We start from the raw sequence: 57,671 nt of genomic DNA, 5'->3' as shown, positions 1-57,671 counted from the left end.
TTCAATAGTACCGCCAATGTTAATCTCTTTTTCGAATTCGTTTTTCATAGTTATCCTAAGCTGACTTACTTATCCTCTGTAAAATCTGCATTAATAGAAGGACGTTCATTATACTGAAATCTCTCTTTAGCTAAACTCTGTTTCTCTATGTATATCTTGCTTTATTCGCATTTTGATTGATAATTAACCACTTGAAATCTATAGGCGACAGATTAGTTTGTAACGGGATATTTTGGTCTCCATTCAATTACTTGTGAAAGCCGAATAATCCTAATAACAGTATGGTAAGTAATCGTCATTTTTACCTACAAAACTTTTTCTGTTTCGGGATGAGAAAATACTTTGAATTCACACTTTTGGTGATTATCATGCGCGCCTTATTGTGAATTACTACAGGTCATACTTGTTAGTTGGCCAATGTGGGAGAAATACAGACGTTGAACGCTAAACAAAATGCAGGACAACCAGTAATCCGTTTATCTGGTATCAGTAAGAGTTTCGATGGTAAGGAAATCATCGGTAATTTAAACCTGGACGTTAATCACGGTGAATTTTTAACGATTCTAGGTCCTTCTGGCTGTGGTAAAACAACCGTTTTACGCATGATCGCAGGTTTTGAAACTGCAGATAATGGCCAAATTACGATCGACAATCAGGATGTCACTAACGTTCCTGCAGAACAAAGGCATGTCAACACGGTATTCCAAAGTTACGCATTGTTCCCACATATGACTGTGTTTGATAATGTTGCGTTTGGCTTACGCATGCAGAAGGTCCCTGCTGCTGAAATCGAACCTCGCGTAATGGACGCGCTTAAAATGGTTCGTCTAGAGAGCATGGCTCAGCGTAAACCTCATCAGCTTTCTGGTGGTCAACAGCAGCGTATTGCAATTGCGCGTGCTGTGGTGAACAAACCAAAAGTACTATTACTTGATGAATCCCTATCAGCGCTTGATTACAAATTACGTAAGCAAATGCAGATTGAGCTTAAGCAGCTACAGCGCCAGCTTGGCATCACCTTTATTTTCGTGACGCACGATCAGGAAGAAGCACTATCGATGTCAGACCGCATTATCGTCATGCGCTCAGGCGTTATCGAGCAAGATGGCTCTCCTCGTGAAATCTACGAAGATCCGAAAAACTTATTTGTTGCGCGCTTTATCGGCGAAATCAACGTGTTTGAAGCAACGGCCAAAGAACGCCTTGATGAAAACCGTATTCGTGCTGAGATTGAAGGCGTCGACTCAGTGGTTTACTTCGATCAACCGGTAACGGAAGGTCAGAAACTGCAAGTGCTACTTCGTCCAGAAGACTTACGTATTGAAGAGATCAAAGAATCCGAAGAGAAAGGTATTGTCGGTCACGTTACCGAGCGTACTTACAAAGGGATGACTCTTGATTCTGTTATTGAAACGGAATCTGGCATGCGTGTAATGGTGAGTGAATTCTTTAACGAAGATGATCCTGATGTGGACCACTCTTTGGGACAAAAAGTCGCCATTACTTGGGTTGAAAGCTGGGAAGTGGTGCTAAGCGATGAGCAAGAAATTTAGTCTTCAAAACGCCATTATCACGCTGATTGTTGGTTGGTTGGTTCTTTTTGTTCTTATTCCAAACCTGATGATCATTGGCACCAGTTTTCTGACGCGTGATGAAGCCAACCTCATTGAAATGACGTTTACATTGGATAACTACGCGCGTTTGCTCGATCCTTTGTACGTGAAAGTGTTGCTGCACTCCTTCTACATGGCGATTGTTGCAACCCTTATCTGTTTGGTTGTGGGCTACCCATTTGCTTACATTGTGGCGAAGATGCCACACAAATGGCGTCCATTTATGCTGTTTTTGGTGATTGTGCCTTTCTGGACCAACTCCCTGATCCGTACCTACGGCCTAAAAATCGTGTTGGGTACGCAAGGCATTCTCAATAAAGCGCTATTGAGCTTTGGTCTTATTGATACGCCTATGCGCATTATGTTTACCGAAACCGCGGTTATGATTGGTTTAGTGTACATTTTGCTGCCATTCATGATTTTGCCGTTGTACTCAGCCATTGAAAAGCTGGACGACACGTATATCGAAGCGGCAAAAGACTTAGGTGCAAATAAGTTCCAGACGCTAACAAAGGTCATTCTGCCATTGACAATGCCTGGCATTATCGGCGGTTGTTTGTTAGTTCTCCTCCCTGCTCTGGGCATGTTCTACATTTCAGACTTGCTTGGCGGTGCGAAAAACTTGCTGATCGGTAACGTCATTAAGAGCCAAGTGCTCAATGCTCGTGATTGGCCATTTGGTGCTGCAACCAGTATCGCGTTGACCATCGCAATGGCGATTATGCTTTATGCCTACTATCGCGCGGGTAAATTGTTGAATAAGAAAGTGGAGCTGGACTAATGGGACGTACAGTTAGATTTAGCTTTATGACGTTGGTTTATGCGTTTTTGTATTTACCAATCATCGTATTGATCGCCAACTCGTTTAACGAAAACAAGTTTGGTATGAAATGGGGCGGATTCACCACCAAGTGGTATCACGCGCTAGTGAATAACGACAGCTTGATGCAAGCTGCATGGCACTCGTTTAACGTTGCGATTTTTTCAGCAACTGCAGCAACGATTATCGGCAGTTTGACGGCGGTTGCCCTATTCCGCTACCAGTTCAAAGGCAAAAGTGCAGTCAACGGTATGCTGTTTGTCGTAATGATGTCTCCAGATATTGTGATGGCTATTTCGCTATTGGCGCTGTTTCTTGTGCTGGGTGCGCAATTGGGTTTCTTTACTCTTTTGGTTGCGCACATCACTTTCTGTTTGCCATTTGTTGTGGTCACGGTTTATAGCCGCTTAAACGGTTTTGATGTGAAAATGCTTGAAGCAGCAAAAGACCTTGGTGCAAGCGAATGGGTGATTCTAAAGCAAATTATTCTGCCATTGGCGAAACCTGCGGTTGCAGCTGGTTGGTTGCTGAGTTTTACCCTATCTTTAGATGACGTTATTATCAGTTCGTTTGTGACGGGCCCGACTTATGAGATTCTACCACTGAAAATCTACTCAATGGTTAAAGTGGGTATCTCTCCAGAAGTCAATGCATTGGCAACCGTCATGCTGGTCGTGTCACTTGTATTGGTGATTTCCTCGCAAATCCTTGCGAGAGAAAGAGTTAAATAAACCGCCTTCTGGTTGTGTTTAAACGCGAAGCAGAATGGTGATTCACCATTCTGTTTTTTTATCGGAATGCCTTCGGGCAACGTTTGGTTTGGAGCTAACGTAAATGAAAAAATGGGCTACTTTATTAGCTGGTAGTGCATGTGCGCTTTCACTGTTTTCTGGTTCGGTTGCAGCGGAAGATAAAGAATTGGTATTTATGAACTGGGGTCCTTACATCAACAGTAATATCCTAGAGCAATTTACGAAAGAAACAGGTATCAAGGTGATTTACTCGACTTACGAGTCGAACGAAACCTTGTACGCCAAGTTGAAAACGCACAACCAAGGCTATGATCTGGTAGTACCTTCTACCTACTTCGTATCTAAGATGCGTGATGAAGGTATGTTGCAGAAGATTGATAAATCGAAGCTAACTAACTTCAAAAACTTAGATAAGAACTATCTAGATAAACCTTACGATCCAAACAACGACTACTCTATCCCACACGTTGTTGCGATCACGGGTCTTGCTGTGAATACCGATATGTACGACCCAAATGACTTCCAAAGCTGGGCAGACCTATGGAAACCTGAGCTTAAAGGCCAAGTCATGTTGATGGACGACACTCGTGAAGTGTTCCATATCGCACTACGCAAATTGGGTTACTCGGGTAACACCACTGACGAAAAACAAATCGATGAAGCCTACGCAGAACTGCAAAAGCTAATGCCAAACGTGTTGGTATTCAACTCTGACAACCCAGGCGCACCATACATGTCTGGCGAAGTTGGCGTTGGTATGCTTTGGAACGGCAGTGCAGCGGCAGCACAAAAAGAAGGTTTACCTCTAACGCTTGTTTTCCCTAAAGAAGGCGGCATTGGTTGGGTAGATAACTTTGCAATTAGTTCTGGTGCGAAAAACGTGGATGCGGCGCACAAGATGATCGATTTCCTACTTCGTCCAGAAATTGCAGAGCAAATCTCTAACGACACGGGTTACTTGACCGCTGTTGCTGAGTCAAACGCGAAGTTCAAAGATGTTGCGCCACTGTTCCCGTCACAAGAAGATCTTGACCGCGTAGAGTGGCAAGACGCCGTTGGCGACAAAACAGTGAAGTACGAAGACTACTTCATGAAGCTTAAAGCTGGCCAATAATCAGCACAATTGCTTCATTACTCATCATATAGGCAGCGGAAAGCTGCCTATTTTTTTACTTAGCTGATATAATCCGAGGCTGTTTTTTCTGGCGATACCTCATCGTCAGTTTTTATATAACCACCTGCCCTTTAGGGCACGCTGATATGAGCGGAACAGTAATGAAAAAAGCACTGTATACCGGCGCATTGTGTGCTGCTACTTTATTTTCAACTTCTTCATTTGCAGCAGATCAAGAACTGTATTTCTACAACTGGTCTGAGTATATCCCAAGTGAAGTGTTAGAAGATTTCACTAAAGAAACGGGTATCAAAGTCATCTATTCAACCTACGAGTCTAACGAGAGCATGTACGCAAAGTTAAAGACTCAAGGCAGTGGCTATGATCTGGTCGTTCCTTCTACTTATTTTGTTTCTAAGATGCGTAAAGAAGGAATGCTACAAAAAGTGGATAAAGCCAAGCTGTCTCACTTTGCCGAACTGGACGCGAACTATCTGGACAAGCCATTTGACCCAGGTAATGACTACTCTATTCCATACATTTGGGGTGCGACTGGTATTGGTATCAATGTTGACATGCTGGACAAGAGCTCAGTAAAAAACCGGGGAGATCTTTGGGATACTCAGTGGGCTGGTCAATTGATGTTGATGGACGATGCACGTGAAGTGTTCCACATCGCGCTTTCAAAGCTTGGTTACTCGCCAAACACAACCAACCCTGACGAGATCAAAGCAGCGTATGAAGAGCTGAAAAAACTGATCCCGAATGTATTGGTGTTCAACTCAGATTTCCCAGCTAATCCCTATCTAGCGGGTGAAGTTTCACTGGGTATGCTTTGGAATGGTTCTGCGTACATGGCGCGTCAAGAAGGTGCAAAAATTGACATCATCTGGCCTGAGAAAGGTGCAATTTTCTGGATGGATAGCTTAGCCATTCCAGCGGGTGCGAAAAATATTGAAGCCGCACACAAGATGATCGACTTCCTTCTACGTCCAGAAAATGCAGCAAAAATTGCGATGGAAATCGGTTATCCAACCCCGGTGAAAACCGCTTACAAACTGCTCCCTAAAGAGTTTGCCGAAGACAAAAACATCTTCCCTCCACAATCTGTGATGGATAACGGTGTGTGGCAAGACGAAGTCGGTGAAGCCAGTGTGCTTTACGATGAGTACTTCCAAAAACTCAAAGTAAATAACTAATTTTATTGGTTAAAAAGAAAAAGCGGCTGTGGCCGCTTTTTTTGATCCTTCTTTCTACGGGCATTATGCGTTTTCAACGTTACTCTCTAAATGCGCAAGCAGCTCCTCGACCAACTTAGGCACTTCAACACTCGCCTTACCGTAGCGTTTTTCCACAAACTCACTTTCTATCGCACTCGGCTCAAGGTTGATTTCAATCGTGTGTGCGCCGTGCATTTTGGCGTCATGGACAAATCCGGCAGCGGGATAAACCACCCCGGACGTGCCAATTGAGATAAACAGGTCGGCGGTTTCTAACGCTGAGTATATCTCCCCCATTCTCAGAGGCATTTCACCAAACCAAACAACATGAGGACGCATCTGCGATGGCATCTGGCAACAATGACAAAGATCCCCTGTCAGAATATCCCCCGTTTCCTCAATCACTTGGTTTGAGACACTGCAGCGAGATTTGAGCAACTCACCATGCATATGAATAATATTCTTGTTACCACCACGTTCGTGCAAATTATCGATGTTCTGAGTCACGATCGTTACCTGACCGTCGAGCTCGGCTTCGAGTCGGCCAAGTGCGAGGTGTGCGGCATTCGGTTCTATATTAGGGTCTTGCAGTTTTTTACGACGTTGATTGTAGAAGTCTTGGACTAAATCGGGGTCTCTGGCGAAACCTTCCGGTGTTGCGACATCTTCAATACGATGGTTTTCCCACAGTCCATCTTGTGCTCGAAAGGTTTGAATACCTGACTCAGCGGAAATTCCAGCTCCGGTCAATACGACGATATTTCGATATGGGAAGTTCATAACCTATCCTTGTAGTTCTTTTGTCACAGCTTACCACTGAACGAAAAACAACAGTAGTTATGAGGATTAGACCATAGTCTTAAATATTCGGAGTAAGATACGGTTTTGAGAGATAAGGCAAAAATGGAGAGAAAAGAGCGACGCAATTCCGTCGCCCTTATAAGTCGTTTGATTCTATTCAGCGTTAACTGAAGAGATCTTATGAATCGCTAAGTCGGCGCCATTAAATTCATCTTCTTGAGAGAGTCGCAAGCCGCTGAGGCGGTTAATCGCACCATAGACAATACCAGCGCCAATCAGAGCAACCGAAATGCCCAAAAGCGTTCCCAAGAGCTGAACGGTGAAACTGACGCCCCCTAGCCCACCGAGTGAGGATTGGCCAAAGATGCCAGCTGAAATCCCGCCCCAAGCGCCACAGACACCATGAAGTGGCCAAACACCTAACACATCATCAATTTTGGTTTTGTTTTGCAAGTAGGTAAACAAGTAAACAAACAGAACACCGGCGACCGAACCCGTCACCAGAGCACCAAGAGGATGCATGAGATCCGATCCTGCACACACAGCGACCAATCCTGCGAGCGGTCCGTTGTGAATAAAGCCCGGGTCATTTTTGCCAGCGATGAGCGCGGCAACAATCCCGCCCGCCATCGCCATCAGTGAGTTCATTGCAACCAAACCACTGATGCCATTCAGTGTTTGTGCAGACATCACGTTAAACCCAAACCAACCGACGCACAGGATCCACGCTCCTAAGGCGAGAAAAGGAATATTTGAAGGGGCAAAGTTAGTGTGTTTCCCTGCACGCACACGTCCTCGGCGCATGCCTAAGAAAATCACCGCAACCAGTGCAATCCATCCTCCGACACCATGCACAACCACAGATCCTGCGAAATCATGGAAACCGACACCAAAGGTGGCTTCAAACCAAGCTTGAACACCGAAATTTCCGTTCCAAATAATGCCCTCAAACAGAGGATAGACAAGCCCCACGGTGAAGAATGTCGCAATCAAAACGGGATAAAAACGCGCTCGCTCGGCAATGCCCCCCGAAACAATGGCAGGAATGGCTGCGGCAAAGGTTAGCAAGAAAAAGAACTTCACCAACTCATAGCCGTTACCTTGAGCTAACGTTTCCGCATCGGCAAAAAAATGCGCCCCATAGGCGACCCAATAGCCGATAAAGAAGTACGCCAAAGTGGAAATGCCAAAATCCGCTAAGATTTTAACCAGGGCATTAACTTGGTTTTTATGTCTCACCGTTCCAACTTCTAAGAAAGCGAATCCGGCGTGCATAAGGAACACCATGATAGCGCCAAGCAATAAAAATAAGGTGTCTGAACTTTGTGTCAGGGTTTGAACGGCTCCGTGAACCTGACTGGCAGTATCGCTCATTATTCGATCTCTCCGTTATTTTTGTAGTGCACTTATCCTGTGCATCAGTAAAGTTTGATATCACCATGTTGGTGAGAAAATACGTCGAATGTGAGATAGAGCAAGGAGCATTCCAACAATTATCAATTTGATAAATAAATTCTATCCAATTGAATATACGTAATTTATTTCACTAGCAGAGCGATACTTAGCTCGGGATAGAACTTGAATTGAAGCAAATGTGCACTTTATTAGTTCAGTTGCACCAAAAGAAAGCGCACCTTGCGCGTGCAACAACAATCGGTTCACGTTAAATGCCATCATTTGGCTTTGATACAAACACGATAACACCTACTAATAACGGTATAGAAAATCATAATTATCATTATTAAAATCAACTACTTACACTACATGCTTCTTAGTTTACTTGAGGCATAACAATGACACGTACTCTAATGACAATGCTAGTTGTAGCCAGCATTGCTGGTTGTTACTCATCCGGCGAAAGCCGCTCTACATCACCTTCCCCAGCTACGGCAACGCCATCCATCCAAATTGAAAAAACAGATGAGCTTATTGCAACACTAAAGAGCCAGAAAACCATTAACGACCAGCTAATGGTGATTTATGAGCGCTATGAGCCCTTGTTAGATCGCTCTGACTCGTTGACAGGACCAGATACTAACCAGGATGGTATTCGAGATGATATCGAAGCGTTTATTGATGCGTTAGAAGTAGCAGAGCCTGTTCGTAATGTACTTAAGCAAAAAGCTCGGTATAGCCAAGAAGCTATCAGCCACGACTTTGAAAGTGCCACTGATGAAAATGAAAGGCTTTCTTATAAGATATCCGAGAAGTATAACAAGGTTCTTGCTTGCTATGACTATTTAAAAGTTCCCGTTGAGGATAGTACGCAAATTTCTCGAACAGTTAGAGCGTTAACGTATAACACAAAGGCAAGAACTTTAGCTTACTTAGCATATAACAGATTGTTGAGCGGCACTGGCTCTACGCTGCTTTCTCCAGAGGAAAAATATTGTGAGTGAGAAGTTGGCACCAACTGTGCCTTCAATTAGTTAATAACGAATTCTAATTTCCTTATAGAAAATCATAATTATCATTATTAAAATCGTCTACTTACACTACATGCTTCTTAGTTTACTTGAGGCATAACAATGACACGTACTTTAATTACAATGCTAGTTGTAGCCAGCATTGCTGGTTGTAACTCATCCGGCGATAGCCGCTCTACGGCAACGCCATCCATTCAAATTGAAAAAACAGATGAGCTTATTGCAACACTAAAGAGCCAGAAAACCATTAACGACCAGCTAATGGTGATTTATGAGCGCTATGAGCCCTTGTTAGATCGCTCTGACTCGTTGACAGGACCAGATACTAACCAAGATGGCATTCGAGATGACGTAGAAGCGTTTATTGATGCGTTAGAAGTAACAGAGTCTGTTCGTAATGCTCTAAAGCAGGATGCGAGATTTACACAAGAAAACTTATACTATGACTTTAGCGCTCCAAGTGACGAAGCTACTGACCGAGCGCTTAGAATTGCCAAAAAAAATTATAAAGTGTTAGCGTGTAAGGACTATGTAGGAATCCCGGTTAGAGATATAACGAATACATCTAGAACAATTACTGCGCTAATTTACAACACAAAAGCTCGAACTTTAGCCTATCTGTCATACAATCGACTGCTCAATGGCTCTGGGGGAACACTGCTGAATTCAGAGGCCAAATATTGTGAGTGAGAAGTTGGCACCAACTGTGCCTTCAATTAGTTAATAACGAATTCTAATTCCCTTATAGAAAATCATAATTATCATTATTAAAATCATCTACTTACACTACATGCTTCTTAGTTTACTTGAGGCATAACAATGACACGCACTCTTATTACAATGCTAGTTGTAGCCAGCATTGCTGGTTGTAACTCATCCGGCGAAAGCCGCTCTACATCACCTTCCCCAGCTACGGCAACGCCATCCATCCAAATTGAAAAAACAGATGAGCTTATTGCAACACTAAAGAGCCAGAAAACCATTAACGACCAGCTAATGGTGATTTATGAGCGCTATGAGCCCTTGTTAGATCGCTCTGACTCGTTGACAGGACCAGATACTAACCAAGATGGCATTCGAGATGATATCGAAGCGTTTATTGATGTGTTAGAAGTAACAGAGCCCGTTCGTAAGGCTCTCAAAAAGGACGCAAGAAGCACTCAAGAAAATCTCCACTATGACTTTAGTGATAACACAGAGGAAAATGAACACAAAGCGCTTGAAATAGCAAAAGAAGATTTTAAAGTTATCGCGTGTTATGAATTTGTTGGAGTTCAAGCAAGGGATATTACTCAAACGTCTAGGACGATCACTGCCTTAACCTACAATACTAAGGAACGCACACTTGCTTTTCTTGCCTATAATCGATTACTCAATGGCTCTGGGGGAACACTGCTTTCTCCAGAGGAAAAATATTGTGAGTGAGAAGTTGGCACCAACTGTGCCTTCAATTAGTTAATAACGAATTCTAATTCCCTTATAGAAAATCATAATTATCATTATAAAAATCATCCACTTACACTACATGCCTCTTAGTTTACTTGAGGCATAACAATGACACGCACTCTTATTACAATGCTAGTTGTAGCCAGCGTTGCTGGTTGTAACTCATCCGGCGAAAGCCGCTCTACATCACCTTCCCCAGCTACGGCAACGCCATCCATTCAAATTGAAAAAACAGATGAGCTTATTGCAACACTAAAGAGTCAGAAAACCATTAACGACCAGCTAACGGTGATTTATGAACGCTATGAGCCTTTGTTAGATCGCTCTGACTCGTTGACAGGACCAGATACTAACCAAGATGGCATTCGAGATGATATCGAAGCGTTTATTGATGTGTTAGAAGTAACAGAGCCTGTTCGTAAGGCTTTAAAGCAGGATGCGAGAAGCGCTCAAGAGAACATTTCTTACGATTTTAGTGACAAAACGGAATCAAGTGTAAGTAAAGCAACTGAAATATCGAAAAAATTCGACCGAGCACTTGCATGTTATGAGTTCGTGGGCGTAGAGGTAGATGACATAATCAATTCGTCAAGGCTATTGATGAGTTTGACCTACAATACGAAAAAGAGAACGTTAGCGTTCTTGTCTTACAATCGATTGTTAAATGGTAGTACATCAGTAATGTTAGCCCCAGAGGCAACGTATTGTGAATAAACATATTTTGTTTTGGTCTTTATCGTTATCCCTTCTTCCTACTTATGCGTATTCTAACAACTGTAAAGTCGATGGTTATACTATTGGTTTTTTTAATGGTGTAGTCACGTCACGAAGGGACGCAAAACTAGGGTTAAGTAAAATAATAAATACTCTTGCCATCCAACAATATCGAGGTCAACCGGTTGAATACGCTCTGTTCTACAACGACTCCAATTACAAAGAATACTAGCCGACTTTGCTGAGACATTCGATCAACGAACTAACGAGCTCGAGCAAAAGCAGTTTGAGCGATGGGAAGCTTTTTGGGATGTCGTAAGCGGTAGAAATAACAGCCCAATCATTAAAAAAATTGACTCACTAGTAAAAGGTTTCCTTGCCTTCGTGAATGATACCTTAAGCCGAGGTATCAACGAGATTATTCATGAGTTTTTGGAAGGTTTGGCGTCTTTGGCGGGGAGTGATATCAACACTGACGAGGTTCGAATGAAACATCGTCTTCGTAATGACTCACAGACTTGGCAAGGTAAAAAACTGATTTATTTGGCCCATTCACAGGGCAACCTTTGGGTAAATGAGTAATTCCATTATGTCAATCAGCGTTTGGGCTATGATGAAACGAATATTAAAGTTATCCATATTGCCCCCGCTTCTCCGACGCTTAACGGCGACTACATTCTATCGGACAAAGATCATGTCATAAACGGATTGAACTTTACTGGAATTGGTTCAGTACCGTTTCCAAACATAAGTATTCCGACAAGTAATAAAGATAGTTTGGGACATGGATTTGTGGAAATATATCTTACCAATCAACAAACCAAACAGATGATCAAAGACGCGGTAGACAAAGCGCTGGATAGCGTCAAATCTCCAGCAATGGAAGATTACCTATTTGATATTCGCTTCGAATACTCAGAAAACTACTTGAAAGCGCATCGTCCACCGAAAATTGCCTTTGTCGACAGTTTAGAAAGCAGGGACTATTGTGACTTATCGAACGTAGATTATTTTTTCGATTTCTATGGATCATGTGGTAACTACTATCGAGCGGTTGAAGATGCTGGTAGTCCTTATATCATTAGTGAGAGAGAACTTGTTGTCTCCAAGAAGAATCCTATACTTATGCCGCTCACCATACCTGATAGCCAACAGCCGTATCACCTTCAAGTGCAAGAATGCCTTGCTATTCCGCCAGCGGGGTCTTTTCTGTTGGGTGAAATTGCAGGCATTTACGATCTTGAAGCACCCCTCGATCTTACCGCTAAACTCGTGGTTACCGATCGATTTGGACGAGAGTATGATATTGATGACAGAGATGTCAGCCCGCACAGAGAAGGTGGGTACCTTAAGTGTGCTGGTACTGGGTCTTTCAGTGAACTGGTAGCGATACAATCTGGGTATAGCGATGATGAAAAACGGTACCTTAAAACCGAGCAGCTTACTGGTACGTATGAATTGAGTGCACAAAAAATCTCGCATCATTGCGGAGGACATTGAGAAAATCCCCTCAGTTGAGGGGATTTTGCTATTTCTCGGTTTGCTCTTTTCTATAAGTTTGGACCTGTCGATGGTCTATGCGGTTGATTGTTGCTTAGCTGAACCATGCCTTGGTACATGCGCAAGAACCAAACCAATATCGCTAGCGCTGCAAACAGCATACCCACGTAGGGAATCGCGTAGGCAACGCTGTTGAGTACATTGTCCAAAACCGTACTGTTGACCCAGTATTCACTGACGCCGACCAGTACACCGTTCGAGGTTGCTACGGTGACGATCAAGACAACGAAAAACGTGAGATAAAGGAAGAAGGTTCGAATTAATCCATAGTAGTGTGAATTAACAACGTCACCATCTTGGTTTTTATCCAATCGATACCCTGCATAAACAATCGCGATAACACCAGAGAGTAAGAAAGTAAATGGTGTTAAACAGCTGAGGATGTAAGCAATCCAAATACCCTTATGAGGTTTGTTCACGATGACCTCCTACCTTCGCTTGCTCGTTGGTGCTAGAGGGTTGAGAGCCGCTCTGCTGCTCTTTCTCCATCATTTCTGCATACCACAAATCATGATGTTCTTTAGCCCATGTTTCATCCACTTCACCGGTCACCATGCCTTCGAGTGCCCCTTCCATGCCAAACAAGCCAATGTAGATATGGAAGATAAATCCACAGATAAGGATCAAAGCCGAAATCATGTGCACAAGGTTAGAAAGTTCCATATCACGGCGTGTTTGACCGAAAATAGGGAAATCTAGGATCAGTCCACTGGCCGCGACAAACACACCAAAGAAAATCAATAACCAGTAGATCGCTTTCTCACCACCGTTAGAAAAACCTGCCGATGGATGGGTGCCTTTGTGTTTGCCTACCATGCCACCGAGCTTCATAAACCAACGTACATCCGTCATTGTTGGAATGGATTTACGCCACCATTTCAGCAAGATAAAGGTCAGCAAAATGAAGAATAATGGCCCCATGTAGTTGTGGTATTGCTTGGCAAGCAGAATAACAAAACCCCAAATTTCAGAAGGAACGTAAGGTTTTAAGAAGTGCTTACCATACACCAACATCAAACCGCTAAACGCAAGGGTGAGAAAGGTAAACGCCATGCTCCAGTGAAGCGCACGATCCCATCGTGACCAGCGTTTGATCTTTTTCCCTGTGCGAGGTTTGCTGAGCATCAAAGGACCAACAAACACATACGCCATGATCACCATAGCAATGCTGCCAAAAATAGCGATTGCTCCGGCAGGCGACATCCATTTTTCTTTTAACAGATACCAAGTTTGACCTGGGGTACTGATAAGCACGCCATGCTCAGGAAAGGTCGACGTGGTGTAACCCGCCTCACCTGCCCTGACTTGACGCCAAAAATCGGCCCCGGCTAATTGCGTCATTTCCGTTTGATCGACAGAGTTCTCTTTTTCTTGTGCCACCGTGGTAAAGCTTAAGGTCAACAGCAGTACTGTCCAAAAAGACAGTACTGCAAGAGAACCACGTTTAAGCGCTTGTAACATGACTCTCTCCAAACTTAGCTGCGAGTTGCATCGTAGGATAGATCTTCACCGTTGGTCCAACCGGCTTCTTTTGCACCACGTTCCACGACACGTTGACGGAAGATATCGGAGATTTTCTCTGCATCACCCGCCAAGAGGGCCTTAGTTGAACACAGCGAAGCACACATTGGCAGTTTGCCTTCTGCGATACGGTTGGCACCATACTTCTGACGCTCTTCTTCTGAGCCCGGTTCGGTGTTTGGACCACCGGCGCAGAAGGTGCATTTGTCCATTTTGCCACGCTCGCCAAATGAGGCTTGTTTCGGGAACTGAGGCGCACCAAATGGGCAAGCAAACAGGCAGTAACCACAACCAATACACAGATCTTTGTTGTGGAGCACAATGCCATCTTCGGTATGTTCAAAACAGTCTGCAGGACAAACCGCCATACAAGGGGCATCGGTACAGTGCATACAGGCCACTGAGATGGAGTTTTCGCCCGGTTCACCATCGTTCAAGGTAACAACGCGGCGGCGCTGAATGCCCCACTCTAATGCGTCGTCGTTTTCATTTTTACAAGCGGTCACACAGCCGTTGCATTCGATGCAGCGTTTGGTGTCGCAGAGGAATTTCATTCTAGCCATTTCAAGACTCCTTACGCTTTACGAATGTTACAGAGGGTGACTTTGGTTTCCTGCATCTGAGTGACAGGATCGTAACCGTAGGTGGTGGCGATGTTTGCTGATTCACCAATCACGTACGGATCAGTACCTTCTGGGTACTTATTGCGTAAGTCTTCACCTTGGAACTTGCCGCCAAAGTGGAATGGAATGAATGCCATTCCTGGTCTAACACGGCGTGTCACCATGGCTTTAACATGAATACGGCCTTTCTCTGCCCCTTCAACCCAAACCATGTCGCCATCTTTAAAGCCCAAATCGTTGGCGTCTTTCGGGTTTACTTCCACGAACATCTCTTGTTGCAGCTCCGCCAACCAAGGGTTCGAACGGGTTTCTTCACCGCCGCCTTCGTATTCCACCAAGCGGCCAGAAGTGAGGATGATTGGATACTCTTGCGACTTATCTTGGTCTTGAATTGACTTATACAGAGTTGGTAGACGGTAGATTGAAGCCGCGTCATCCCATGTTGGGTAATCGGCAATCAAATCACGACGCGGCGTGTAAAGCGGCTCGCGATGCAGTGGCACACGGTCTGGGAACTCCCACACGATAGTCCGTGCTTTACCGTTACCAAAAGGAATACAGCCATGCTTGATGGCAACACGCTGAATACCCCCTGAAAGGTCGGTTTTCCAGTTTTTACCTTCCGCGAGCGCTTTCTCTTCTGCAGTCAGATCGTCCCACCAACCCAGTTGTTTTAGTAGTTTGTCACTGAACTCTGGGTAGCCATCTTGAATGTCACTGTCTTTCGAGTAGCTGCCATCGGCCAGCAGACTCTTGCCTTCAAACTCAACGCCGAAACGTGTACGGAAGGTACCACCACCCTGTGCAACAGGTTTCGATGTGTCGTAAAGAATGTGGGTTCCCGGGTGCTTCATTTCGGGAGTGCCCCAGCATGGCCACGGTAAACCGTAGGTTTCACCATTCGCCGGTCCGCCTTCTGCTTCCAACGTAGTTTTGTGGAAGGTGTGCCAATTTTGTTGGTGTGCTTTTAAGCGTTCAGGGCTTTGGCCAGTGTAACCAATGGTCCACATCCCTTTGTTGAACTCACGAGTGATGTCTTCAATCACGGGTTGATTGTTAACAACGCGAACGTTTTTAAACAGTTGATCAGCAAAACCCAGCTTTTTGGTCAATAGATACATGATTTCATGATCGGGTTTTGATTCAAACAGCGGTTCGATCACTTGATCGCGCCACTGGATGGAACGGTTTGACGCCGTCACACTGCCATGCGTTTCAAACTGAGTTGTTGCAGGAAGCAAATAGACACCATCGGTGCGATCGTTCATGACGGCTGCGACGGTTGGATATGGGTCGACAATCACCATCATGTCGAGTTTTTCCATCGCCTTCTTCATTTCTACGCCGCGGGTTTGCGAGTTAACCGCGTGGCCCCAATAGAACATGGCACGAATGTTGTCGTTTTGTTCGATACTGTCTTTGTTTTCCAGCACACCATCGATCCAACGAGACACAGGAATACCCATGTTGAACATCGGCTGTTTGCCGTTGTATTTGTTCTGGTCAAAGCGGTTTTTCAACCAGTCGAAATCGATGCCCCACACTTTCGCCCAATGTTTCCATGAGCCTTCAGCCAAGCCGTAGTAACCCGGAAGTGTATGTGACAACACACCAAGGTCTGTTGCGCCTTGCACGTTATCGTGACCACGGAAAATGTTCGCACCGCCACCGGATTTACCTAAGTTGCCCAGCGCCAGTTCAAGCACGCAGTAGGCACGCGTGTTGTTGTTACCCGTGGTGTGCTGAGTACCGCCCATACACCAAACGATACAACCCGGACGATGATCAGAAAGCAGTTTCGCTGTTTGGTAAACGTCTTCTTCGCTTACACCGGTAACACGCTCAACTTCTTTCGGGTTCCATTTCGCCACTTCAGCGCGAATCTCGTCCATGCCAAATACGCGTTGGCGAATGAACTCTTTGTCTTCCCATTTGTTATTGAATACATGCCACAACACGCCCCATATAAACGCGACATCGGTACCTGGGCGCAGAGAAACATAGTGATCCGCTTTTGCTGCCGTGCGTGTGCGACGAGGATCCGCGACGACGATCTTACAGCTGTTTTTCTCTTTGGCGATGAGGATGTGCTGCATGGCAACTGGGTGCGCTTCGGCAGGGTTTGAACCAATGAACAACATCGACTTACAGTTGTGCATGTCGTTGAAAGAGTTGGTCATCGCGCCGTAACCCCAGGTGTTCGCTACCCCGGCAACCGTGGTGGAGTGACAGATACGCGCTTGGTGATCGACGTTGTTGGTGCCCCACATCGATGCCATTTTACGGAAGGTGTACGCTTGCTCGTTATTGTGCTTGGCACTGCCCAGCCAGTAGACAGAATCCGGGCCGGATTGCTCACGAATTTCCAATACTTTGTTGCCGATCTCTTCGATCGCTTGATCCCACGAAAGTTTTTTCCACTTACCGTTTTCCAACTTCATTGGGTACTTTAAGCGACGTTCGCCATGGCCGTGTTCGCGTAATGCCGCGCCTTTGGCACAGTGACCACCAGCGTTAAATGGGTGATCAAAAGCCGGCTCTTGACCCGTCCAAACACCGTTTTGCACTTCTGCATAAATACCACAGCCCACAGAACAGTGAGAACAGATGGTGCGTTTTACTTCGATAGGTGCGCTCGCATCGACACTTTTCGCTTCCGCTTTACGGATCATTCCTGGCGCAAACATGCTTGCACCGGCAATCGCGCCACCAGCAGCGAGTGAACTATTGCGCATAAATACACGACGGCTAATGCCAAGCTGTTTTTGCTCTTTCGTGACGCTGTCTGAGCGTTTAATTAGTTTCATTGACGATGGCTCCTACAGAGTTTCGTAATAGTCGCGGATATGCTGAGTTTCGTGATATCCCTTTTTCTTCGCCTGTTTTTCTACAGGAGTAACTTCTGAGGCTGAGGCCACTTGTGTGGTGCCAGCAACGACGGCGCCTGCTACTGCTGCCGTGGCGATACCTTTCAAAAGGTCACGACGGCTTTCGTTAATCTCATTTTTTTCTTTCATCATTGCTTCCTTACCTGTCAGGTAGATTTTTGGAGGCTTAAGCCTCTCTAAAAGAGATCGCTTGGCTAATCCGCCAAGTTTTTAATCTCAATTTTTAATTTGGTTTTGTTGTCCGGCGTGATTTTCGTTAAACGCACTTTTTCCAGGTTGAAAAATGCGCCGAGCAATTGGCTAACCGCCAAGTAAAATCCGGCGTGTTCGGCTTGATCGATTTGCTTGGTGAGGGAAACATACCAAGTCGCAAGGTGGCGGTTGAAAAACGCCTGTTGCTGCGCATCGGTCTGTTCCATCAGCGCCGCCATCACTTCACATAAGGCTGAAATATGATCTTCCGGCTCTTTGACATGCTCTTGGCGTTCAAAGCCAAGGCGAGCAAGATCGGTACGGATCTCGGCCAGTGGTTTTTCCATCAAAGAACCCGTGAGGTGCCAAGAGGCAAATGGCACCACTTCCCCACGACCAATCCCGATAAAAAGTTGTTGGTACTCTTCTTCAAGCTCTGTGTCGGAATAACGGTTCGCGGCCGCTTTCAATTGCAACCACGCATTTTGCATTTCACTGCCATCCGCTACGGTGTCTAACAACGTCAATAGCTCAAGCAATGCTGGAGATGGAGCTTGGCGAAATAGCGTCGATAGCAGCAAATAAATATCGGCTCTTAATGACGATTCTGGTTGGATATCCATTCGTGTGCCCTAGTAATTCAGTTGGTTTTCTGGGTTTACCGCCATCGATTCAAAAACATCGATGACACGGCAGTCTTCACACATTGCGATGCGATTAAGCGCTGCATCATTCGTAAAGTGAGAGTGACCACGTAACTTATCTTGTAGCATAGTGATCATGGACTGAGGCGCGAAAGGCTTATGACAACGCAAGCATTCCGCCGCTTTTTCCTGATGGATGACCACCGCCGCTTGTCGGCTCTCTTTATCCCAGTTCATACGAGGAGTCAGTGTCAGCACTTGCTCAGGACAGGCTTTGGTGCACAAACCGCATTGCACGCAATCTTGCTCGACAAATTGAAGCGAAGGGCTTTCTCCATCGGTGTGCAAAGCGCGAGTCGGACAAACCGCCACACAACTCATGCACAAGGTACAGCCCGTCGTTGCACAAGACACGGCGCCATAGGGAGCATGACTGGATAGAGCGACCGTGTTTTCTACTGGTACACGCGAGGTTGCAAGCGCATCGAGTGCAGTAAATAATCGTTGGCGTTTGTTGCCTTGCAAATCGCCAAGAGCAAGATCGAAATGTTCAGTACAGAGGACTGGTGCACCTTCCATCAATGATTCGAGATAGAGAATATCGATGCACTCTTTCGCAATGCCTAATTGACCAAGTAACTCTTGTGCGATCGCGACTTCGCTGTTCAATACGCGCTGAATCGTTGCGGGCATGCGGCGACTTGCAGCAAACAAGACTTGCGTTGCACCATTAACGAGCGCAGCAAACCAACTATCGATGCCGACAGAGGGCAGATCTTCCACCACAATCGGAATCACATTGTCGGGTAGCACCTTGAGTGCCATGACGTTGTACATTTCATGACGTTCGCTGCAAATCAGGATAATGGGGTCCACACCACCAACGCTTTCATAGTTCGCCAGCGTTCTTTCTATGAACTTTTGTGTCTCTTGCGGATTAGGCAATGCGTAATGAATTGCTTCTGTCGGACAACTGGTGGCACACGTCCCCACCCCTTGGCAGAGATAAGGATTGATTTCAATATGATGGCCAGTTTTGTCAGATCCTTGGCTAGTGAGTGCGCCTGCTGGGCACGCGTCAACACAACGCTCACAACCTTTGACGCCACGGGAACTGTGCGCACACAGATCGGTATCTAAGCGGAAATATTTTGGCTTATCGAACGTGCCCATTAAGGTTGGAATTTCTTGCAGGGCATCCGTTAGTTTTGGATAGCCACGCCCAACAGGATAATAGCCAGGGACCGGCACCTCTTCCGACATGAGGCCGTTGAGTGACAAATCCAGAACCACATCAAAAACATCGTGATTGATGGCCACCTTCGCCAGATTCAAACGTTGGCCTTGGTTTTCAACCAGCACCGTAAAGGTACCCAAAAAACCACTCAACTGAACGGAATCGGCGTAATAGATTTGCGCATCGCCTTTCTCGCCATCGGTTGAAAGCAAAGTTAGCGAAGTCATTTGACTCAATTGTGCGGCTGCACTTTGAATAATGGCACTAGGGCCGACGATGAGTGTATTACCACCGCTTTCATAGCTCACGGTAGGCGGTATCAGATTCCCCAACTCAACGGTGTTTTCAAACGCATAGAGTCGCGCTTTGCCATTGGTTGAAGTCGATTGCTGTAATAGTTGTTTTATCATTGCTCTGTTCCACACTGGCCAACACTGCGAAGGATTGGCAGGTCATACTGATAATTCAGTTATTGTTGTGGAGCATTAGCAAGTGCTATACCAACTTTTATACGCTTATTATTCAGTCGGTTAGCGTAGGATTTGTTGGGTTTTATAGCACTATCGATGACGAGAAATTCAATTGGGACATTTTGTCCCAATTGAATTTTCCCATCCCGCGTCAAAATGTACCTATTTTTTATGTGGGATCTTTTGTCTCATCTAGCGTTTCATTTGCAGGAAGATCGGATTGAGATAAAGTCAGGGCTTGAGTCTCAGATTGCGTTAGCGTGTCGCTGTTCGCCTCAATACTTTCATCGTTATCAACGGCTACTGAACCATCCGATGTGCAAGGTGCTCTTTCAGGCTCGGCCTCAGTCAACGCTTCCTCTACTGGCTTCATCCATTCTCTTAAGTTCTGTGCCACATTGGGCGCAAGAGCGCCAATAGAAGACTTGTAGTCGTGATCGTAATCATTGAGCCTATCAACCACGTTAAACTCTTCACTGTGGAAAAGCTTACGCAGTGCCGCCTTTTTAACTTCTTGCGTCGCTTCACTAGCCAACAGCGCTGAAATAGTAGGTTCTTGCTCCGTCAGCTCATCAGCACCCTCTTTTTCACCCAATGGCAGCTCTGAGAGTAACACGTGGTCTTCTTCGACAGCGTTTTTCTGCTCATCGGTGAGCGATGAGTGCGCTGCGATATCTTCATCGCTTTGTTTTGGCTGCTTTTGCGTCTCTCCCGCTAACTTACGAGAGGACCAGCGAGAGAAAAAATCAGTTGCCACTTGCTCGCCCCGCACCTTTGCGTTTCTTGCGGCGCTCTTCTAATAACTCGCCATGACGGCCGATAAACGCTTCCATCCATGCCTGAATTGGCAATGGCATCTCACAAGAAAGCACTAAATAGTCGCCATCCATATACTGGCCAGCCACCGATTGTGATGCCGAGATGGTTGTGATCTTTGGCGTTTCCTCTACGTTTTCAAGCACAACGAAGAGTTTCGGGTTTTGAGAACTCAAGTTAAAACGGTAGTCGGTTCGCTCGTCACGGAACAACTGAAGCGTGACGACATGGCTATGGTGGCTTTCTGGCTTCAACTCAAAACCCGTTAACTGCCACTGTGTGGTCACCCAAATACCAGTGGCAATTTCATGGGCAACGAGGTTGCAGCCTATAGGCCAAAGGTATTCATTTTTTTCTATATTACTTTGTGTGTCTATTGAATTTGACATGGTCCACCCATCATGTTGCTATGCGATTGCCTTTAAACATACATTAGTCCTATTCGAGGCCTTGGTGCATACTTGTTGCGTCGCTTTGTGCCGTTTAATAGCAAATTCTAAGCCAAGGTTATAAAGCGAATGTTTCCATATGTAACATGTGTTAGATGTGAGACGCCGTACGGTAGATGACGTTGGAACGGTAATTGCTTTTGAATTGATTTTGTTCCCCCGCCTTTGGCAAACGTGTTTCTTTGGTGATTCTTGATATCACCCATTCAAGCAGGAAAAAGAAGTGGTCAAACCCAACATTATTAAAACCAGTGAAAACCCTTTGCAAACCATTGAAGTGGAAGTATTCGATGAATATGGAGAGAAGTTAATTAAGCAAATTGCTTGTGAGCGCCCTTTAACCGTTCTTCTGAACTGGAAAGAAGTGGTGACGCTAATGACACTGGGCTCGAGACCTGAAGCACTCGTTTTGGGCTATCTCAAGAACCAAAGCTTCTTATCGGAAGTTGACTCTCTTGAATCGGTGATCATTGATTGGGAAACCAACAGCGCTGCGGTAGTGACAAAAGAGAATGTAGAACACATTGAACAGGCTTTGAAAAAGAAAACCGTTACCTCAGGGTGTGGGCAAGGCACTATGTATGGCAACGTGATGAAACAACTAGAGCACTATCAAGTGCCCCAAGTGACACTTAAACAGTCGGATATTTACAAGACCTTAGAAGCGCTCACCCACTACAACGATACCTACAAAAAAGCAGGTGCAGTACACGGATGTGCGGTGTGCAAAGGCGATGAAGTGCGTTCATTTGTCGAAGATGTTGGCCGCCACAACGCAGTGGATACGCTTGCCGGTGAAATGTGGCTAAACCAAGAATCAGGCGCGGATAAGATTTTCTACACCACAGGCCGTCTCACTTCAGAAATGGTGATCAAAGTGGCTCAAATGGGCATCCCCGTTTTGCTCTCTCGCTCTGGTGTCACGCAGATGGGTTTAGATTTAGCACGTCAATTTGGTATTACCACCATCGCACGAGCAAAAGGCTTACGCTTTCAAGTCTTTACCGGCGGTGAAAACATCATTTTTGATGTCAAAGGTCAAGAGAGTTAAATCACCTTACTTGCAAAACGCCTCCCATGCGCTAATAGTTGAATATTCCCTGCAATAAATTTGAAACATAAATGAAACAAAAGCAGAGATAGGTTAACTACGTCACTGGCTAAATGGGAGGTATCCATGTCCGGATCACCTGTTCAAAAACGTTTTTTCTTTTCATTCTCTATTCGAGCCAAGCTTTTACTTATCAACCTGACATTGCTGTTAGGCGTTGCTGCCTACGCGATTTATGAGAACAACAGCGCAAAGCATTTATCCTCTTTGGAGCACGCCTCAACAGAAAACTTAAGCAGTTCCATTGATCTGTTGATGCTTCGCCGACACGAGAAAGATTATTTGGCTCGTCGCAGCGAAAAATACCTGACGAGTTTCGATACTACCTATTCTCAACTGCAACAGCGCATTGCGCACTTATCAGACGTTCTTGCCAGTGAGTCGATTGCCATTGACGATCAACGTCAGCAAATTGTAACCACTCTATCTCAGTATCAAACTCAGTTTCATCAATTGGCCGCTCAGCTAGCAAGCATTGACGCGTTGCAAAGTGAGCTATTTGCAACCCGCAGCGTGCTCAAAACCAATGTACTTAGCGCCAATGATGGAGAGCTTACCGCGCAGTTTTTGCGGTTGCTTGACCATGACTTCACTTTTGTCACCGAACCGACACAAGAATACAAGGTGGCGCTGCTCGAAGGGCTTCGCCAGTTTGCCAAGTTTGAAACCGATTTGTCTCCCGCTTTTACCGATTATTCAAACACCTTATCTCGATACGTCAGCGCGATCGAAACGCTTGGTTTAACCGCAAATGAGGGCCTAAGAGGTGTGCTCCGTAACAATGTGCACAAAACCGAACAGGCGATTACCGATCTACAAACCACCATCAAGCAGAGCGTTGAGCAAACTGCAGCGGATATTCGCAGTAACTTACAGTGGATGGGCGTGGCGATCGTCGTGCTGTTATCGTCACTGCTCTACGTCATTGGCCGTAGTATTCTTTCGAGAATCAAAGCCATTAACCTCTTGATGGATGACATTGCCAATGGTAGCGGAGATTTAACGGTACGAATGAATGCCAAAGGCAGTGACGAGCTAGCGCAGTTATCCCGTTCATTCGACCTCTTTATCAGTCACCTACACGACAACATCAAACAACTGGCATCTGTGATGGGTGTATTAGGTGAAAGCTCTTGCAGCTCAGAGCAAGCAGCGCAGAGAAGTATGCAAAATGCTCAACAGCAGAAGTTAGAATCCGAGTCTGTCGCAACGGCGGTAAATGAACTGGTGATGACGACGAATGAGATCACCGCCAATATTGAATCGGCTGCGCAAAATGCACAACGAGTGAATAGCGAAGCCGATAAAGCACTGCAACTCACCCATGCGACGGGTAAGCGAATTGATACGTTAGCCATTAGTATCGAAGAGTCGCAAGCTCAGATCCAAGCACTTGAAGCACAAAGCCGCGAAATCAATGCCGTTGTCTCTGCCATTCAAGGCATTGCAGAGCAAACCAACCTGCTGGCACTAAATGCGGCCATTGAAGCAGCGCGCGCCGGAGAAAGTGGCCGAGGGTTTGCCGTGGTCGCCGATGAAGTGCGTCAGCTCTCTCGTCTAACCAATGATTCCACCTTACAAATTGAATCTACCGTGCAAGCACTAACGAAAGGGATCACTCAAACGGTCAACAAAATGGCAGACAGTGTCGATCAAGCTCGGACGACGAATGTGGATACGCGCCACGTGGTCGAAGCAATTGAAGGTATCAGCACGCAAATCACCGAGATGTTTGATATGAACACGCAGATTGCGACCGCGTCAGAAGAGCAATCAATGGTATCAGCAGAAATTGACCGCAATATTACGCAAATCGCCCAGCTGGCGGGGGACACTTATGAGATCGTTTCTGGCTCTGTCCGATGCAGCGAACAAGTGTCGGATGTTAGCCACAAGCTGGAAAAGATCGTCGCCCAATTTAAGTATTGAGCGCCCTAACCTACTTGCCGTCATCGACTGAGTGACGATAGGTAGTGGAAAAAGCAAAAGAGCCTCACTGAGGCTCTTTGTTTGATCTTTTTAAGCACGCAACGCGAAATTAGCTTTCTACACCACGTGATTTTAGGTACTCAGAGTAAGTGCCTTTGAAGTCGGTGATTTTGCCGTCACGAATTTCAATGATGCGAGTTGCCAGTGAGTCTACAAATACGCGATCGTGCGAGACGAAGAACAATGTGCCTTTGTATTGCTCAAGGGCATTGTTCAATGATTCGATCGATTCCATATCCATGTGGTTGGTTGGCTCATCCATCAGCAGCATGTTTGGTTTGTGCATCATCAGTTTACCAAGCAGCATGCGACCTTGTTCACCACCAGACAGCACTTTTACCGACTTCTTGATGTCGTCTTGACCAAACAGCATACGCCCTAGGAAACCACGAACCACTTGCTCATCGTCGCCTTCTTGACGCCATTGGCCCATCCACTCCATTAGGTTTAGGTCTTCTGCAAATTCATGCGCGTGGTCTTGCGCGTAGTAACCGATGTTGGCGTTTTCAGACCATTTGAATTCACCAGTGCGTGGCTCGAGTACACCCGCCAGCGTGTTCAGTAGGGTTGTTTTACCCACACCGTTCTCACCGATGATCGCAACGCGCTCACCCACTTCAAAAATTGCGTTGAAGTCTGAGAACAAGTCATCTTCAAAACCTTGGCTTAGGTTTTCAACAATCAAAGCGTTACGGAACAACTCTTTTGACTGTTCGAAACGAATGAATGGGTTTTGACGGCTTGACGCTTTTACTTCATCCAGTTTGATCTTGTCGATTTGCTTCGCACGAGAGGTCGCTTGTTTTGCTTTCGATGCGTTTGCAGAGAAGCGCGCTACGAAGGTTTGTAGCTCCGCAATCTGCGCTTTCTTCTTCGCGTTATCGCTGAGTAGACGCTCACGAGCTTGTGACGCTGCGGTCATGTACTCGTCGTAGTTACCTGGATAAACACGCAGCTCACCGTAATCCAAGTCCGCCATGTGGGTACACACAGAGTTTAGGTAGTGACGGTCGTGCGAGATGATGATCATGGTGCAGTTACGCGCGTTTAGCGTGTCTTCCAACCAACGGATTGTATCCATATCCAAGTTGTTGGTTGGTTCGTCAAGCAGCATGATGTCTGGGTCGGCGAATAGAATCTGAGCTAGAAGCACACGCAGTTTCCAACCTGGCGCCACGCTGCTCATTAGGCCGTAATGCTGTTCCATTGGAATACCTACAGCAAGAAGAAGCTCACCCGCTTTCGCTTCTGCCATGTAGCCATCCATTTCCGCGAACTCGACTTCAAGATCCGCAACACGCATGCCGTCCTCTTCGCTCATTTCTGGCAGCGAGTAAATACGATCACGCTCTTGCTTCACTTTCCACAGTTCTTTGTGACCCATTATAACGGTGTCGATAACCGTGAACTCTTCGTAAGCAAACTGATCCTGATTCAGTTTTGCAACACGTTCATTTGGGTCATAGCTGACGTTACCACTCGTTGGTTCAAGCTCACCACTGAGGATTTTCATAAAGGTTGATTTACCACAACCATTTGCCCCAATTAGACCATAGCGATTGCCTTCGCCAAATTTAACTGAGATGTTTTCAAACAGTGGCTTAGCGCCAAATTGTTGAGTGATATTCGCTGTAGAAATCAAAGCTTTTACCTTAGTGAGTCAGTAACAAATAGAAAAAACTGCGCAACGTTACTTGTTCACGCCCCAGAGTGCAAGCTTTGATTTTTATGACTGAAATCACAAAACATTGACATTTGAAACGTGAATATGGATAAAGTTTCACAGCAAATTTCTATTTGTCTGAATTATGAACAGTTTTTGAGACTACAATCTCTTCGTTATGTCTAAAGATTACGATCAACTTATGCCAAAAATATTACGTCTATTCGTTTGTTTTACCCTGCTGTTTGCGCCTGCATCCTTTGCCCAATGGCAATATGCTGCGCAGACACCACCTCAGATCAACGCCCAAGCACTCAGCGTTGAGTCCGATTTGGCCCGATTGCCTGACCCGCTCTTTATGAGCACCAAAGATCAGGTGAAGGTGAACCAAATGCTCACCGCTGTTATCGCCATGCAAAAGTCTGAAGGTGACGCCTTCAAACGTTTGCTCGAGCAATATCGCCAAACCCCGACAGCAGAGCATTGGCAAACGGTCGAGAATCAATACCTCACCCTCAATAGCTTAGGCAGCAGTAAAGCCAAGCTGTTGCAATTGACGGATAGCGCGACCAAAGAGCAGTTGACGGGGTTTGGCCCTTATGGCGTGACGCAGTTTCGCCAAGAGCTGATACTGACGAAGTTGAATCTCGAGTATTTGGTCCATTTTCAGATAAGAAGCTTTCGCGCTCTGATTAAAAATACCTTTATTTCCCCAGTGCCTGTTATTTGGACCGGGTTGAAAGTGTTTGCCGTGTACTTGCTGTTGGTGTGGTGGATGGCGAACAGCAAACGCATCATTACGTTGTTTCGTGAAAGCCAGCTTGATAACAACAACGCCCCGACTCTTTGGGTGCGTTTGATTTGGTACTTCAGTCGCGCAAACCGCGCTATTGCTTGGTTAGTGGCGATTACGCTTTCTTTGCGTATTTTGGCCGAGTTGCCGAGTTTGCAACATCTGGTGTATCTAGAGATCTTCACTTGGTGGATCTTGGGCGGTTCCATCGCCATTAGCTTTATTCTTGAATTTGCTTATCGCAATAGCCGCAGTTCCAGTAAAGACGTGGTGGCGCTTCGCCTTGCCACGATTCGACGTTATGTGTGGAGTGCGATTGTTGCTGGCGTGATTTTACAAATCTCCGTTCGTACTCTTGGTAAAGGGACCATTTACTATTGGATCTACAGCGCACTGTACTTCTGGTTCGTGCTGGTCACTGTATCCGTTTTGCGTCTGTGGCGTAAAAAAGTGTTTGAAGTGGTTGATCGCATCACGGAGCGTCCAGTCTGGGTACAGTGGGCAATCAAACGCCAAGATAGCTTTATTCTCAATATTCCAGCAACCGCAATCGCGGCGGTATGGCTGATTAGCCATCACTTTAAACATCGCATTATTGCTACTCTCTCAAACTACACCATGTTCAGTCAGGCACTGGCTTACCTCTTCCGTATCGAAGTGGCTAAGCAAACCAGCAACCGAGACGGCAACGACTCACTGGTGCGCATTCGTGGTGATGCGGCATTTCAATATGTGTTGCCTCCGCAGCAAGACAGCGAGTGGATTGACTACGCCAGTGACGAAATTCAAAACCTCTCTCGCTATTTGTTGACCGATAGCCCTGCGATTTGTGTGTTGTCAGGTGAGCGTGGTGTGGGGACCACATCGGTATTGAAGAAAATACTTGGCAAAGTGAAAAACGCCACGCCGCTTTACCTTAACTGCCCTTACGATGGTTACCCAGAGCTGTTGAAACAGTTGGCGACAGGATTAGGGTTGGCAGAAGAGTCGACAGAAGTGCAAATTTTAGCGTTCTTGCGTAAAAGTGAAACGCCGTATCTCATCGCAGTTGATAACGCACAACGTTTGGTGAAGCCCATGGTTGGTGGTTTAGCTGGACTGATGAAGCTGACGAACCTGCTGCGCCGCTCTAAACAAAATCACCGTGTTGTGATGGCGATTGAGAAAGCAAGTTGGCGTTTTGTCGATCGCGCTCGTGGCGAGCGACTGCTGTTTGATTGGGTCTCCTTTTTGCCTCGTTGGAATGAAAAACAGATCTCTGCCTTACTCGATAGCCGCGTGAATCAGGATATTGAAAATCCGCTGAGCTTTGATGGCCTTGTGGTGCCAAAGCAGTGGGATCAAGAAGAGACTTCTGAGGAAGAACGAGCCAAGCAAGGCTTCTACCGAATTTTGTGGCACTACTCCGATGGTAACCCAACAGTGGCGCTGCGATTCTTCCGCTTGTCGTTAAGACGCAATAAAGAGTCTGATAGTGTCGTGGTGCGCTTGTTCCATGCGCCGGAATCCAAAGAGTTGGAGCAGATGCCTAAACCGATGCTGGCGGTGTTACGTTCAATTGTACAGCTTGAAGTGGCCTCTCCCGAAGAGCTCTCCGAGTGTACTCAGCTCAGCATCGCTGAAGTGATTGGTACACTTCGTTTCTTTGAAAGCCGTGGCTTTATTGCTTGGAATGAGGATAAAGCTCGCGTCTCGGACCATTGGTTCCGCTACATTACCAACGTTCTCGATCGTCAACATTTGCTGGTGAAGTAATATGAATAAGAAACTCTACGCGCTATTCGCCGCGGCTTTGATCTCGGCACCGGCCTTCGCGACGGAAGAAATCGCCAATATGGAAAACATTCAGCAATTTGCCAGCTTGATCCGCTGGAGCGGTGTGTTCTTCTCTGTCATCATCATTGCCATTACTTGGCTACTGTTGAAGTTCATGAATTCAATGGTAGAGAGCATTGGCGGCCAGTTTGCGCAGTATCGAATGCTGTTGCAGAAAACACAATCGTTCTTGCAGTTCTTCATCTACTTAACCGCTGGCCTTGTGGTGTTTATGATGAGCTTTCGCATCAACGACCATATCTTAGCCTTAATAGGTGGTACGTTGGCGGTGTCGGTCGGTTTCGCGTTAAAAGACTTAGCCGCATCTTTTATTGCCGGATTGACGGTGATGATTGATCGCCCGTTTCAGGTGGGTGACCGCGTCACGTTCGAAGGCAACTATGGTGACATCATCGCGATTGGCCTTCGTTCTGTGCGAATGAGAACACTGACCGATGACATCATTACCATTCCGAACAACAAGTTTCTCAATGAAGTGACGGTCAGTGGAAACTATGGCGCACTCGACATGCAGGTGGTGATCCCCTTCTATGTCGGTATGGATGAAGATATTGTGCTCGCGCGTGAGTTGATTCAGGAAGCGGCTTCGTCTAGCCGTTACATCCACCTGCCGAAACCGGTGGTGGTACTGGTGAAACAGACGATCACGGACAACTATTTGGCCATCCAGTTAACCTGCAAAGCCTACGTGGTGGATACTGCGTATGAAAAACTGTTTGAATCTGACATTACTCTGCGTGTAATGAAAGAGTTTAAGAAACACGGCATCAAACCACCGAGAATTGCATTCAGCGGCCAATAGACATTGGACCAATAAGCATCAATAGACCACTCAAACAAAAAAGCTCTGTCGCATCGACAGAGCTTTTCTTTATGCCTATCCATACCGCTATTGAATCAGTAAGGTGTCACGCAGTTTGGCTTCGTTCTTTCTTGGGAGGTAAACGCTAAACGTACTGCCAATCCCCAGTTGTGAACGCACTTTGATCTCCCCGCCTGATTGGCTAAGCAAACTCTGACTAACAGAAAGACCAAGGCCGGTTCCATCACGTTTAGTGGTGTAAAACGGGTCAAATATTCGGCTCAGTTTTTCGGGCTTAATGCCGCAACCTTGATCTTCAATGTGGATGACCGCGCCCACGCTTTCCCCTTCTTCCAACCAATCTTCACTGGTGATGGTCAATCGGCCCTCGCCGTTCATTGCATGGATGGCGTTCATTTGTAAGTTAACCAAAATCTGTAACAGTTGATGGCGATTCACTTCAGCCGATGTATGCGCATTGAGCTCAGTGACGAACTCGATGGTGCGTTTTTTAGAGCCGGTTTTCACCAACGTAATGCTCTCTTCGATGATCGGATTGACGTGCTGCCAGATGATTTCATCTTGCACCCCACCCTGCCGGCTGTATTGCAGCAAACTTCGCGTGATGTTTCGAATACGGTCAATCTGCGCCATTACCGTTTCTATCTCTTCCTCTACGCGCGCGGCATCTTCACCGAGCTCAAAACGAATCAACTCGACGTTACCCAGTATCACGGCGGTTGGGTTGTTAATCTCATGGGCGATACCGGCGGTTAACTCGCCCAAGGCCGCCAGCTTTTCATTGACGATCAGTTTGTCGCGCGTTTGATTGAGTAATCGAATGTGGTGTTCGAGCTGCTCGGTTTTTTCATTGAGGCTGGCTGTGCGATCCAACACTTTTTGCTCCAGTTCATTGGCCGCTTGTTTGATCTGCTGTTCACGCGTTTTGAGCAGATCGAGCATGTTGTCAAACTGTTTGGCCAATTGCGCCAGCTCGTGGTTTTCATCTAGCTCTAACGCACCAATCCGCTTGTCTTTGCCCAGTTGCACCAATTTCACCACTTTATGAATGCGTTCAATCGGACGAAAAAGATCCCGCGAGCCTCGATAAACCAAAAGCCCAGAGACCACCAGCAAGGTTAAGGTAATAACGCTGATTTCGACTATGTTGGTGAGATACGCTTTAACAAATGGCCACATCAAATAGCCAGTGTAGAGCATGCCGATGGTGTTGTTGTATTGGTCGCGAATGGGTTGATAGGCGGTGATATACCAAGCATCATACACAAAGGCGCGATTAACCCAACGCTCTCCTTGCTGCAATACCGATTTATGCACTTCGCCAGAAACCCGAGTACCGATCGCACGGCCAATCTGATCTTCGCTGTCTAGTGGTACATTGGTGCTGACGCGGAGATCTTCCATAAACAGCGTCACGGTACCGATCGGCCTGAGAGAATCCTCATCTCCGATGTAAATCAAGTCGCGGATTTGGTCGACGAGCACGGTGCTGTTGTTAAGTAGTAACCCGCCATCTAGAAAACCAATCAAATCGTTACTTTGGTTAAACACTGGAATCACAGTGCGGCTGATGAGACCGCGCGTTTCAATTTTGCCCGTTTTCAAAATCGGCACTTCGGCACGTTTGGCCAAGTCTGGATCAAGGCGTTGTAACTCCGTTTCGCTCAACACATCAAAAAAGGATTCTCGTTTGGTTAAATCGAGAAAACGAAATTTTTGCTCTATGGTGTCGACACGATGAAAAGCGAGAAAATCGAGCTGATATTGCTTTTTCTGTTTATGTACCCATTGCTGAAGATCGTCTTGATCCATTGGCTGATTGATACGAGTGCGAAACTGATAGCTTTCAGCAAAGGCTTTAACGTAATTAGCCTGCTTCTGTTGCAATAGCGTAATGCTGTTATTGGCAACCCCAAGGCGTTCAGAAACATCAATCAGTGCACTGCTCCAAGTGTAATGGATCGACCAATAGACAGAGATGCCAATCAGTGCAATCAAGGTGAGGAAAATCGGCGCTGAGGTTAGAAATAGCAACCGATAGCGCACCATACTTTTAAAGCGATAGCGCCAAGTTGACCAAAGTGTTTGATCACTCTGCATAATCCGCTTCCTCGGTTTCCCACTCTTTGTATTTGCGCTCCAACGTTTTGCGTGCCACGCCAAGATCGCGCGATGCCGCCGATTTATTGCCATCGTAATAGTGCACCACTTGTTGGATATGGGCCTTTTCCACCTCTTTTAATGTCCAATCATTAGGGTAGCCAACACCGGTGAATTCTTTTTTCCCTTCCTTAAAAGTCGGCACTTCAGCGCTGTGAGAAACGGTGATTGAAACGTTTGGCAGGTTCATAGAGCCATTCAGTTCGCGCCAGTAATGCGCTGGTGGTTTGCCAAGGAGAATACAACGTTCAATCAGATTGCGTAGCTCACGTACGTTACCTGGCCAGCTGTAATCATGCATGGCTTCGATGTCTTCATGCGCCCATTGCGGGGCAGACATAGCAAGCTCGCCTGAGAGCTGTTTAGTGAAGAATGGCACCAACTCTTGCAAATCGGCCTTTCTTTCTCGCAGCGGCGGTACTTCAATTTTCAGCACGTTGAGTCGGTAATAGAGATCTTTACGAAAGCGCCCTTTTTCGACTTCTTGCTGTAAATCGCGATTGGTTGCCGCGACCACGCGTACATCGACTGGAATTTCTTTTTCACTACCAACAGGGCGAATACTGCGTTGCTCGAGCACTCGCAACAAAGACGATTGCATCGCCAGTGGCATCTCGCCAATCTCATCGAGGAATAATGTGCCGCCGATGGCAACGCGGAAAAGCCCTTCACGTGCTTTTTTCGCCCCCGTAAACGCGCCGGAAGTATGACCAAACAGCTCACTTTCCAACAGTTCAGGCGCAATCGCGCCACAGTTTAATGGCACAAAAGGACCGGTTCTACCGCTGGCCAGATGAACACCACGAGCCACCAGTTCTTTACCAGTACCCGACTCCCCTTCAATCAGCACACACGCTTTTGATGGGGCAAACTGTGTGATCATGTGCTTTAGTTGGCGGGTTTTGTCGGAGTTCCCAACCATTTCAGAGATATGATTGCGTTGATAATCGCGTTTGAGCGCATATTGCATGCGTGCATTGAGGCGACGATCCATGCAACGTTTTACCGCTTGCAGCATCTGATCGAGATTAAACGGCTTGAGAATAAAATCCGTCGCGCCCAGTTTTAGCGCTGTAATGGCGGTTTCGAGATCGGCATATCCGGTCATAAAGATGACATCGGCTTTTCGCTCGGGATCATTAAACGCTTCTTCCCATTCGATGCCGGAACGCCCGGGCAAATTGATGTCGAGAACAATTAGGTCGTAATGGTTGGTCACTCTGAGCTTTTCAGCCTGTTCGATACTGCCTACCGCATCCACTTTTGAAAACCATTTACCCAGCGCTTTTTTCAAAATGGCCTGCATGCCGACTTCATCATCGACGACTAACACGGAAAACGCTTGGTATTGAGATACGGAGTTGGGATCCAATTGAATAGACATACTTTCCTCGAGACAGAATGACGTATAGGACATAGTGTACCAATGAATAATTAAATCTCCTTATAAAATGTGCGACATTTTGTCTCACATCAAACTATTGACTGTTTAACTGCATGATATAAAGCTTATTTTCTCAATTTAGTGCTGGTGTTTTGTTGGCATCTTGTTTGCAATAGGACTATATGCAATTGCAAACTGATATCCAACAGCGCTAGGCGATGAGGTTTGACCGAGTGGTGACGCGGTTTGTGTGTCAGTGTGCTTAACTGCAATGGCCTATTTGCCCAAGAATGATTTGAAGGAATAAAAATACAATGAACAAAGTAGCTCTTACTTTGGCGGCAACGTCGATTACGCTGGTGAGTTTCTCCTCTTTCTCTGCCGATGATGTTCACCGTGTGCGTTTGGCAACCACGACCAGTACTTACCACTCTGGCCTGCTTGATTACCTACTGCCTGAATTCGAAAAAGACACCGGTTATAAAGTGGATGTGCTGGCCGCAGGGACAGGTAAATCACTGAAAATGGGTGAAAATGGCGATGTGGATTTGGTGATGACGCATGCTCCGAAAGCCGAAGCGACCTTTGTCGAAAAAGGCTACGGTGTGTTACCTCGCAAGCTCATGTACAACGACTTTATCGTCGTGGGACCAAAAGCAGATCCAGCGAAAGTCGCTCAAGACAACAGCGTACTTGAGGTGTTTAAAGCCATCGCGGACAACAATGTCACCTTTATCTCACGTGGCGATGATTCGGGCACGCACAAGAAAGAACTGGGCATTTGGGCGCAAACCAAGATGGAACCCAACTTCGGTGGTTATCGCTCAGTGGGTCAAGGTATGGGGCCAACGCTGAACATGGCGTCAGAAATGCAAGGTTACACGCTAACAGACCGTGGCACTTGGCTGGCTTACAACAACAAGTTGGATCTTGCAGTACTGTTCGAAGGTGATCAAAAACTCTTCAACCCGTATCAAGTGATTTTGGTCAATCCAGAGCGCTACCCGAGCATCAATTATCAGGGCGCCAAAGCATTCAGTGACTGGTTGGTCAATCCTCGTGGTCAAGAGCTGATCAACAGCTTTCGCTTAAATGGCAAGCAACTGTTTGTGGCAAATGCAGATCAGAAGTAGTCATCAATGAGCCTTTGGCAAACAACACAAGAGGCTTTTGCCTTACTGTTTAGCTTAGACAAAGAACTATGGGAGATCGTTGCGGTCTCCTTTAGCGTTTCTCTTACCGCCATATTATTGGTGCTGTTGCCTGCGACTTTTTTGTCTTTTCTCCTCGCCTACACCAATTTTCGCGGCAAGTGGCTGTTGGTTTCATTTGTGAACACGTTGCAATCGGTACCCACGGTGGTGATTGGTTTGCTGCTTTACATGTTCCTCTCGCGATCAGGTCCGCTCGGTGACTGGCAGATGCTGTTCACCCAAAAAGCGATGATCCTCGGGCAAATGCTGATTTGCTTTCCTGTGTTGGTTTCGATGATGTATGGCGCGTTGCAATCGAGCGATCGCCGCGCGTTAGAAACCGCATTAACCCTTGGCGTGTCTCTGCCAAGATTAAGTGGGACGATGATTTGGGAAACCCGTTTTCCTCTTATGGCGGCTACCATTACCGGTTTTTCTCGAATTGTGACCGAAGTGGGTTGTTCAATGATGGTGGGTGGGAACATTATGGGTTTGACGCGAAACATCCCCACCGCGATTTCAATGGAGAGCCACAAGGGCGCCTTTGCTCAAGGGGTTGCGCTTGGTATTGTGCTGCTCACCTTGGCACTCGTGTTGAACTTTTTGCTGTCGAGTATGCGTGGCAAAGGCTATTTGCGAACTTAGGAAGTGATATGACGATTAAAATTACCGCTCGAGATCTTTCCATGCGCTTTAAAGAGCGAGTGCTCTTTCACATTCCTCAACTGCAAATCGGCCCGAACGATGCCATTTACCTCAAGGGGGACAATGGTGTAGGCAAAACGACCTTATTGAAGATCTTGGCTGGTTTGGTGCACCCGACGAGCGGTAAAGTGTGTGCGCACAATAATGGCTGGCTTCGCCGCTGGTTTCCTTCATTGGGCCGTCGTGATGTTGTTTATCTTCATCAGTCCCCTTACCTGTTTGATGGCTCCGTCTATGAAAATGTCCTTTACGGCATCAAATATGATGGTGGCAGCACAAAGGAGAAACGAGCCGAAGTGATTCACGCTTTGCGTATGGTAGGCTTAGAAACCTTAGCCGATGAGCATGTGTCTGTGCTGTCTGGTGGTGAGCGTCAACGGGTTGCGATGGCCAGGGCTTGGATCCTAAAACCTTCAATCTTGCTGATGGATGAACCCAGCGCGTCGGTTGATCAAGAGTCGATCGAGCGTTTAGTGGTGTTAGCGCAAGATTTATTAGCGAGAGGTTCCAGCATTGTGGTCACGAGCCATCAAACCAACGCGCTTACCGATTTGTGTAAAAAACAGTGGTGGATCAAAAACAATACTCTGGTAGAGTCGCCACTCTTGTATGTCATTACAAAAGAGTTATCCCAAGAGAATACCTATGCTACAACCAACACTCACTAGTTGGGTTATTTTAGCTGGCGGCCAAGCTAGCCGAATGGGCGGTAAAGACAAAGGCTTAATCGCCTTAAATAATAAGCCGTTGATTGAGTACGTCATTGATCGGCTAACGCCGCAAACTTCAAACATTCTGATCAATGCCAACCGCAATCAGGATGATTACCAACAATATGGTCCCGTGTTTGGCGATCATTTTCAAAATTTCCCTGGTCCTATGGGCGGTATTCATGCCGGATTGCTGCACGCGAGTACCGACTGGGTTGGTTTTGTTCCTTGTGATTGCCCCCGCATCAATGAAGACTTGGTGGAGCGCTTTTGTCGTGCTGTGACGGATGAAACCGACATTTTGGTTGCCCATGATGGCGACCATCAGCAACCTGTCTTTACTCTGTATCACAAACGTGTCTTGCCTAAACTGACGGCGTTTTTAGAACGCGGTGACCGCAAAATCATCCTACTCTACAAAGAGTGTCACACACAGTATGTGGATTTTAGTGATTCTCCAGACTGTTTCGTCAACCTCAACACGCCTGAAGAACTCACCCAATTTGGACAACTAGAATCATGAGAAACACCATCACTTTGCCTTTACTTGGCTTTGCTGCTTATTCAGGAACAGGAAAAACCACCCTACTGGAAGCCTTGTTGCCCAAATTGACCGCAGCAGGTCTGCGAGTGGGTTTACTGAAACACGCTCATCATGATTTTGACGTCGATAAACCAGGTAAAGACAGCTACCGCTTACGCAAAGCGGGTGCCTCACAAATGCTGATTGCTTCGAGAAATCGTTTTGCCTTGATGACAGAAACTCCAGAAGCTGAATCGGAATTTGATTACCTGCTTAGCCGCTTTGATCAGCAAACGATTGACGTCATTTTGGTCGAAGGCTGCAAGAACATTGCGTTTCCCAAAATCGAGTTGCATCGTGAAGAAGTCGGAAAACCGTGGTTGTACCCTAATGATGAGAACATTATTGCCATCGCTTCAGACAGTGGCCCGTTAGAAAGCGCACTGCCCCAACTCAACATCAATGATTTGGATGCGATTTGCCAATTTGTCCTCGATTATGTTCACCAACAGCAGCAAGTGGCCACGCAAAATGCACCGGCCACATGTTGCGATACGCTTTCTCCGGCGTTTCTTTCTGTTGCCCAAGGGCAAGAGAAAATTCTCTCCCTCGTCTCTACTGTGGGTGATATTGAATCGTGCCCGATACAACACGCCTATGGGCGCGTGCTGGCTCACGACGTGATTTCTCCGGTGAATGTGCCGCAATACACCAACTCAGCGATGGATGGATACGCCATTCGAGGTGATGACTTACAGCGAGAAAGTTACCAGATTGTGGCTGAAGTGCTGGCCGGTTACCACTACGAACACCCGTTAGAATTGGGGCAAGCGGTCAAAATCATGACCGGTGCGCCAACGCCCATCAACGCAGATACGGTGGTCATGCGTGAGCAAGCGCATCAAGACGGTGACAAGGTCACTTTCAATGGTGCCAACATCAAAGCCGGACAAAACGTACGCCAAGCGGGTGAAGATTTAACCATCGGCAGTAGCGTGTTTACCGCAGGGACTCGCCTCGCCTCACCTGAAATGGGCATGATGGCTTCTCTTGGTTTTGCACAAGCCAATGTATTACGTAAGTTGAAAGTGGCAGTCTTCTCCACCGGCGATGAAGTTCAAGCGCCTGGTACAGAACAGAAAGCGAACTCTATCTACGATTCAAACCGTTTTACCATTATGGGCATGCTTGAGAAGCTCGGCTGTGACATCTTGGATTTCGGCATTCTAGAAGATAACGAGCAATCGATGATCGACGCACTTGAAAGCGCAGCGCAGCAAGCGGATGTGGTCATTACTTCGGGTGGCGTGTCCGTCGGCGATGCCGACTACATCAAACTGGCTCTCGACAAGCTCGGACAAATTGATTTCTGGCGCATCAATATGCGGCCAGGACGCCCATTGGCATTCGGTCAGATCAATGAAAAGCCGTTTTTTGGCCTTCCGGGCAACCCTGTTGCCGTGATGGTGTCATTCATCAACTTTGTTGAGCCTGCTGTGCGTAAAATGCAAGGCGAGCTAGGCTGGAAGCCATTGAAAGTCAGTGCGATTGCCAAAGAAGATTTGCGTTCTCGCCAAGGCCGCACGGAGTTTAGCCGTGGTGTCTATGAATTGGATGAAACTGGCCGCCTAACCGTTCGCACGACTGGGAAACAAGGCTCTGGCATTTTGCGTTCGATGAGTGAAGCCAACTGCTTGATTGAAATTTCTCCCGCGGTGGATAGCGTAAAAACGGGAGAAAGCGTGACAATTATTCCACTTCAAGGCAGAATCTAGCCCTGTTGTTGTTAGAAACAGATACAAGGTCAGCGCGTCTGGCCTTTTATTTTGAGAGATTTCATGATTCGTACCATTATTTACACCTATAAAGGTGTTGAAAAAACTTTGCCATTTTCTTACGAAAAACACCGTAATATTCATGAAGCGGTTGCAGAAGCGGAAGGAATTGATATTCGCGACTATCTGAAAATGGAACAGCAAATTGAAGCGATTTCTGATACGAAAGCCGTGCGCAACTACCGTGATAATCACTTTAAAAAGCTTGGCTTTGGCGTGATCACGATGAAACAGAAAGAGAACCTAGGCGTAGGTAAGAAGAATAAGTAGTTCGCTTTGCTTGCGTATTTCCCGTGATGGAATGGGTCTAAAAGAAAAGGCTTGCATGATGCAAGCCTTTTTCATCAATGGGTTTTGTAGCAAATTAGCCTTTGATGTTCAAGAATGCTGCACCGCGTACACCGCCTGAATCGCCGTGTTTTGCTTTGATGATCTTCGGACACTTAGCGACAGAAAGCAGATACTTAGGCACACGCTTTGGCATCTCTTCATAAATCAGTTCAAAGTTCGACAAGCCACCACCGAGAGCAACAACGTGCGGGTCATTCGCGGTGAAGATGTTACCAAAACAGATCGCAAGAAGTTCCATAAAACGTTCGACATGCTCAGCAGCTTTCTCATCGCCCGCTGCATTGGCTTTGATGATGTCGATGGCTTTCTTCTCTTCACCATAGTAATGGGCGTAAAGCAGTTCAAAACCACGGCCAGAAAGGTAACTGTCTAAACAGCCTTTTTTACCACAGCCACAACCTAGCAGCGGCGCGTTGTCGCCTAAATGGAACCATGCATCCAATGGCAAGCGCATGTGACCAAGCTCACCAGCAACGTTATTGCGACCTGAGAAGACTTTGCCTTCGTAGATCAAACCGCCACCAAAGCCCGTACCTAAGATCAACCCCATCACTGATGGCGCGTCTTGCAATTCTTCATCCCATGCTTCAGAGAGTGCAAAACAGTTCGCATCGTTTTCAATTTTTACGCTACGACCAATTTTGGCTTCCAGATCCGCACGTAACGGCTTGCCTTTTGCCGCAGGTACGTTAACCGTCAGTACCGTTGCATCGTCAGCGTCTTCCATGCCTGGTAAACCAAGGCCAATTTTGCCTTCACAAGCAAACTCTTGGTCGTATTTTGCGACAAGACCTGCGATGGTTTCTAACAATAACGGATAATCGTTGGTTGGTGTCGGAACACGTTCTGTTGCCACGCGCTCTAGTTTTTCGTTAAACGCACCAAATTCGATTTTAGTGCCACCAACATCAAAGCCGTAATACATGAATTTCTCTCCTGAAATTGCTGCATGGAGCCAAAAATGAGCCCCTAAAATAAGCGTAAATTATAAAAACTAGCGCCATTATCCATATCTCTACGCCTGCAAACCGTGACATAGGCGGGATTTATCCGCTCGTGGCGTCTGTTTGCGCAAGTTGCCAGCAACCGAATTGCAAAGCTTAGAGTGAACTCTCGCTTTTGTAATGGGTGATGAAATGTTGCAAGGCCGGGCGAGAGACATCACCTTTTCCACGACTTTTGCTGAGCAGATAACTTTCTCTGAATGTTTGAAACCACGCTTGTAGGCAATCTGCGGCCTCTTGCTGCCCAGCTTGCTGCAACACCAATGATGCCACTTCCACTGTCGATAGATGCTGTTCATTCTCTGAGCGGCGCATCAGATATTCCGAGACACGCTCAGGGGAAACAGACAGTACGGGAAGAGACTGTAAAAATTCAGAACGTCGGAAGATTTTTCTCGCTTCACGCCAACTGCCATCGAGAAACACAAACAGCCATTTCACTTTGTCGCCATTCGCTTGGGTTTGCTGACTAACTTTTGCAATATCAATCAGACGTGAAGCATCGTCGACATAGTCTGCGGGAAAGACTATCACTGGTCGATAATTGGCATCATTGAGGAGTGCCAGCATATGGGGATCTGGCTCGGTTCGATTCCATTGATAGACATAGGTTTCTTTTACCGTGTCAGCAATCAGACGCCCAGTATTGCTCGGTTTAAACACTTCGTTGTCCGACACAATCAGCATGCAGGCTACATCGGTCTCTATATTTGGTTGGAACTTGCACAGGCAGTGCGTTTCAACCACTTGGCAATAGACACACCGCTTGATGTTGCAGCCACGAGCGTGAAAAGGTTTTGTTGAGATCGACTGACGGTATTGATATAACCGATGAAAAGCGTGAATGCGCATGAAGTGTATCAATTATAGAAATGGGTGCACGATTTTATCGGCAGTTCTCTCACACGACAAGCTCTCACTGGCTTGTCGTGTCCGTCACCCGTATCAATAACCAGGTAGGGAAATTCCATGAACCAAACCGCCATGACCGATCCGTCTCTTATCCGCATGGGATTTTTTGTTGGAACCTTGCTGCTGTGTTTATTGTGGGAGAATAAACGGCCGCGTAAACCATGGACAGTTTCACGCTCGTTTCGCTGGCTGAACAATCTCTCGCTTGTGCTGCTTAATAGTGTTTTAGTTGCGTTACTGCTTCCTATTGTCGCTTTCCAAGCGGCAATCTTGGCCCAGCAGCATCAATTCGGCCTTTTCCATCTGCTCGGTTTGAGCGACATCGTCAATATCCTATTGTCGGTATTGCTGTTGGATTTCATTATCTATTGCCAGCATTTGCTGTTCCATCGCATAAAACCGCTGTGGCGATTACATCGAATGCACCACGCTGATTTGGATATTGATGTCACGACAGGAACTCGTTTTCATCCAATAGAGATCTTGCTCTCTATGGTGATCAAAATAACGTTTGTCAGCTTACTTGGCGTATCACCTCTCGCGGTGGTGGTGTTTGAAATCATCCTCAATGTAAGTGCGATGTTTAACCACAGTAACGCCAAGCTGCCTTTAACCGTTGATCATTGGTTAAGAAAGTGGATCGTGACTCCAGATATGCACAGAGTGCATCACTCCATTGAAGTGAAGGAAACCCATTCCAATTTTGGCTTCTTCCTGTCTATTTGGGACCGCTGTTTCCATACGTATCGTGAACAACCTAAAGCGGGTCATGAAGGCGTTGTTATTGGCATTCCAGAGATTCGCAATCCTAATGAACAACGGCTCGATAAGATGCTCACCCAGCCGTTTAGAAACCATTTCTGAATCCACTAGAGTACGGTGGAACGTCACGCAAGTTGGTAGCTATGCAGCATCTCTTGTTGTTTGGCGGCAATGCTCGATACTTGGTGCGAACTCTCCACCATCGCTTCCAATTGTGTGCGGGTTTGCTCACCTTGATCAGAGATATGGACAATGGCACGAGTCACATCGACGGTTGCTCTCTGCTGCTCTTGAGTGGCATGGGTAATTTGTTCAACTCTCGCTCGGATCTGTTGTACTACCCGTGCGATATCAGAGAATGCAGACCGAACCTCACCGCTTGAAAGCAGCGCTTGTGACATTCCTTTACGCGAATCTTCAACCGCATGGCGACTCTTATCCGCCGCTAACGTCAGTTCATTGATCATTTCGCTAATATTACTGGTTTGCTTTGAAGTATCACTGGCTAGTTTTCGGACTTCATCGGCAACTACGGCAAAGCCTCTGCCCTGCTCGCCCGCTCTCGCAGCTTCAATCGCCGCATTCAGAGCAAGGAGGTTAGTATTGGCTGCAATACCACTGATCATGTCGACCATCTCGCGTATCGCATCTACACGCAGATCAAGCTCACTCATCGCTTCTTCGTTAACATTGAGCGTCAATTGCAGTGATTCCAATCGTGCTAAACTCTCTTCGACCACATCGACACCATGCGTTGTACTTTGCGCCGCCTCGTTTGCATCATTGCTTGATGCCGACGTCATTTGCGCAATGCTGTCGATGGATGCTTCCAACTGCGCGACGGTAGTCGCAATGGTGGCGAGGGAGTCGTTTTGATTGGCCAAACTTGCACTCGAGTGTTCAGCCGCGTAATGGCTGGTCTCTGCACTTTGATAGAGTGATTCACAATTGTTGGTAACGATACTCAGCGATGATCGTGTCGAGGCGATCACTTGATTGAGTTTCATGCTGATTTCTTTCAGCTCTCTTGGCCCAGCTGACACAATGTCATTTCGGTAGTCGTTATCGGCCATTGCGGACAAACCAGCGAGTGTATTGCGTAAGCCACTGTTGACCCATGCTTGAAAACGAATCCCAGCGATAACAATGACGATAGCAACGACCGCGCTGCCAATCAAAAGCAGTGAGACCAGTCGTTCGATCGTTTGGTGGACAATCTGTTCACTATCGTCGATAAGTGCCATCGAAGAGGTGGAGATGTCATTGAGCAAATTAAGCGTGTTATTGGACAACATGGTCGCTTGTTGGATATCGAACTGCTGAGCTTGTTGGCGCTCTACCCTGGCCATCACTAAAGAAAGCAAGCCATTCACTCTGAAGCCATCCAGCACGATGTTGTATGGCGCAGTGAGACTTGTAAACTCCATGACATCTGGGTGCCAATCTTTAAAGTCGTCAAACGCTAATTCTATACCGGCGATGCGGTTTTTCATTTCTTGGTACTCTTTCTCTGCACCCGCCAGATCACGTTGCATCAGCAACATCAAGAACGTACTTTCCATTGAACTTGCCCCCGCACTAAAGCGGTTAGAAGCATCCTGTGACTCAGGATTGTCGATGGCGAGAAAAGAGCTGATACGTGTCATTTCAGGGCCAATTGAACTTAGCCCATAGCGAAAGGTGGAGATGCTTTTATCAAGATCCTCTTGCTCACTGATCGTCTGCACTTGAGACTCAATGACTCGATAACTCAGTTGTTGAAGGCGACTGGCATTCTCAAGCAAGCTGTTTTTTTCGTCTTTAGTGACAACATGTTCAAATCGCTCACCCATTTCCGTCACTTGAGCGATCAACAAAGCGATGGTGTCGTTAAGCTGTTCAATCCTAGCTCGCGTCGCATCTAGTTCTGTTGCGCTTTCCAAAGTTGAGCTGTAATCGAGTAACTTTATTTGCTCGAGAATACTTTGGGTAAGTTTGGCGTTATTGAGTGCTAAAGGGAGAGCTTGCTCTGATAAGGTGTCAAACTGTACACCGATTTGATTGACACCACGATAACTCGATGACGACAATGCAACAACGAACAGAAGGAAAGTAATGAACAAACCACTGATCATTTGGATCAGCGACAAAGAGTAGCGTTTATTGAAAGACATAGACAAACCAGTAAATCCATTCACAGAAATCAGTATGTGATTGGGGGTGAGTCTATGAGATGGCTGTGACGCTTACGTGACAAATATAAGACAGCGAGATGACAAGTGGCTCAATGTAACCGATTCATTATCATATCCATTTTTGCGTTGCTAAGTGGTTGTAGCCAAAGCCCGAAAGCGCCAGAGACATCAGTAGCACTTTGGGAACAAAACCGAGAGCTAAAAACGTTTTATGGCGAATGGTATGGCACGCCCTATCAGTTTGGTGGGAATACTAAAGAAGGGATTGATTGCTCTGCTTTTGTACAACAAGCGTTTCTCTACGCCTATCAACGAACGCTACCAAGAACGACCTTGGCACAGTTTAATGCTTCCCAACCGATACGTTGGGAAGAGAGGCAACAAGGCGATCTACTATTCTTCAAAACAACGAAATCCGATTATCACGTGGGGATCTATCTCAACCACCAGCAGTTCATGCACGCGTCCACTTCAAAAGGGGTCATCATTTCGAGAACGGATAATCCATATTGGGCGAGTAAGTTTTGGCAAATAAGAAGGGTTACAATGTAACCCTTCTTATGAATACTGCGGACTAAAAACAAATCAGCGAATATTACGGCTTAGTCGTATTTTGCTACAGCGGTATCGAACAGATTTTTTACTAAAGCAATATACTCATCTAAAAAGTTGATCTGTTCATTAGTGGCTTTTTTGAGCCATACCCCTGCCAGAACTTCTCCTAGATCTTCTGCGACTGAATCCGCTTCTTTTAACAGTTTAAAGCGAACGCTAGAATGCAGCTCTGGGTTCTGTTCAAAAATCGCCATGATGTTTGAGGCGATCATGTCTGTCACCACATCTTCAATGGTTTCTGTGCCCGTATCGCCAACGTCAGACGCGAATACATCAAGATTTAAGGCAAGGTGCTCAATAAGAGCTAAGTATCCATCGGTTTCAACAACCACTCTTTTTCTCCGTCTGAATGCTTACTTACTGTGTAAGCTTACATCTTTTTTCTCTCTGTTAATACTAAGCCATGTCGAGAAAATTTCATCCATTTAATCAATTATAATTGCCAGAATTTGACTATATGGCGGACTTTGCACCAAAAGCGAACAAAGATCACTCTTCATGAACGGTCGTTTGGTTCCTGCCCCCTTCTTTTGAGTGATATAACGCACTGTCTGCCGCTTTTAGCCACTCAGTATGAGAGGTGAATTTTGCATCAAACTCGCAGACACCCAAACTGATGGTGTAATTAATCGCAAATTTTTCCACGCAAACAATTTCTTGTTCAATACGTTTTCGTAACCGCTCTGAAAAATAACGCGCCTGATCAGCGCTGGTATGAGGCAGCAAAACCGTAAACTCTTCGCCACCAAATCGACCACACAGATCACTGTTTCTCGCGGTTTTCTTCAGTAAAGATGCGGTCCTACGTATTACCTCATCACCTGCGTGATGCCCATAGGTATCATTGACTTTTTTAAAGTGGTCAATATCAAAAATGACCAAAGAGCTCGGCGTGTCCAAAAACTGCATCCGAGAAAACTCTTCTTTGAGCGATTGCTCCCAAAAGGCGCGGTTAAACAGGCCCGTTAAGCCATCGCGACGGCTGATTTCTGATAGATGGTGGTTGGTTTCTTTCAAATGCGTTTTACTGCGTGCAATTTCAGAAACGTCATTAATTTGAATGGCGACATGGCTAACGTCACCACACAGTGAGCGCAATGGTGTAATGACAATATCCTGATACATGTAGGTACTGCCATTGGAAACGGGTGAAAAGTTATGAAACTTGAATAGATAAGGACGGTTTTCCCAACTCGAGAAAGAGCGAGTTTCCAATATTGCGGCGGTATTAACCTTAGTTTCTAACCAAGTGCGCGGTAAATCAGAAAAAAACTCAAAGAGATTCTTACCCAAGATTGTCTGAGACATAACGCCACTATAGGATTGCATAAAGCTGTTCCAAACACAGACGTTGTAAGAGCGGTCAATCACCACCAGCCCAGAGTCCATAGTATCGAGTATCTGCGTCACCCAGTGAAAATCGGCGATATTTAACGTCAGATCAGAGTTCATAGTGACTCCATAATTTCGTAGATAATACCAACGGAAGGTTTATCAATGAGAAATAACACCTCACATTCGAAATCCAGTGATTCAGCAAAATAGGTGTATTCGACAGTAAAAAGCTCTTGAGACTCTTTTTCGCTGTCTCCTATGGCTGAAAAACTATCGATAATGGCCGGCTGTCGTAACGAAAATTGCTTGTCGAGTTGGCTACCAAGTGAGGTCAAAAAAGACGAAACGAGCAAGTTGGAGACGTTAAGGATGATCTCGTTGTGAGTGGTAAAGTCTTGGTGATAACCCAACTTTTGGCCAATCACATCAATATCGCGTCCCCATAAACAAACCAGCGCCTCGCCATGGATACCACCACCGACAAAACGTTGTGAAACCGCGACGGCACCCTCTCGTTTAATCACGTCCACCATGGTCATATAGAGTTCACCATAGGTCAGCGGACCAACATTCGGTACTGGCAGTTGAATAAACTCGTTAAGGTGATCTGCCATAATGGCGGCCCCTTTGCCAAGTGCAATGTTGGTGAGCTCTTTGAATTTCGAAAATGATGTGAGTTTAGGATCAGCGGAAAGTTCTGGTTTTGAATGTGGGTCGGCGTATTGCAAACCGAATTGGCTAAAGAACGGTTCAATTTCTCTTTTAGAAAACGGTTTAGATACAAACGCGAACGCACCTAACTCAAGACAGCGTTGTTTCGCTTCGGCTTGAACATCTCCTGAAATGACAATGACATCAGTGTGATGTTGGCTGACAGGGAGTGAAGCGAGTAACTCGAATCCATCCATGATTGGCATCGTCAGATCAAGAAACAAAAGATCAATATTTTGTTCCATCATGATCTGCAAAGCTTCGTAGCCATCTCGAGCTTCGATTAGATGAATCGCTCTGTCGCACACAATGGAACGACTGATTGATTTTCTGGCTACTGCCGAATCGTCACAGATTAGGATTTTCATACCACTATTGGAACCAACATCAAAAACTGAATGATACTTGTCGAATAATAAATGCTCTAGTACCGAAGCCACTAAATTAGCGATGACTAAGCGACTCGATTCACAGTTGTGTTAATTCGCGATTCAAAATAATCACAATGTTTGAAAAGTTTGTCAGTTAACCAAATCCGAAATTGAGTTATGAATTAAACTATTAGATGTGCGGTTATCAAAAAGAGAGGACGACTATGTGGCAGGCCATTTCTCAACAGCTTTCTGAAACCTTAATGTTTTCCTACGATATCGTTGAAAAAGTGCATTTGTCTGGTGGCGACATCAATGAATGCTATATGATCAGCGATGGTGAGCAGCGCTATTTCGTTAAGATCAACTCAAAAGACTTTTTAAGCAAGTTCCAAGTTGAAGCCGAAAACCTGCGTTTGCTTCGCCAAACCGACAGCGTCACCCTACCTGAGTTGGTTTTGATTGGTAATACCAAATCCAACGCATTTATCATCCTTAATTTCCTCCCGACAAAGCCCCTTGAAGATCCCGAGAACAGCTATAAATTTGGTCAACAATTGGCTTATCTTCATCTTTGGGGAGAACAGAAAGAGTATGGCTGCGATCAAGACAACTACTTAGGTGCGACTTTGCAACCCAATGCGTGGCATAAGAAGTGGTCTACCTTTTTCTCAGAGCAACGAATAGGCTGGCAATTGCAACTGCTGAAAGAAAAAGGGGTCACATTCGGAGTGATTGATGAGATTGTTGAAGTTGTTGCTCGGCAGTTACTTAACCACAATCCCCGCCCCTCTCTCATTCACGGCGATTTGTGGCATGGTAATGTGGCTTTGTCTGCCTTTGGGCCTATTTGTTATGACCCAGCCTGTTACTGGGGAGATCGAGAATGTGATATTGCGATGACGGAACTTTTTGGTGGATTTAGCGCTGAGTTTTATTGTGGCTACGAAGATATTGCACCACTTCCTTTCGGTTATACTCAGCGCAAAGAGATCTACAATCTTTATCATATTCTCAATCACTGTAACCAATTTGGCGGCCACTATTTAGAGCAGGCACAAAAATCGATCGACAAAATCCTTTCCTACTAACGTTGTTTTTAGATGTGCGTCATGCAATTTTCGACGCACATCACTATCAACTCTAAGAAAGCGTTTCAATATTGAGTTAATAGTCAAGTTTCGTACTTAATTCGGCCCAAATAGCAACTTCTCTGCCTACTATGAAAACGAACACCCAAGCTTGGTATGTCGTGGTATAGGAAGCACTAAACCCAAAGCGTAGCTCCCTAAGTTAGACAGGTTAGACGTAAGGAATAAGATGTATGCGTAACTACACTGAGAAGAAATTTGCGTGCCCACACTGCGGCCACAAAATCGGAATTACTCTAGACGCCAGCAATGGCGACCAGGAGTTTTATGATGATTGCCCTGCATGTTGTCATGCCATTCATTTAAACATGATGGTGGATGAACTGCACGACACCATTAATCTCATCGTCGATGCCGACGACGAACAAGTCTTCTAGTTATATTGGCTGGTGGATTGGTGTCGCTTAAGCAACGACACCTTTAGACATAAGTACACGTTCAACCGTGTCAACAATCGCTTGGGTTTGCGGATCAAACTCGATATTCACGCTTTCCCCAACTTTACGCTGACCAAACAGAGTTCGATTTAATGTTTCTGGAATGAGATGCACATTAAAACGATCTGCTTCGACTTCCCCAATCGTTAACGAGCAACCATCTACGCCTATGTAGCCTTTCGCCAATATGTATTTCATCGCATCATCGTAAGGCAGTTTGAACCAAATGGTGCGGTTATTTGGTGTGTCGATGATTTGATCGATCGTTGCCGTAGTACTGATGTGGCCCGACATTGAGTGACCACCAATTTCATCCCCAAACTTTGCCGCTCTCTCAATGTTGACTCGATCGCCAACACGAAGCGTTCCTAAGTTGGTTAACTTGAGTGTTGCTTGCATTAAATCAAAGCTGACAAGATCATCTGCTATCTTTGTCACCGTCAGACAACATCCATTGTGTGCCACTGAAGCACCAATGGCCAAGCCACTAAGCATCTCACCACATAAGCGAATGGTATGAGTTTGAAATGACTCTTTTGCCTCAATGATAACGACCTCTGCCGTACCTTGTACTATGCCTGTAAACATCTAAGTTACCTTCTTTTCTGTAGCCTGAAATATGAGATTCCATTATTATCACGGTGGAATATGCCTTAAGCGCCAAGCACCGTCGGATTTCCATACTGCCCCCTTAGTTTAGGTTGTGCAACTACTGTTTTTTAGCGCCTCATAAACCACTTTTGTGGTCTTTGCCGATCGAAAACGTCCCAACGTGCCTCGCACTCTTAGCATATTATCTTTTTCTTAAACAATGGAGTTAACGTGCATCGCTATAAAAAAGAAGCTTCTAGTTTGATTAAGCTCGCCACACCAGTTTTGATTGCATCTGTTGCTCAAACCGGTATGGGTTTTGTGGACACCGTGATGGCGGGTGGCGTCAGTGCAACGGACATGGCTGCAGTTTCTGTCGCAGCAAGTATCTGGCTGCCTTCTATTTTGTTTGGTATTGGGCTATTGATGGCACTGGTCCCTGTTGTCGCTCAGCTCAATGGAGCAGGCAAAAGAGAGCAAGTCCCTTTTGAAATTCAACAAGGCACGGTTATGGCCCTATTGATCAGTATCCCGATCATTGGCGTATTGTTTCAAACTCAGTGGATACTCGGTTACATGAATGTCGATGCGGTAATGGCGACCAAAACCATTGGTTATATACACGCTGTGATGTTTGCCGTACCTGCTTTTCTATTGTTTCAAACACTGCGCAGTTTGACTGATGGTTTGTCTTTAACAAAACCTGCCATGGTGATCGGTTTCATTGGCTTATTATTGAATATTCCACTGAACTGGATGTTCGTTTACGGTAAATTGGGTGCGCCAGCCCTTGGTGGTGTAGGTTGTGGCGTCGCCACAGCCATAGTGTATTGGATTATGTTTTTGTTGCTACTGCTTTATGTGACAACGTCACAGAAACTAAGGCAGGTTCAATTGTTTACTACGTTTCATCCACCACAGCTAAATGCGCAAGTTAAGCTATTTAAACTTGGCTTTCCGGTCGCTGCCGCACTTTTCTTCGAGGTGACTCTGTTTGCGGTCGTCGCTTTGTTGGTTGCGCCATTGGGTTCTACTGTCGTTGCAGCACACCAAGTTGCCATTAACTTTTCTTCATTGGTGTTCATGTTACCTATGAGTATTGGCGCAGCAACCAGTATCCGTGTTGGGCATATGCTTGGTGAAAAATCGACAGAAGGCGCACGCATTGCTTCTCATGTCGGTATCTTAGTTGGTCTTTCAACTGCAGTGTTTACCGCTTTACTGACGGTTATTCTGAGAGAGCAAATCGCTCTCCTCTATACCGATAACCGAGTGGTTATCACCTTAGCGATGCAGTTGTTGATCTTTGCCGCTATTTATCAATGTACCGATGCGATACAAGTTATCGCGGCTGGTGCGCTACGTGGTTATAAAGACATGCGAGCGATCTTCAACCGAACATTTATCGCCTATTGGTTACTTGGTCTACCTACTGGTTATGTTCTTGGTCTTACCGATTGGATTGTTGAACCAATGGGTGCACAAGGCTTCTGGATAGGATTCATCGTCGGCTTATCTTCTGCGGCCGTTATGTTGGGGGTTCGTCTACACTGGCTTCACCGCCAAAATGATGAAATTCAGTTGAATTATGAAGCAAGATAATTACTAGCCCTCGCTTTCAGTCGACAAGATTGAATAAACCAACAAAATAAAGCGCGACTTTTCTATTCTATCGCGCTTTTTAATTCCAAGATTTTAGACTCTTAAATGCCACAGTCTTCTGGCCTAATATTATAGTCGTTAATACGTTCTTGGTTTTTGTCCAAATAGAGATAGTTAATACTATAGCCCAGCTCAAAAAGCATTCTTAACTGTTCATTTGAACAGGTAGTGGGTTTGATGTCGACGTCAAAGAATTCATTCAAAACCTCGACATCAATGTCCAGTTTTGAGTGTTCAATCAGCGATAAGTGCAAATTGTACCCTTTGCTCTCATGATTCACCGAGATCTTATCCAGTTGAGTGTATTCGTCCAGCATCATTGGCAAAGTTTTGTTTCTTTCCACCACCGATCTATCGATAGCACGATCTTTTGCGGTAACGTAACTTGCCAAAAAACTAGCACCAAAGAAAACCACAGCCCCAACGATTATTCCAAGCAGTCCGAACCAAACTTTACTTCTCTTTATTAACATAGCCCCCGTACTGAACAGTGCAATATAGCAAGCCACTATTCCTAAGAGCGAAGATAAGTTTGGTAATTTTCCATTCATTGCAGGGAGGTAGATTGCGCTCGTCTGACCGATAACCACTACACAAAATATCAACACAACGACCTTTAGAATAAATGCGCTTTTAGGTGTTTTCTCATTAAATGCTGTATCCATGTTTTCCCTACTCCACTAACAATGACGAATTAGCCACTTGTATTGAGGCCATGATTTGTTTGCCAACCGGTAACCATTGTTCAGACTGCTCTACCGTTGTATTAAACGCGACAAACAAAAGCCTATTGTCTATGGATGTTGCATAAATGATGTTGTGAATTTGAGTATCTATGGCCGGAGTGATCAACTCCATGATGATAAACTCTTGACCGTTTAGGGGACTGACTTCATCTCTGAACCAAGTCGCTGAGGGATACCTATTCTTAAACATATTCGAGATGACACCATGTGCTTCTCTGATTTGATTAGGCGAAAGAACATTTTGAGTATGATTAAACGCAAGAGTCACACCACCTGTCGAATCACTCAACACATCAGTGGGTCGGTTGGAATTTGGAAACTTAATTTCAATCAACTCTTTGGGCATTGTTTGCAACTCTGTTGGCACCTGAATAACCAACTTACCTGCTAATACCTGTTTTGCTTCTAGTTCTTGAGCACCAACTCCAGTGCTCATTGCCAAGATACAAAGCGTAATAAAGCAATATGACACAGCCATTTGCTTGTAATTCCTCACCATGCTAGTCACTTCTCATTCCTTATATCGGTTAACTGCCGGTAATTAACCCTATTTGCGTAGGCATTTCTAATAAAAGCGAAGAAAACACAGTTGCATATGATGCTTTTTAGAAAAAACTTGAATAAGGAATGCACAAACTTGAAATTTGTCTAATATTTGCAACAACCCATTCGCAATCGAGGACTCGATTCAAGTAGGAAGTGCGGCAGATCTGAAATCATCGCCGCAAATGTAAGCTCGGTAAAGTGCTCCCTAATTTGTTCAAACAGGCTCGACAAAGAATAGTAGAGATATCTGGTGATAGTGTGTATGACACAAAGTTGTGCTCCGAAGCGATTCTCATTAAACGAGCCAAACAGTAAATTCCACCAAGATAAGGGACAACTTTTAGGGAACATGGTCATCCTCGTAATTTAGCTGTCGATCACCAGCAGCTATATGGTGCAAATAATTATAGGAAAAATAAGTATGGCCACCATACACGTTCGATTTCAGAGGCGATGATGTTCTGTCAGATTAAGAAATGACAACGGCCAAGTTGGCTAGAATTACTCCATGCTCAAAACATTGGATGGGCTTACAAGGCTAGGTATATCTGAAACGAAGCTAATCACCTTACAACTAGCCATGCTAGGCGCGTTTTTAATTGAACTCGAATTTAGAAACAAAGCCGCAGTAAGCACCAATTAAAGGATATGAAACTTTACGCAATCCGTCTCTTAATTGCGACATTTTTTATATGGCCTTTCGTTGATTTTGCTCTGATAATGTCGAACAGAAGAATTTTACATCCAACTAAATTAACAAATTCATCAATTACAAATGATGACCAATATGTTTTATAACGTGAGTTAAAACGCTGCGGTTATATTTATTGGTGGAATTATTTACATCCTATCATGAGCTATATGAAACGTAGATGTGATCACTTTTCTATTAGGATTGAGATATCTCGGGTAATTTTATGGATATTAATTAACACGGAAATTGCGTATTTGCTTCTATCATTGGTTGAAAACTGACAAAGGCAACAAATGCTCAACATAAAAAGGACTTTATATTTACATGTATGAACTTGCCATCATAATAAAAATATTTCTTGTTTTTAGCTTAATCAATACACTATTCAATAGTAGTAGTGATAAAGAAGCAGCCTTAAAAGAGCGTCGGACTAAGTTGCTAAGTGTGAAGCGTGATGCAAACCTTTCTGAAGAAGAGCGTTCCGCCCTCTCAGAGTTATATGGCTTTGATGTCGGATATTCTGAGGTTTATTACATCACTGAACCTTTTGAGGTGCATGTAATTCCAGATGATGAGGGAAAAACGAAATTCCTCGCTTTGGCAGATTATCCGGTAGCAATATCCGATAAAGCGATATACTTCCTTGATACTAAGGATCAACTTGCTGAAGTCGTTGTGGTTGCCGAGACAATTCTAGTCCTTCGTCTTAACGATTACTATATTGTCGATGAAATCAATAATACTCTTGCAAGTGCGCCATCACTCTTCTCTAAGGGAGCGGAAGCATATGCGCCAAGCACAACACAACCTGTAGAGCAATGTATGGGGCCAGCAACGCACACTGTCCCTCAAACCGTGTTAAAGTCTGAACGACCCGCCACCCAAACAGAAGTTTTGTATCTATCACCTCCCTTTTACAATTTTTCCGTACCGCTAATTATAGTAGTGGCTACGAGTATTTTTGCGTACATCAGCAAGATTGATATTGCCATTGAACCTGTATGGGTTGCTCCAGTAGTTCTGCTTACGGTAACTGTTATTGCACTACTGATACTTTTTTTAAAGACAAAGCCAAAATATGAACCTAGCAATATAGTGATAACGCGATATTTCGGCAAAATAGAGTCTTTAGATAGCTCTGATCGAAAAACTTGGCTGACATTCACTGAACCAAACGGGAAAACAAAAAAGGCTTGGATGCCAAGCCATTGGCAAAATACGGTGAGTATTAATAAAAATGTATACTTTGAAATTGAACAGAATCAATCGACCGTTGTGCGAATAGGTTTAAACGAAATTTCAGAACGCGATTTTGCGAAAAGAAAACCACAATATCTTACTGCTGCGGTGGGATTACTCTGCGCTAGTTTAATCATCGCTTTCAACACAAAATTGGAATGGCGCGATGCCGCTTTTACCATGCTTAAAAATAGCGCATCCTATCAAATTAACACCTTTCAAGATTGGGCATCGAGCGATTTAAAAGTTGGCGATCATTTATTAATCAATCGACCCCGTTTGTGTTTAGATAGCTTTTCAAAAGATAATGCGCTTCTCTATTGCAACGTATTTAAATATGCGTTGACGGATGAAGACTTTCAAGTGGTTCCTAATACTGAGTTGGTCGAAGAGTATAAAGATTTTATCAGCAATGAGCCAGATTATACCCCCGACGTTTCAGAAGGAGACTACATGTTGATGATGCTGGCTTTTGAAGTAAAAAAGTCGTATTCAGTCGATAATTTAGTCATGTATAGGCGAAGTGAGTTAGCGATATTTACTGTAAAGAGCTTAATGGAAATCGCTAATCATTTAGCGAAATACTGCCCAACTGATGCAAAGAGTGAGGGTGTTAAAACGGATAATACATTAGTTACAGGAAGCTCAACTAGAAGTACAGATTCATTGGCTGCAGATTGTTCAGCGTTCAAACAAGAGTTTTCAGTATTATGGCGAGAGGCAACAAAAAGCCACTGTAGCGACAACTGTTGGGACGAAGCATTACAAGGTGGCGAGTTTGCGAATGAAAAGTTACTTAAAAATAGTGATAGCCTTAAAAATTATCAAGGTAAATTACATAACCTGAGAAGTACAATATGGCGAAACAATCATGCTTCATTGAAGTTACCAACCCCAAAGCAAAACATTCTTTCTATTCAGTGGATGGGTCCAACGAGTGCTGATTTGCAAGAAATAGCCATAATGAGAGCAAATCCAGATCCTGTCCATGACGATGTTAAAATAGAGACATTGAATAGGTTAATCCAAATGCAGGCTGAAGTTGCTTATCAACGCGTTGATGCAACTATCTTGAAGGCAGTGAATAACGACGAAGGGCAACTTACGCTCATTTTGGCTCCCCGCATCAGCTCTAACCAAGCGATGGAGACAGTCATCAATCATGCATTTATGGCATTGTTTGGTCTAACGATGTTGCTCCTACTCATTATGTATTGGCTTAGTAGCAGACCCCATAACAAGGGGCGAGTTAAATCGGAAAATGCCTGGATTAGCTAGCTGTAGTAATCCAGACTTAACCTGGCAGTCCTTCATATCTCTTGATATGAATCATATTGCTCAAGTGGTATGCCCATATTTATGACACGCTTTGATGTTATTAACGCACCTCCCATGTAACATTGCTGTACGGCACGACAGGCACAGTATTAGGATCAGGAGTAAAATCCATGTTCACTAAAGTTGTCGGTATAGATTTTTAACCGCACCAGCAGCTTGGACATTGAGTTAAATGAATACAATCACTAATATTGGGCAACGAGAACAAGAGTTTGCCGTTGAGTTAGCAAAGCTCAAAAGTCAGTAGGCGGAGCAAGCACAAGACCTCAAAATCGTAAAAGGCCGTCATCTACTTCGCGAAAAATCTAAGTTAATTGCTATGAATTGATTCTCGAACACCTGCTGAGTTTTAGCATTATCTGGATTGCTATAGTGTTCAGAGTTTTTCGGAGTGGATTTTGTTTCTGGATTAGGCATCGCCACAAGGCCATCCAACGCGAGGCAAATCGCCAAGAACTTGATATCAAGGTCAAGGAGACGTTTGACAGCAGCAAAGGCCGAGATGGTGCGAGGCGCATTCAAAAAGAACTGGCTGAGAATGGTAATAGTCATAATGTTAAAACCATTGCAGCAAGTATGTAAACCAACTTTCCGCAAGCCACTTTCACCACAAAACTCAATGCAAACCCAAAATGCCACGCGGCATGAATCCCTCTTAAACGCCTTGTTATGTGCTTAACCCAGCTTTCTCACCCAACCCTCAAATTCTCTTTCTGGTAAAACTAAAAATCTAAGACTGCCACACTTTTTACATTGCCAGCACGCGAGAGCAGCCCATTAGCCTGACCGCATCGTCATGCAATAAAACACCCAAACAGTCAAACTAGTACTATTTTTTTGTAAACACTCCATCACATATTACTTTCATGCCAAAACCACAGACCACTCCATAGCCTGCAATTTGAGAAACCTTTGCTTGATTTTCAGTAAACTCTATATCAATTATGCAAGCTTCATCATCAAAGCGAGCTTTATTATAACGGACAGTATTGTTGTTTAACTTTAAAAGTGTTCTTTTAACCATTCCTGAGTTGAAATTTGGCCTTCCATTTTGGCAATTCATTGATATAAAAACACTACTTTGGTCCTTTCTTTCAACAACAAGCGTGGAATAAACACCATCTTCAATGTATTGCTTGTATGTACCATTTATTTCTATTGAACTAAAACTAGGACAGCTAATAAAAATTAAGCAAACAGCCATTATGAATCGAAACATCTGCACCCCTACTTATTTAAAATGACATAAGAAGAAATTGAAAATTAGAATCATGTAAACCGGAACCATATATTAAGTATTGGTGTACCCCACAAAAAGTAGACAGTACATAACTACAGACTTTCGTACTCAACCGGGCTGACATGCCCCAACGCTGAGTGTCTTCTTCTGCGATTGTAAAATACCTCGATGTATTCGAAGACTCCCATTCGGGCTTCTTAGACAGTTTGGTAGTCTTCTGCGTATATCAACTCGACTTTCAGTCGACTGTAGAATGACTCCATCACTGCATTATCCCAACAGTTACCCTGTCGACTCATGCTCGGTACACCTCCATGCTTACGCATGAAGTCTTGATATTTATATGCTCTGTATTGTACACCACGGTCCGAATGGATAATGACACCCTTAGGCGGCTTACGTAACTCAAATGCCATTTTTAGAGCATTCGTGATGAGCTCGACGGTCATTATTGTCCCTAGCGACCAACCCACGATGCGCCTTGAATGCAGGTCCATCACTGTTGCCAAGAAGAGCCAACGGCTCTTCACCCAGATATACGTGATGTCCGTGACCCACTTCTGATTTGGCATCTCAGACTCAAAGTCTCTTCGCAGTAAATTGTCAGCAACATTCGTCATCGCAGCCACATCCTTGCTGTACTTAAACCCTTTACCATTACGTGCCCTGATACCTTTTTCCTTCATGGTATCAGCCACATAGTTCACGCAGCAGGCATGGCCTGCTTCGTTGAGCTCTTCTGCTATTCGCACTGAACCGTAATGTGCCCGATATTGGGCAAAGGTACACATGACAAGCTGTTCAAAGCGCTCTCGCCGCTTTGAACGTTCACTCGGCGTATGACGACACCACTTGTAGTAGCCACCTCGACTCACTTCTAAAGTACGACACATTAAGCTGATCGAGTACTCGCCGGTATAGCTTTCAATGAACTCGTACTTCACTCTTGCTGCTTCGCGAAGTACGCCGAGACCTTTTTTAGGAATTCCATTTCATCTTTGAGTCGCTTGTTCTCGCACCTTAGCGCTCGAAGCTCTTTAGACTCATTCTTCGAATAATCGACACCGTCTAAAGTGTTAAACTGTTTATCAGATAGGCGTGTGAACTGTTCCGGATCTGCTGGGCACTGATGCCCAGCTCCTTGGCAACGGAAACTGCTGTTCGGCCAGGAAGACTGGCCAAGCGAACTGCTTCTTTGCGGAACTCTTCGGTGTACGCTGGATTACGATGTTTAGCCATAAATCACCTCTCAATTAGACCCTAGATCTAACTTAGTAAAGTGTCTACTAAACGTGGGGTACTCGGACACATAACGCCGCGTTAAGGGGTGAATGCCGCATAAACCAGCTTTCCGCAGACCACTTTCAACACCAAAAACCACCGCATACCAAAAATGCCACGCGGCATGAATCCCACTTAAACGCCTTGTTATATTTAGGGCTCATAGCGGAAGTGACCCGTAATTTTGAAGTCAAACAACATATCCTCAAGCACTGGACCTGAACCAATATTGTGAACTATTAGAGGCCGTTTCCCATCCTGAGACAAGTCGTTCGTTACGATACCGATATGAGGCAAATTACCTGGGAGCATCCATGTCACGATGTCACCAGCTTTGTAAGCCAAACCTTCATCACTAATCGTTAAACTTTGGCCATGTCGTTTGAAGAAAATCTGTAAATTTGGCACTCGACGATGGTCTATGTTGCGATCCGGTTTTGACAAACCCCAAATTCTGTTTGAGGGATACAGTGAAAAGTT

At 45.3% G+C, this 57,671-nt stretch carries 54 protein-coding genes and 2 pseudogenes (1 of these 56 running past the window's edge); 28 read left to right on the top strand and 28 right to left on the bottom strand.

Annotated elements, in window-relative coordinates:
* Positions 1 to 48, bottom strand: the start of a protein-coding gene (locus tag PQQ36_RS14195; RefSeq protein ID WP_011150279.1) for a membrane protein. It extends 750 nt beyond the left edge of the window; 48 of the gene's 798 nt are visible here — the first part of the coding sequence; it begins with the start codon at positions 46 to 48; the stop codon falls past the left edge of the window.
* A 371-nt stretch (positions 49 to 419) separates the two neighbouring features.
* On the opposite strand from PQQ36_RS14195, the gene potA reads away from it, so the two are divergent.
* From potA to PQQ36_RS14170, 5 genes are all read left to right on the top strand, one after another.
* Positions 420 to 1,553 carry a spermidine/putrescine ABC transporter ATP-binding protein PotA gene (gene potA / locus PQQ36_RS14190; protein WP_011080452.1) on the top strand — a complete coding sequence of 378 codons (1,134 nt, stop codon included), beginning with the start codon at positions 420 to 422 and terminating at the stop codon, positions 1,551 to 1,553.
* A complete protein-coding gene (gene potB, locus PQQ36_RS14185; RefSeq protein WP_225470836.1) occupies positions 1,537 to 2,394 on the top strand; it encodes a spermidine/putrescine ABC transporter permease PotB in 858 nt (285 codons plus the stop codon). Before potA ends, potB begins: the two co-directional genes overlap by 17 nt.
* A complete protein-coding gene (gene potC / locus PQQ36_RS14180) occupies positions 2,394 to 3,164 on the top strand; it encodes a spermidine/putrescine ABC transporter permease PotC (RefSeq protein ID WP_039553705.1) in 771 nt (256 codons plus the stop codon). Before potB ends, potC begins: the two co-directional genes overlap by 1 nt.
* Before the next feature lie 103 nt (positions 3,165 to 3,267).
* Complete coding sequence (locus PQQ36_RS14175; RefSeq protein ID WP_011080449.1) at positions 3,268 to 4,299, top strand: extracellular solute-binding protein; 1,032 nt, start codon at positions 3,268 to 3,270, stop codon at positions 4,297 to 4,299.
* Positions 4,300 to 4,460: 161 nt separating this feature from the next.
* On the top strand, positions 4,461 to 5,498 hold the full coding sequence (locus PQQ36_RS14170) for an extracellular solute-binding protein (RefSeq protein WP_273661759.1): 1,038 nt from the start codon (positions 4,461 to 4,463) through the stop codon (positions 5,496 to 5,498).
* A 63-nt stretch (positions 5,499 to 5,561) separates the two neighbouring features.
* Here the strand turns inward: PQQ36_RS14170 and cobB are convergent, their stop codons facing one another.
* Positions 5,562 to 6,299 (bottom strand): Sir2 family NAD+-dependent deacetylase, encoded by a 738-nt coding sequence (gene cobB, locus PQQ36_RS14165; protein WP_011150284.1) that lies wholly within the window; start codon positions 6,297 to 6,299, stop codon positions 5,562 to 5,564.
* 174 nt (positions 6,300 to 6,473) lie between these two features.
* Positions 6,474 to 7,694 (bottom strand): ammonium transporter, encoded by a 1,221-nt coding sequence (locus PQQ36_RS14160; protein ID WP_061058527.1) that lies wholly within the window; start codon positions 7,692 to 7,694, stop codon positions 6,474 to 6,476.
* Positions 7,695 to 8,113: 419 nt separating this feature from the next.
* Between PQQ36_RS14160 and PQQ36_RS14155 the strand changes: the two genes are divergently transcribed.
* The 6 genes from PQQ36_RS14155 to PQQ36_RS14130 all read left to right on the top strand — a co-directional run bounded on the left by PQQ36_RS14155 (position 8,114) and on the right by PQQ36_RS14130 (position 12,406).
* The gene (locus PQQ36_RS14155; protein ID WP_045596899.1) at positions 8,114 to 8,719 is read left to right on the top strand and encodes a hypothetical protein; all 606 of its coding nucleotides are present in this window, start codon (positions 8,114 to 8,116) and stop codon (positions 8,717 to 8,719) included.
* 129 nt (positions 8,720 to 8,848) lie between these two features.
* Positions 8,849 to 9,436, top strand: coding sequence for a chromosome partitioning protein ParA (locus tag PQQ36_RS14150; protein WP_273661737.1), 588 nt, complete (start codon positions 8,849 to 8,851; stop codon positions 9,434 to 9,436).
* 129 nt (positions 9,437 to 9,565) lie between these two features.
* Positions 9,566 to 10,171: a chromosome partitioning protein ParA gene (locus tag PQQ36_RS14145; protein ID WP_273661736.1), complete on the top strand. Its 606-nt coding sequence runs from the start codon at positions 9,566 to 9,568 to the stop codon at positions 10,169 to 10,171.
* Positions 10,172 to 10,300: 129 nt separating this feature from the next.
* Complete coding sequence (locus PQQ36_RS14140; RefSeq protein ID WP_065090433.1) at positions 10,301 to 10,906, top strand: chromosome partitioning protein ParA; 606 nt, start codon at positions 10,301 to 10,303, stop codon at positions 10,904 to 10,906.
* A gap of 384 nt (positions 10,907 to 11,290) precedes the next feature.
* Positions 11,291 to 11,488 carry a hypothetical protein gene (locus PQQ36_RS14135; protein ID WP_273661735.1) on the top strand — a complete coding sequence of 66 codons (198 nt, stop codon included), beginning with the start codon at positions 11,291 to 11,293 and terminating at the stop codon, positions 11,486 to 11,488.
* A 21-nt stretch (positions 11,489 to 11,509) separates the two neighbouring features.
* Entirely contained in the window at positions 11,510 to 12,406 is an 897-nt protein-coding gene (locus PQQ36_RS14130; RefSeq protein ID WP_273661734.1) for a hypothetical protein, read from the top strand.
* Positions 12,407 to 12,456: 50 nt separating this feature from the next.
* Here PQQ36_RS14130 and PQQ36_RS14125 read toward each other — a convergent pair whose 3' ends face one another.
* The 9 genes from PQQ36_RS14125 to PQQ36_RS14085 form a co-directional block, all read right to left on the bottom strand.
* On the bottom strand, positions 12,457 to 12,885 hold the full coding sequence (locus PQQ36_RS14125) for a membrane protein (RefSeq protein WP_011080442.1): 429 nt from the start codon (positions 12,883 to 12,885) through the stop codon (positions 12,457 to 12,459).
* The gene (locus PQQ36_RS14120) at positions 12,869 to 13,927 is read right to left on the bottom strand and encodes a formate dehydrogenase subunit gamma (RefSeq protein ID WP_011080441.1); all 1,059 of its coding nucleotides are present in this window, start codon (positions 13,925 to 13,927) and stop codon (positions 12,869 to 12,871) included. The genes PQQ36_RS14125 and PQQ36_RS14120 overlap by 17 nt, the downstream gene beginning before the upstream one ends.
* A gap of 14 nt (positions 13,928 to 13,941) precedes the next feature.
* Entirely contained in the window at positions 13,942 to 14,550 is a 609-nt protein-coding gene (gene fdh3B / locus PQQ36_RS14115; protein ID WP_011150292.1) for a formate dehydrogenase FDH3 subunit beta, read from the bottom strand.
* Between the two features lie 11 nt (positions 14,551 to 14,561).
* Complete coding sequence (locus PQQ36_RS14110) at positions 14,562 to 17,417, bottom strand: formate dehydrogenase subunit alpha (RefSeq protein WP_039553724.1); 2,856 nt, start codon at positions 17,415 to 17,417, stop codon at positions 14,562 to 14,564.
* A 12-nt stretch (positions 17,418 to 17,429) separates the two neighbouring features.
* Positions 17,430 to 17,630 carry a twin-arginine translocation signal domain-containing protein gene (locus PQQ36_RS14105; protein WP_011080438.1) on the bottom strand — a complete coding sequence of 67 codons (201 nt, stop codon included), beginning with the start codon at positions 17,628 to 17,630 and terminating at the stop codon, positions 17,430 to 17,432.
* Positions 17,631 to 17,692: 62 nt separating this feature from the next.
* On the bottom strand, positions 17,693 to 18,313 hold the full coding sequence (locus tag PQQ36_RS14100) for a TorD/DmsD family molecular chaperone (RefSeq protein ID WP_045620662.1): 621 nt from the start codon (positions 18,311 to 18,313) through the stop codon (positions 17,693 to 17,695).
* A gap of 9 nt (positions 18,314 to 18,322) precedes the next feature.
* Positions 18,323 to 19,981: a 4Fe-4S dicluster domain-containing protein gene (locus PQQ36_RS14095; RefSeq protein ID WP_273661733.1), complete on the bottom strand. Its 1,659-nt coding sequence runs from the start codon at positions 19,979 to 19,981 to the stop codon at positions 18,323 to 18,325.
* Between the two features lie 229 nt (positions 19,982 to 20,210).
* On the bottom strand, positions 20,211 to 20,798 hold the full coding sequence (locus PQQ36_RS14090) for a DUF3306 domain-containing protein (protein WP_045596896.1): 588 nt from the start codon (positions 20,796 to 20,798) through the stop codon (positions 20,211 to 20,213).
* On the bottom strand, positions 20,788 to 21,246 hold the full coding sequence (locus PQQ36_RS14085) for a DUF3305 domain-containing protein (RefSeq protein ID WP_273661732.1): 459 nt from the start codon (positions 21,244 to 21,246) through the stop codon (positions 20,788 to 20,790). Before PQQ36_RS14085 ends, PQQ36_RS14090 begins: the two co-directional genes overlap by 11 nt.
* Positions 21,247 to 21,529: 283 nt before the next feature.
* Here PQQ36_RS14085 and PQQ36_RS14080 point away from each other — a divergent pair, with 283 nt between their 5' ends.
* Together PQQ36_RS14080 and PQQ36_RS14075 are read left to right on the top strand one after the other, a co-directional pair.
* Positions 21,530 to 22,357, top strand: a complete 828-nt coding sequence (locus tag PQQ36_RS14080; RefSeq protein WP_038969470.1) for a formate dehydrogenase accessory sulfurtransferase FdhD — start codon at positions 21,530 to 21,532, stop codon at positions 22,355 to 22,357.
* 126 nt (positions 22,358 to 22,483) lie between these two features.
* The gene (locus PQQ36_RS14075; protein WP_273661730.1) at positions 22,484 to 24,346 is read left to right on the top strand and encodes a methyl-accepting chemotaxis protein; all 1,863 of its coding nucleotides are present in this window, start codon (positions 22,484 to 22,486) and stop codon (positions 24,344 to 24,346) included.
* A 109-nt stretch (positions 24,347 to 24,455) separates the two neighbouring features.
* Here the strand turns inward: PQQ36_RS14075 and PQQ36_RS14070 are convergent, their stop codons facing one another.
* Entirely contained in the window at positions 24,456 to 26,048 is a 1,593-nt protein-coding gene (locus tag PQQ36_RS14070; RefSeq protein WP_273661728.1) for an ABC-F family ATPase, read from the bottom strand.
* 223 nt (positions 26,049 to 26,271) lie between these two features.
* Here PQQ36_RS14070 and PQQ36_RS14065 point away from each other — a divergent pair, with 223 nt between their 5' ends.
* Together PQQ36_RS14065 and PQQ36_RS14060 are read left to right on the top strand one after the other, a co-directional pair.
* Positions 26,272 to 28,617, top strand: coding sequence for an ATP-binding protein (locus PQQ36_RS14065; protein ID WP_045624133.1), 2,346 nt, complete (start codon positions 26,272 to 26,274; stop codon positions 28,615 to 28,617).
* A gap of 1 nt (position 28,618) precedes the next feature.
* Positions 28,619 to 29,500, top strand: coding sequence for a mechanosensitive ion channel family protein (locus tag PQQ36_RS14060; protein WP_011080429.1), 882 nt, complete (start codon positions 28,619 to 28,621; stop codon positions 29,498 to 29,500).
* A gap of 87 nt (positions 29,501 to 29,587) precedes the next feature.
* On the opposite strand, the gene PQQ36_RS14055 is transcribed toward PQQ36_RS14060, so the two are convergent.
* Together PQQ36_RS14055 and PQQ36_RS14050 are read right to left on the bottom strand one after the other, a co-directional pair.
* Entirely contained in the window at positions 29,588 to 31,621 is a 2,034-nt protein-coding gene (locus PQQ36_RS14055) for a sensor histidine kinase (RefSeq protein WP_273661726.1), read from the bottom strand.
* Complete coding sequence (locus PQQ36_RS14050; protein ID WP_061058537.1) at positions 31,611 to 33,065, bottom strand: sigma-54-dependent transcriptional regulator; 1,455 nt, start codon at positions 33,063 to 33,065, stop codon at positions 31,611 to 31,613. Before PQQ36_RS14050 ends, PQQ36_RS14055 begins: the two co-directional genes overlap by 11 nt.
* Positions 33,066 to 33,379: 314 nt before the next feature.
* Here PQQ36_RS14050 and PQQ36_RS14045 point away from each other — a divergent pair, with 314 nt between their 5' ends.
* From PQQ36_RS14045 to PQQ36_RS14020, 6 genes are all read left to right on the top strand, one after another.
* Positions 33,380 to 34,198: a substrate-binding domain-containing protein gene (locus PQQ36_RS14045; RefSeq protein ID WP_011080426.1), complete on the top strand. Its 819-nt coding sequence runs from the start codon at positions 33,380 to 33,382 to the stop codon at positions 34,196 to 34,198.
* Positions 34,199 to 34,204: 6 nt separating this feature from the next.
* Positions 34,205 to 34,903 (top strand): ABC transporter permease, encoded by a 699-nt coding sequence (locus PQQ36_RS14040; protein ID WP_011080425.1) that lies wholly within the window; start codon positions 34,205 to 34,207, stop codon positions 34,901 to 34,903.
* Positions 34,904 to 34,911: 8 nt separating this feature from the next.
* The gene (locus PQQ36_RS14035; RefSeq protein ID WP_118893704.1) at positions 34,912 to 35,631 is read left to right on the top strand and encodes an energy-coupling factor ABC transporter ATP-binding protein; all 720 of its coding nucleotides are present in this window, start codon (positions 34,912 to 34,914) and stop codon (positions 35,629 to 35,631) included.
* On the top strand, positions 35,609 to 36,196 hold the full coding sequence (gene mobA, locus PQQ36_RS14030) for a molybdenum cofactor guanylyltransferase MobA (protein WP_038963150.1): 588 nt from the start codon (positions 35,609 to 35,611) through the stop codon (positions 36,194 to 36,196). The genes PQQ36_RS14035 and mobA overlap by 23 nt, the downstream gene beginning before the upstream one ends.
* On the top strand, positions 36,193 to 37,971 hold the full coding sequence (locus tag PQQ36_RS14025) for a bifunctional molybdopterin-guanine dinucleotide biosynthesis adaptor protein MobB/molybdopterin molybdotransferase MoeA (protein WP_225470841.1): 1,779 nt from the start codon (positions 36,193 to 36,195) through the stop codon (positions 37,969 to 37,971). The genes mobA and PQQ36_RS14025 overlap by 4 nt, the downstream gene beginning before the upstream one ends.
* Positions 37,972 to 38,034: 63 nt before the next feature.
* The gene (locus PQQ36_RS14020; RefSeq protein WP_011080421.1) at positions 38,035 to 38,301 is read left to right on the top strand and encodes a DUF2960 family protein; all 267 of its coding nucleotides are present in this window, start codon (positions 38,035 to 38,037) and stop codon (positions 38,299 to 38,301) included.
* A 94-nt stretch (positions 38,302 to 38,395) separates the two neighbouring features.
* Here the strand turns inward: PQQ36_RS14020 and nagK are convergent, their stop codons facing one another.
* Together nagK and PQQ36_RS14010 are read right to left on the bottom strand one after the other, a co-directional pair.
* Positions 38,396 to 39,307, bottom strand: coding sequence for an N-acetylglucosamine kinase (gene nagK, locus PQQ36_RS14015; RefSeq protein WP_017420132.1), 912 nt, complete (start codon positions 39,305 to 39,307; stop codon positions 38,396 to 38,398).
* A gap of 175 nt (positions 39,308 to 39,482) precedes the next feature.
* Positions 39,483 to 40,238, bottom strand: coding sequence for a tRNA-uridine aminocarboxypropyltransferase (locus PQQ36_RS14010; protein ID WP_011080419.1), 756 nt, complete (start codon positions 40,236 to 40,238; stop codon positions 39,483 to 39,485).
* A gap of 117 nt (positions 40,239 to 40,355) precedes the next feature.
* Between PQQ36_RS14010 and PQQ36_RS14005 the strand changes: the two genes are divergently transcribed.
* Positions 40,356 to 41,162: a sterol desaturase family protein gene (locus tag PQQ36_RS14005; protein ID WP_039553755.1), complete on the top strand. Its 807-nt coding sequence runs from the start codon at positions 40,356 to 40,358 to the stop codon at positions 41,160 to 41,162.
* A 23-nt stretch (positions 41,163 to 41,185) separates the two neighbouring features.
* On the opposite strand, the gene PQQ36_RS14000 is transcribed toward PQQ36_RS14005, so the two are convergent.
* Complete coding sequence (locus PQQ36_RS14000) at positions 41,186 to 43,213, bottom strand: methyl-accepting chemotaxis protein (RefSeq protein ID WP_273661722.1); 2,028 nt, start codon at positions 43,211 to 43,213, stop codon at positions 41,186 to 41,188.
* A gap of 105 nt (positions 43,214 to 43,318) precedes the next feature.
* On the opposite strand from PQQ36_RS14000, the gene PQQ36_RS13995 reads away from it, so the two are divergent.
* Positions 43,319 to 43,786: a C40 family peptidase gene (locus tag PQQ36_RS13995; protein ID WP_273661721.1), complete on the top strand. Its 468-nt coding sequence runs from the start codon at positions 43,319 to 43,321 to the stop codon at positions 43,784 to 43,786.
* 50 nt (positions 43,787 to 43,836) lie between these two features.
* Here PQQ36_RS13995 and PQQ36_RS13990 read toward each other — a convergent pair whose 3' ends face one another.
* From PQQ36_RS13990 to PQQ36_RS13980, 3 genes are all read right to left on the bottom strand, one after another.
* Positions 43,837 to 44,181 carry a DUF3802 family protein gene (locus tag PQQ36_RS13990; RefSeq protein ID WP_011080415.1) on the bottom strand — a complete coding sequence of 115 codons (345 nt, stop codon included), beginning with the start codon at positions 44,179 to 44,181 and terminating at the stop codon, positions 43,837 to 43,839.
* Between the two features lie 157 nt (positions 44,182 to 44,338).
* Positions 44,339 to 45,301 (bottom strand): diguanylate cyclase, encoded by a 963-nt coding sequence (locus PQQ36_RS13985; RefSeq protein WP_013571748.1) that lies wholly within the window; start codon positions 45,299 to 45,301, stop codon positions 44,339 to 44,341.
* Positions 45,298 to 46,263 (bottom strand): response regulator, encoded by a 966-nt coding sequence (locus PQQ36_RS13980; RefSeq protein ID WP_011080413.1) that lies wholly within the window; start codon positions 46,261 to 46,263, stop codon positions 45,298 to 45,300. The genes PQQ36_RS13985 and PQQ36_RS13980 overlap by 4 nt, the downstream gene beginning before the upstream one ends.
* A 227-nt stretch (positions 46,264 to 46,490) precedes the next feature.
* Here PQQ36_RS13980 and PQQ36_RS13975 point away from each other — a divergent pair, with 227 nt between their 5' ends.
* Together PQQ36_RS13975 and PQQ36_RS13970 are read left to right on the top strand one after the other, a co-directional pair.
* Positions 46,491 to 47,357 carry a fructosamine kinase family protein gene (locus PQQ36_RS13975; RefSeq protein WP_026130772.1) on the top strand — a complete coding sequence of 289 codons (867 nt, stop codon included), beginning with the start codon at positions 46,491 to 46,493 and terminating at the stop codon, positions 47,355 to 47,357.
* 233 nt (positions 47,358 to 47,590) lie between these two features.
* Positions 47,591 to 47,794, top strand: coding sequence for a CPXCG motif-containing cysteine-rich protein (locus PQQ36_RS13970; RefSeq protein WP_011080411.1), 204 nt, complete (start codon positions 47,591 to 47,593; stop codon positions 47,792 to 47,794).
* A gap of 27 nt (positions 47,795 to 47,821) precedes the next feature.
* Here PQQ36_RS13970 and PQQ36_RS13965 read toward each other — a convergent pair whose 3' ends face one another.
* On the bottom strand, positions 47,822 to 48,442 hold the full coding sequence (locus PQQ36_RS13965) for a riboflavin synthase (RefSeq protein WP_011150315.1): 621 nt from the start codon (positions 48,440 to 48,442) through the stop codon (positions 47,822 to 47,824).
* A 234-nt stretch (positions 48,443 to 48,676) separates the two neighbouring features.
* Here PQQ36_RS13965 and PQQ36_RS13960 point away from each other — a divergent pair, with 234 nt between their 5' ends.
* Positions 48,677 to 50,047 (top strand): MATE family efflux transporter, encoded by a 1,371-nt coding sequence (locus tag PQQ36_RS13960; protein WP_273661716.1) that lies wholly within the window; start codon positions 48,677 to 48,679, stop codon positions 50,045 to 50,047.
* A gap of 101 nt (positions 50,048 to 50,148) precedes the next feature.
* On the opposite strand, the gene PQQ36_RS13955 is transcribed toward PQQ36_RS13960, so the two are convergent.
* On the bottom strand, positions 50,149 to 50,772 hold the full coding sequence (locus tag PQQ36_RS13955; protein ID WP_017790551.1) for a TrbC/VirB2 family protein: 624 nt from the start codon (positions 50,770 to 50,772) through the stop codon (positions 50,149 to 50,151).
* A 7-nt stretch (positions 50,773 to 50,779) separates the two neighbouring features.
* Positions 50,780 to 51,352, bottom strand: a complete 573-nt coding sequence (locus tag PQQ36_RS13950; RefSeq protein WP_223370867.1) for a hypothetical protein — start codon at positions 51,350 to 51,352, stop codon at positions 50,780 to 50,782.
* Between the two features lie 1,065 nt (positions 51,353 to 52,417).
* Between PQQ36_RS13950 and PQQ36_RS13945 the strand changes: the two genes are divergently transcribed.
* Together PQQ36_RS13945 and PQQ36_RS13940 are read left to right on the top strand one after the other, a co-directional pair.
* Positions 52,418 to 54,610 (top strand): hypothetical protein, encoded by a 2,193-nt coding sequence (locus tag PQQ36_RS13945; RefSeq protein ID WP_225470844.1) that lies wholly within the window; start codon positions 52,418 to 52,420, stop codon positions 54,608 to 54,610.
* A gap of 244 nt (positions 54,611 to 54,854) precedes the next feature.
* Positions 54,855 to 55,249: pseudogene (locus PQQ36_RS13940) on the top strand (transposase); the annotation flags it as partial.
* Positions 55,250 to 55,499: 250 nt separating this feature from the next.
* Here PQQ36_RS13940 and PQQ36_RS13930 read toward each other — a convergent pair.
* From PQQ36_RS13930 to PQQ36_RS13920, 4 genes and pseudogenes are all read right to left on the bottom strand, one after another.
* Positions 55,500 to 55,889 carry a hypothetical protein gene (locus PQQ36_RS13930; RefSeq protein ID WP_039553776.1) on the bottom strand — a complete coding sequence of 130 codons (390 nt, stop codon included), beginning with the start codon at positions 55,887 to 55,889 and terminating at the stop codon, positions 55,500 to 55,502.
* A 113-nt stretch (positions 55,890 to 56,002) separates the two neighbouring features.
* Positions 56,003 to 56,896: pseudogene (locus tag PQQ36_RS13925) on the bottom strand (IS3 family transposase).
* 82 nt (positions 56,897 to 56,978) lie between these two features.
* Positions 56,979 to 57,149 (bottom strand): transposase, encoded by a 171-nt coding sequence (locus tag PQQ36_RS22770; RefSeq protein WP_080726339.1) that lies wholly within the window; start codon positions 57,147 to 57,149, stop codon positions 56,979 to 56,981.
* Between the two features lie 195 nt (positions 57,150 to 57,344).
* On the bottom strand, positions 57,345 to 57,671 hold a 327-nt coding region (locus PQQ36_RS13920; RefSeq protein ID WP_273661713.1), incomplete at its 5' end, for a DUF1287 domain-containing protein.

The organism is Vibrio sp. CCUG 15886, assembly GCF_028570825.1.
GTDB lineage: Bacteria > Pseudomonadota > Gammaproteobacteria > Enterobacterales > Vibrionaceae > Vibrio > Vibrio vulnificus_B.
This window is presented reverse-complemented; position numbering and strand designations above follow the sequence as displayed.

Excerpts from the sequence above, each read along its gene's own strand:
- potB (WP_225470836.1), top strand. The coding sequence starts at position 1,537 with ATGAGCAAGAAATTTAGTCTTCAAAACGCCATTATCACGCTGATTGTT.
- potC (WP_039553705.1), top strand. The coding sequence starts at position 2,394 with ATGGGACGTACAGTTAGATTTAGCTTTATGACGTTGGTTTATGCGTTT.
- PQQ36_RS14175 (WP_011080449.1), top strand. The coding sequence starts at position 3,268 with ATGAAAAAATGGGCTACTTTATTAGCTGGTAGTGCATGTGCGCTTTCA.
- PQQ36_RS14170 (WP_273661759.1), top strand. The coding sequence starts at position 4,461 with ATGAAAAAAGCACTGTATACCGGCGCATTGTGTGCTGCTACTTTATTT.
- cobB (WP_011150284.1), bottom strand. The coding sequence starts at position 6,299 with ATGAACTTCCCATATCGAAATATCGTCGTATTGACCGGAGCTGGAATT.
- PQQ36_RS14160 (WP_061058527.1), bottom strand. The coding sequence starts at position 7,694 with ATGAGCGATACTGCCAGTCAGGTTCACGGAGCCGTTCAAACCCTGACA.
- PQQ36_RS14155 (WP_045596899.1), top strand. The coding sequence starts at position 8,114 with ATGACACGTACTCTAATGACAATGCTAGTTGTAGCCAGCATTGCTGGT.
- PQQ36_RS14150 (WP_273661737.1), top strand. The coding sequence starts at position 8,849 with ATGACACGTACTTTAATTACAATGCTAGTTGTAGCCAGCATTGCTGGT.
- PQQ36_RS14145 (WP_273661736.1), top strand. The coding sequence starts at position 9,566 with ATGACACGCACTCTTATTACAATGCTAGTTGTAGCCAGCATTGCTGGT.
- PQQ36_RS14140 (WP_065090433.1), top strand. The coding sequence starts at position 10,301 with ATGACACGCACTCTTATTACAATGCTAGTTGTAGCCAGCGTTGCTGGT.
- PQQ36_RS14120 (WP_011080441.1), bottom strand. The coding sequence starts at position 13,927 with ATGTTACAAGCGCTTAAACGTGGTTCTCTTGCAGTACTGTCTTTTTGG.
- fdh3B (WP_011150292.1), bottom strand. The coding sequence starts at position 14,550 with ATGGCTAGAATGAAATTCCTCTGCGACACCAAACGCTGCATCGAATGC.
- PQQ36_RS14110 (WP_039553724.1), bottom strand. The coding sequence starts at position 17,417 with ATGAAACTAATTAAACGCTCAGACAGCGTCACGAAAGAGCAAAAACAG.
- PQQ36_RS14105 (WP_011080438.1), bottom strand. The coding sequence starts at position 17,630 with ATGATGAAAGAAAAAAATGAGATTAACGAAAGCCGTCGTGACCTTTTG.
- PQQ36_RS14100 (WP_045620662.1), bottom strand. The coding sequence starts at position 18,313 with ATGGATATCCAACCAGAATCGTCATTAAGAGCCGATATTTATTTGCTG.
- PQQ36_RS14095 (WP_273661733.1), bottom strand. The coding sequence starts at position 19,981 with ATGATAAAACAACTATTACAGCAATCGACTTCAACCAATGGCAAAGCG.
- PQQ36_RS14085 (WP_273661732.1), bottom strand. The coding sequence starts at position 21,246 with ATGTCAAATTCAATAGACACACAAAGTAATATAGAAAAAAATGAATAC.
- PQQ36_RS14075 (WP_273661730.1), top strand. The coding sequence starts at position 22,484 with ATGTCCGGATCACCTGTTCAAAAACGTTTTTTCTTTTCATTCTCTATT.
- PQQ36_RS14065 (WP_045624133.1), top strand. The coding sequence starts at position 26,272 with ATGCCAAAAATATTACGTCTATTCGTTTGTTTTACCCTGCTGTTTGCG.
- PQQ36_RS14060 (WP_011080429.1), top strand. The coding sequence starts at position 28,619 with ATGAATAAGAAACTCTACGCGCTATTCGCCGCGGCTTTGATCTCGGCA.
- PQQ36_RS14055 (WP_273661726.1), bottom strand. The coding sequence starts at position 31,621 with ATGCAGAGTGATCAAACACTTTGGTCAACTTGGCGCTATCGCTTTAAA.
- PQQ36_RS14050 (WP_061058537.1), bottom strand. The coding sequence starts at position 33,065 with ATGTCTATTCAATTGGATCCCAACTCCGTATCTCAATACCAAGCGTTT.
- PQQ36_RS14045 (WP_011080426.1), top strand. The coding sequence starts at position 33,380 with ATGAACAAAGTAGCTCTTACTTTGGCGGCAACGTCGATTACGCTGGTG.
- PQQ36_RS14040 (WP_011080425.1), top strand. The coding sequence starts at position 34,205 with ATGAGCCTTTGGCAAACAACACAAGAGGCTTTTGCCTTACTGTTTAGC.
- PQQ36_RS14035 (WP_118893704.1), top strand. The coding sequence starts at position 34,912 with ATGACGATTAAAATTACCGCTCGAGATCTTTCCATGCGCTTTAAAGAG.
- mobA (WP_038963150.1), top strand. The coding sequence starts at position 35,609 with ATGCTACAACCAACACTCACTAGTTGGGTTATTTTAGCTGGCGGCCAA.
- PQQ36_RS14025 (WP_225470841.1), top strand. The coding sequence starts at position 36,193 with ATGAGAAACACCATCACTTTGCCTTTACTTGGCTTTGCTGCTTATTCA.
- PQQ36_RS14020 (WP_011080421.1), top strand. The coding sequence starts at position 38,035 with ATGATTCGTACCATTATTTACACCTATAAAGGTGTTGAAAAAACTTTG.
- nagK (WP_017420132.1), bottom strand. The coding sequence starts at position 39,307 with ATGTATTACGGCTTTGATGTTGGTGGCACTAAAATCGAATTTGGTGCG.
- PQQ36_RS14010 (WP_011080419.1), bottom strand. The coding sequence starts at position 40,238 with ATGCGCATTCACGCTTTTCATCGGTTATATCAATACCGTCAGTCGATC.
- PQQ36_RS14005 (WP_039553755.1), top strand. The coding sequence starts at position 40,356 with ATGAACCAAACCGCCATGACCGATCCGTCTCTTATCCGCATGGGATTT.
- PQQ36_RS14000 (WP_273661722.1), bottom strand. The coding sequence starts at position 43,213 with ATGTCTTTCAATAAACGCTACTCTTTGTCGCTGATCCAAATGATCAGT.
- PQQ36_RS13985 (WP_013571748.1), bottom strand. The coding sequence starts at position 45,301 with ATGAACTCTGATCTGACGTTAAATATCGCCGATTTTCACTGGGTGACG.
- PQQ36_RS13980 (WP_011080413.1), bottom strand. The coding sequence starts at position 46,263 with ATGAAAATCCTAATCTGTGACGATTCGGCAGTAGCCAGAAAATCAATC.
- PQQ36_RS13975 (WP_026130772.1), top strand. The coding sequence starts at position 46,491 with ATGTGGCAGGCCATTTCTCAACAGCTTTCTGAAACCTTAATGTTTTCC.
- PQQ36_RS13970 (WP_011080411.1), top strand. The coding sequence starts at position 47,591 with ATGCGTAACTACACTGAGAAGAAATTTGCGTGCCCACACTGCGGCCAC.
- PQQ36_RS13965 (WP_011150315.1), bottom strand. The coding sequence starts at position 48,442 with ATGTTTACAGGCATAGTACAAGGTACGGCAGAGGTCGTTATCATTGAG.
- PQQ36_RS13955 (WP_017790551.1), bottom strand. The coding sequence starts at position 50,772 with ATGGATACAGCATTTAATGAGAAAACACCTAAAAGCGCATTTATTCTA.
- PQQ36_RS13950 (WP_223370867.1), bottom strand. The coding sequence starts at position 51,352 with ATGGTGAGGAATTACAAGCAAATGGCTGTGTCATATTGCTTTATTACG.
- PQQ36_RS13945 (WP_225470844.1), top strand. The coding sequence starts at position 52,418 with ATGTATGAACTTGCCATCATAATAAAAATATTTCTTGTTTTTAGCTTA.
- PQQ36_RS13930 (WP_039553776.1), bottom strand. The coding sequence starts at position 55,889 with ATGTTTCGATTCATAATGGCTGTTTGCTTAATTTTTATTAGCTGTCCT.
- PQQ36_RS22770 (WP_080726339.1), bottom strand. The coding sequence starts at position 57,149 with ATGGCTAAACATCGTAATCCAGCGTACACCGAAGAGTTCCGCAAAGAA.